Annotated in this window: 56 protein-coding genes and 1 pseudogene (2 of these 57 cut by a window edge); 35 read left to right on the top strand and 22 right to left on the bottom strand. The window is 65.4% G+C overall.

All coding sequences use genetic code 11. The annotated features are described in order from the left end of the window. The 7 genes and pseudogenes from MKAN_RS28380 to MKAN_RS28355 form a co-directional block, all read right to left on the bottom strand. Positions 1-843, bottom strand: partial view of a tyrosine-type recombinase/integrase gene (locus MKAN_RS28380; protein ID WP_162951659.1) — the 5' portion only. 1413 nt of this gene lie to the left of the window's left edge; 843 of the gene's 2256 nt are visible here — the first part of the coding sequence; it begins with the start codon at positions 841-843; its stop codon lies beyond the left edge, outside the window. A 239-nt stretch (positions 844-1082) separates the two neighbouring features. Continuing rightward, positions 1083-2207 (bottom strand): tyrosine-type recombinase/integrase, encoded by a 1125-nt coding sequence (locus MKAN_RS28375; protein WP_051404594.1) that lies wholly within the window; start codon positions 2205-2207, stop codon positions 1083-1085. A gap of 110 nt (positions 2208-2317) precedes the next feature. Then, positions 2318-2389: pseudogene (locus MKAN_RS30915) on the bottom strand (NrdH-redoxin); the annotation flags it as partial. Between the two features lie 763 nt (positions 2390-3152). After that, positions 3153-4799 carry a ParB/RepB/Spo0J family partition protein gene (locus MKAN_RS28370; RefSeq protein WP_007172412.1) on the bottom strand — a complete coding sequence of 549 codons (1647 nt, stop codon included), beginning with the start codon at positions 4797-4799 and terminating at the stop codon, positions 3153-3155. Positions 4800-5375: 576 nt separating this feature from the next. Beyond that, positions 5376-5588: a hypothetical protein gene (locus MKAN_RS28365; RefSeq protein WP_007172410.1), complete on the bottom strand. Its 213-nt coding sequence runs from the start codon at positions 5586-5588 to the stop codon at positions 5376-5378. 118 nt (positions 5589-5706) lie between these two features. Further along, the gene (locus MKAN_RS28360) at positions 5707-6807 is read right to left on the bottom strand and encodes a tyrosine-type recombinase/integrase (RefSeq protein WP_007172409.1); all 1101 of its coding nucleotides are present in this window, start codon (positions 6805-6807) and stop codon (positions 5707-5709) included. After that, on the bottom strand, positions 6797-7366 hold the full coding sequence (locus MKAN_RS28355) for a hypothetical protein (protein WP_007172408.1): 570 nt from the start codon (positions 7364-7366) through the stop codon (positions 6797-6799). The genes MKAN_RS28360 and MKAN_RS28355 overlap by 11 nt, the downstream gene beginning before the upstream one ends. A gap of 477 nt (positions 7367-7843) precedes the next feature. On the opposite strand from MKAN_RS28355, the gene MKAN_RS28350 reads away from it, so the two are divergent. Together MKAN_RS28350 and MKAN_RS28345 are read left to right on the top strand one after the other, a co-directional pair. Next, positions 7844-9076 carry a coiled-coil domain-containing protein gene (locus MKAN_RS28350; protein ID WP_023363525.1) on the top strand — a complete coding sequence of 411 codons (1233 nt, stop codon included), beginning with the start codon at positions 7844-7846 and terminating at the stop codon, positions 9074-9076. 16 nt (positions 9077-9092) lie between these two features. Further along, positions 9093-9386 carry a hypothetical protein gene (locus MKAN_RS28345; RefSeq protein ID WP_007172406.1) on the top strand — a complete coding sequence of 98 codons (294 nt, stop codon included), beginning with the start codon at positions 9093-9095 and terminating at the stop codon, positions 9384-9386. 214 nt (positions 9387-9600) lie between these two features. Here the strand turns inward: MKAN_RS28345 and MKAN_RS28340 are convergent, their stop codons facing one another. The 4 genes from MKAN_RS28340 to MKAN_RS28325 form a co-directional block, all read right to left on the bottom strand. Beyond that, positions 9601-9858, bottom strand: coding sequence for a Txe/YoeB family addiction module toxin (locus MKAN_RS28340; RefSeq protein ID WP_007172405.1), 258 nt, complete (start codon positions 9856-9858; stop codon positions 9601-9603). After that, a complete protein-coding gene (locus MKAN_RS28335) occupies positions 9855-10139 on the bottom strand; it encodes a type II toxin-antitoxin system Phd/YefM family antitoxin (protein ID WP_007172404.1) in 285 nt (94 codons plus the stop codon). The genes MKAN_RS28340 and MKAN_RS28335 overlap by 4 nt, the downstream gene beginning before the upstream one ends. 81 nt (positions 10140-10220) lie before the next feature. Then, on the bottom strand, positions 10221-10982 hold the full coding sequence (locus MKAN_RS29045) for a hypothetical protein (protein WP_023363524.1): 762 nt from the start codon (positions 10980-10982) through the stop codon (positions 10221-10223). A gap of 2 nt (positions 10983-10984) precedes the next feature. Beyond that, a complete protein-coding gene (locus MKAN_RS28325; protein WP_007172400.1) occupies positions 10985-11680 on the bottom strand; it encodes a ParA family protein in 696 nt (231 codons plus the stop codon). A gap of 828 nt (positions 11681-12508) precedes the next feature. On the opposite strand from MKAN_RS28325, the gene MKAN_RS29040 reads away from it, so the two are divergent. The 6 genes from MKAN_RS29040 to MKAN_RS28295 all read left to right on the top strand — a co-directional run bounded on the left by MKAN_RS29040 (position 12509) and on the right by MKAN_RS28295 (position 17790). Next, positions 12509-13264 carry a DUF2637 domain-containing protein gene (locus MKAN_RS29040; RefSeq protein WP_074021258.1) on the top strand — a complete coding sequence of 252 codons (756 nt, stop codon included), beginning with the start codon at positions 12509-12511 and terminating at the stop codon, positions 13262-13264. A 221-nt stretch (positions 13265-13485) separates the two neighbouring features. Continuing rightward, positions 13486-15006, top strand: coding sequence for a DUF4226 domain-containing protein (locus MKAN_RS32675; RefSeq protein ID WP_007172379.1), 1521 nt, complete (start codon positions 13486-13488; stop codon positions 15004-15006). Between the two features lie 27 nt (positions 15007-15033). After that, entirely contained in the window at positions 15034-15348 is a 315-nt protein-coding gene (locus MKAN_RS28310) for a hypothetical protein (RefSeq protein ID WP_041321561.1), read from the top strand. 75 nt (positions 15349-15423) lie between these two features. After that, positions 15424-15729 (top strand): type VII secretion target, encoded by a 306-nt coding sequence (locus MKAN_RS28305; RefSeq protein WP_007172377.1) that lies wholly within the window; start codon positions 15424-15426, stop codon positions 15727-15729. Positions 15730-15745: 16 nt separating this feature from the next. Then, complete coding sequence (locus MKAN_RS32670) at positions 15746-17452, top strand: PPE domain-containing protein (RefSeq protein ID WP_023363520.1); 1707 nt, start codon at positions 15746-15748, stop codon at positions 17450-17452. Next, positions 17449-17790, top strand: a complete 342-nt coding sequence (locus MKAN_RS28295) for a hypothetical protein (RefSeq protein ID WP_007172375.1) — start codon at positions 17449-17451, stop codon at positions 17788-17790. Before MKAN_RS32670 ends, MKAN_RS28295 begins: the two co-directional genes overlap by 4 nt. A gap of 112 nt (positions 17791-17902) precedes the next feature. Here MKAN_RS28295 and MKAN_RS28290 read toward each other — a convergent pair whose 3' ends face one another. The 5 genes from MKAN_RS28290 to MKAN_RS28265 form a co-directional block, all read right to left on the bottom strand. Beyond that, entirely contained in the window at positions 17903-19090 is a 1188-nt protein-coding gene (locus MKAN_RS28290) for a hypothetical protein (protein WP_007172374.1), read from the bottom strand. 385 nt (positions 19091-19475) lie between these two features. After that, positions 19476-19892 (bottom strand): hypothetical protein, encoded by a 417-nt coding sequence (locus MKAN_RS28285; RefSeq protein ID WP_007172373.1) that lies wholly within the window; start codon positions 19890-19892, stop codon positions 19476-19478. A 160-nt stretch (positions 19893-20052) separates the two neighbouring features. Next, entirely contained in the window at positions 20053-21915 is a 1863-nt protein-coding gene (locus tag MKAN_RS28280; RefSeq protein ID WP_023363516.1) for a helicase associated domain-containing protein, read from the bottom strand. Positions 21916-22291: 376 nt separating this feature from the next. Beyond that, the gene (locus MKAN_RS28275; RefSeq protein WP_007172369.1) at positions 22292-22576 is read right to left on the bottom strand and encodes a hypothetical protein; all 285 of its coding nucleotides are present in this window, start codon (positions 22574-22576) and stop codon (positions 22292-22294) included. 608 nt (positions 22577-23184) lie between these two features. After that, positions 23185-23622, bottom strand: coding sequence for a WhiB family transcriptional regulator (locus tag MKAN_RS28265; protein WP_007172368.1), 438 nt, complete (start codon positions 23620-23622; stop codon positions 23185-23187). 306 nt (positions 23623-23928) lie between these two features. Here MKAN_RS28265 and MKAN_RS29035 point away from each other — a divergent pair, with 306 nt between their 5' ends. The 9 genes from MKAN_RS29035 to MKAN_RS30910 all read left to right on the top strand — a co-directional run bounded on the left by MKAN_RS29035 (position 23929) and on the right by MKAN_RS30910 (position 29752). Further along, complete coding sequence (locus MKAN_RS29035) at positions 23929-24435, top strand: helix-turn-helix domain-containing protein (protein WP_007172367.1); 507 nt, start codon at positions 23929-23931, stop codon at positions 24433-24435. Between the two features lie 105 nt (positions 24436-24540). Continuing rightward, complete coding sequence (locus MKAN_RS28255) at positions 24541-24792, top strand: type II toxin-antitoxin system ParD family antitoxin (protein ID WP_040624378.1); 252 nt, start codon at positions 24541-24543, stop codon at positions 24790-24792. After that, positions 24789-25082 carry a type II toxin-antitoxin system RelE/ParE family toxin gene (locus MKAN_RS28250; RefSeq protein ID WP_007172365.1) on the top strand — a complete coding sequence of 98 codons (294 nt, stop codon included), beginning with the start codon at positions 24789-24791 and terminating at the stop codon, positions 25080-25082. The genes MKAN_RS28255 and MKAN_RS28250 overlap by 4 nt, the downstream gene beginning before the upstream one ends. Before the next feature lie 217 nt (positions 25083-25299). Continuing rightward, positions 25300-26007, top strand: coding sequence for a hypothetical protein (locus MKAN_RS28245; RefSeq protein ID WP_139315443.1), 708 nt, complete (start codon positions 25300-25302; stop codon positions 26005-26007). Between the two features lie 7 nt (positions 26008-26014). Next, positions 26015-26719 carry a hypothetical protein gene (locus MKAN_RS28240; protein ID WP_155254718.1) on the top strand — a complete coding sequence of 235 codons (705 nt, stop codon included), beginning with the start codon at positions 26015-26017 and terminating at the stop codon, positions 26717-26719. A gap of 114 nt (positions 26720-26833) precedes the next feature. Continuing rightward, positions 26834-27913 (top strand): DUF6036 family nucleotidyltransferase, encoded by a 1080-nt coding sequence (locus MKAN_RS28235; RefSeq protein WP_007172361.1) that lies wholly within the window; start codon positions 26834-26836, stop codon positions 27911-27913. Between the two features lie 109 nt (positions 27914-28022). Then, positions 28023-28694, top strand: coding sequence for a hypothetical protein (locus MKAN_RS28230; RefSeq protein ID WP_139315441.1), 672 nt, complete (start codon positions 28023-28025; stop codon positions 28692-28694). 123 nt (positions 28695-28817) lie between these two features. After that, positions 28818-29090, top strand: a complete 273-nt coding sequence (locus MKAN_RS28225) for a hypothetical protein (protein WP_139315440.1) — start codon at positions 28818-28820, stop codon at positions 29088-29090. Positions 29091-29320: 230 nt separating this feature from the next. After that, positions 29321-29752: a hypothetical protein gene (locus MKAN_RS30910; RefSeq protein ID WP_155254717.1), complete on the top strand. Its 432-nt coding sequence runs from the start codon at positions 29321-29323 to the stop codon at positions 29750-29752. 890 nt (positions 29753-30642) lie between these two features. Here MKAN_RS30910 and MKAN_RS30905 read toward each other — a convergent pair. Further along, a complete protein-coding gene (locus tag MKAN_RS30905) occupies positions 30643-31050 on the bottom strand; it encodes a hypothetical protein (RefSeq protein ID WP_141224646.1) in 408 nt (135 codons plus the stop codon). Between the two features lie 133 nt (positions 31051-31183). On the opposite strand from MKAN_RS30905, the gene MKAN_RS30145 reads away from it, so the two are divergent. Then, complete coding sequence (locus MKAN_RS30145) at positions 31184-32086, top strand: hypothetical protein (RefSeq protein WP_074021534.1); 903 nt, start codon at positions 31184-31186, stop codon at positions 32084-32086. Continuing rightward, positions 32083-32805 carry a hypothetical protein gene (locus MKAN_RS28215; RefSeq protein WP_023363510.1) on the top strand — a complete coding sequence of 241 codons (723 nt, stop codon included), beginning with the start codon at positions 32083-32085 and terminating at the stop codon, positions 32803-32805. Before MKAN_RS30145 ends, MKAN_RS28215 begins: the two co-directional genes overlap by 4 nt. A 119-nt stretch (positions 32806-32924) precedes the next feature. On the opposite strand, the gene MKAN_RS33165 is transcribed toward MKAN_RS28215, so the two are convergent. The 3 genes from MKAN_RS33165 to MKAN_RS28200 are packed head-to-tail and all read right to left on the bottom strand — an operon-like array spanning position 32925 to position 35359. Continuing rightward, a complete protein-coding gene (locus MKAN_RS33165) occupies positions 32925-33125 on the bottom strand; it encodes a type II toxin-antitoxin system VapC family toxin (RefSeq protein ID WP_023363509.1) in 201 nt (66 codons plus the stop codon). After that, the gene (gene tnpB / locus MKAN_RS28205; RefSeq protein ID WP_040624340.1) at positions 33126-34778 is read right to left on the bottom strand and encodes an IS607 family element RNA-guided endonuclease TnpB; all 1653 of its coding nucleotides are present in this window, start codon (positions 34776-34778) and stop codon (positions 33126-33128) included. Then, the gene (locus MKAN_RS28200; protein ID WP_007172352.1) at positions 34778-35359 is read right to left on the bottom strand and encodes an IS607 family transposase; all 582 of its coding nucleotides are present in this window, start codon (positions 35357-35359) and stop codon (positions 34778-34780) included. The genes tnpB and MKAN_RS28200 overlap by 1 nt, the downstream gene beginning before the upstream one ends. 142 nt (positions 35360-35501) lie before the next feature. Here MKAN_RS28200 and MKAN_RS28195 point away from each other — a divergent pair, with 142 nt between their 5' ends. Beyond that, positions 35502-36833, top strand: coding sequence for an IS256 family transposase (locus tag MKAN_RS28195; RefSeq protein WP_023363507.1), 1332 nt, complete (start codon positions 35502-35504; stop codon positions 36831-36833). A 281-nt stretch (positions 36834-37114) separates the two neighbouring features. Here MKAN_RS28195 and MKAN_RS28190 read toward each other — a convergent pair whose 3' ends face one another. Then, entirely contained in the window at positions 37115-37531 is a 417-nt protein-coding gene (locus MKAN_RS28190; protein ID WP_040624374.1) for a type II toxin-antitoxin system VapC family toxin, read from the bottom strand. Between the two features lie 2 nt (positions 37532-37533). Further along, positions 37534-37797 carry a type II toxin-antitoxin system VapB family antitoxin gene (locus MKAN_RS28185; RefSeq protein ID WP_007172349.1) on the bottom strand — a complete coding sequence of 88 codons (264 nt, stop codon included), beginning with the start codon at positions 37795-37797 and terminating at the stop codon, positions 37534-37536. Between the two features lie 101 nt (positions 37798-37898). On the opposite strand from MKAN_RS28185, the gene MKAN_RS28180 reads away from it, so the two are divergent. The 15 genes from MKAN_RS28180 to eccA form a co-directional block, all read left to right on the top strand. Continuing rightward, entirely contained in the window at positions 37899-38873 is a 975-nt protein-coding gene (locus MKAN_RS28180) for a hypothetical protein (RefSeq protein WP_023363505.1), read from the top strand. Positions 38874-38936: 63 nt separating this feature from the next. Further along, positions 38937-40040, top strand: coding sequence for a hypothetical protein (locus tag MKAN_RS29025; RefSeq protein ID WP_051404593.1), 1104 nt, complete (start codon positions 38937-38939; stop codon positions 40038-40040). Positions 40041-40125: 85 nt separating this feature from the next. After that, complete coding sequence (locus tag MKAN_RS28165) at positions 40126-41166, top strand: C40 family peptidase (protein ID WP_023363502.1); 1041 nt, start codon at positions 40126-40128, stop codon at positions 41164-41166. Between the two features lie 17 nt (positions 41167-41183). After that, the gene (gene eccB, locus MKAN_RS28160; protein ID WP_007172345.1) at positions 41184-42725 is read left to right on the top strand and encodes a type VII secretion protein EccB; all 1542 of its coding nucleotides are present in this window, start codon (positions 41184-41186) and stop codon (positions 42723-42725) included. After that, complete coding sequence (locus MKAN_RS28155; RefSeq protein WP_007172344.1) at positions 42722-46948, top strand: type VII secretion protein EccC; 4227 nt, start codon at positions 42722-42724, stop codon at positions 46946-46948. The genes eccB and MKAN_RS28155 overlap by 4 nt, the downstream gene beginning before the upstream one ends. A gap of 93 nt (positions 46949-47041) precedes the next feature. After that, a complete protein-coding gene (locus MKAN_RS28150) occupies positions 47042-47338 on the top strand; it encodes a PE family protein (protein ID WP_007172343.1) in 297 nt (98 codons plus the stop codon). Positions 47339-47367: 29 nt separating this feature from the next. Then, a complete protein-coding gene (locus MKAN_RS28145; protein ID WP_007172342.1) occupies positions 47368-48522 on the top strand; it encodes a PPE family protein in 1155 nt (384 codons plus the stop codon). A gap of 143 nt (positions 48523-48665) precedes the next feature. Next, positions 48666-48962 (top strand): WXG100 family type VII secretion target, encoded by a 297-nt coding sequence (locus MKAN_RS28140; protein ID WP_007172341.1) that lies wholly within the window; start codon positions 48666-48668, stop codon positions 48960-48962. A 44-nt stretch (positions 48963-49006) separates the two neighbouring features. After that, positions 49007-49291, top strand: a complete 285-nt coding sequence (locus MKAN_RS28135) for a WXG100 family type VII secretion target (protein ID WP_007172340.1) — start codon at positions 49007-49009, stop codon at positions 49289-49291. Between the two features lie 78 nt (positions 49292-49369). After that, a complete protein-coding gene (locus MKAN_RS28130) occupies positions 49370-50290 on the top strand; it encodes an ESX secretion-associated protein EspG (protein ID WP_007172339.1) in 921 nt (306 codons plus the stop codon). 120 nt (positions 50291-50410) lie between these two features. Beyond that, positions 50411-51883 carry a MinD/ParA family ATP-binding protein gene (locus MKAN_RS32395; RefSeq protein WP_023363500.1) on the top strand — a complete coding sequence of 491 codons (1473 nt, stop codon included), beginning with the start codon at positions 50411-50413 and terminating at the stop codon, positions 51881-51883. After that, entirely contained in the window at positions 51880-53394 is a 1515-nt protein-coding gene (eccD, locus tag MKAN_RS28120) for a type VII secretion integral membrane protein EccD (RefSeq protein WP_007172337.1), read from the top strand. The genes MKAN_RS32395 and eccD overlap by 4 nt, the downstream gene beginning before the upstream one ends. Before the next feature lie 16 nt (positions 53395-53410). After that, positions 53411-55111 (top strand): type VII secretion-associated serine protease mycosin, encoded by a 1701-nt coding sequence (mycP, locus tag MKAN_RS28115; RefSeq protein WP_040624331.1) that lies wholly within the window; start codon positions 53411-53413, stop codon positions 55109-55111. Then, positions 55111-56703 carry a type VII secretion protein EccE gene (eccE, locus tag MKAN_RS28110; protein ID WP_007172335.1) on the top strand — a complete coding sequence of 531 codons (1593 nt, stop codon included), beginning with the start codon at positions 55111-55113 and terminating at the stop codon, positions 56701-56703. Before mycP ends, eccE begins: the two co-directional genes overlap by 1 nt. A gap of 22 nt (positions 56704-56725) precedes the next feature. Beyond that, positions 56726-57671, top strand: the 5' portion of a protein-coding gene (gene eccA / locus MKAN_RS28105) for a type VII secretion AAA-ATPase EccA (RefSeq protein WP_007172334.1). Its footprint extends 887 nt past the window's final position; 946 of the gene's 1833 nt are visible here — the first part of the coding sequence; the start codon lies at positions 56726-56728; its stop codon lies off the right edge, out of view.

Below are 57671 nucleotides of genomic sequence, written 5' to 3'. Positions count from 1 at the left end.
GGTGGGGATGCGGCCGATCTCGGCTTGGGCCCATCGACGGGTCACGTCGTTGAGCCAGCTCACGGTGATTGGGGTGAAGTCCAGTGCGCCCTTGCGTCGGCGGCTGCCGCCATGCCTGGCGGGATCGTAGGTCAGGCCGAGGGTGACCAGATCCCAAACCTGCCGATCGGTGTGAGCTCGTCCGCTCACTTGCTCGTAGGCATCGTGCAAGGTGCGGCCGAACTCGAACAGGTGAGCACCGGCGTTGGCGTTTCGGACCTGCCGGGTCTGCAGCCGTTCAAACTTCGTGGTTCCGAATATCGTTGCCAGGCTTGGTGTCTGACCCAGCGTGACAACCACAGTGCGCATCGCGTTCGGGTCGATTCGTCCATTGCGAGCGTCGCGCTGCTGCAGGGCGTAGAGAAGTTCCCACCGCATCTGATCAGCAAGGGGGACGAGGGAGAACATGTTGGCGGCAAGATGTGGCGTTTGGGTGCTGGCCCACTGCTTGATGGAGGACCGGCTGCCGCTGCTTCGATACCGGTTACGGTGCAAGGTGCAAATCCCTGTAGTGCAGGACGATTCCAGCTCGCAGCCCACGACCAGACACTCCGGCAGCGCATCGTGGGGCATGGCGACCGTGGTGGCCCAGTGCCTGAGGCTGGGCGAGCGCCTGCTGCGTTTGTAGACGTGCCAGCGAACCTGGTGGTCTTCACAGAGCCCCTTGGCAAGCGGCATCCGTGCGCAGCGGACACCGTCGCGGCATACCAGGCACGTGCCGGGCCGGCGCTCACCGGGCCGGTGCTTGCGCGCCGGGGGCACGTAGGTGGCCGAAAAGGCTTCCAGCGGCAACCCTGACGCCATATGCGCCAGCCGGCACTGCCGGCACATACCCGAACTGCGAAGGGCGATCCCGCAAGCACTGCACGGCCTGGTAACGGTCTGCGGATGGCTCAGATCGCCGATGAACAACCACATCGAGTGATCCCACTCCCGGGGGCGCCACCTGACGTCAGTGTTACGGCGTAACCAGGTCATCCAGTCAACCGCGGGCGACGGCTGGTCAGGAGATTCGACGGAAACCTGCTGTGCTGTCGATGCGATCATCGGATCGCCCACTTCGCTGCAACCAGCTCGACCGCCCGCCGTTTGGTGGCGTCGGTTGGGTGCAGGTAGCGCTCCATCGACATCGCCGAGACGTGCCCCAGCAGGCGCTGCACGGTGTCTCGCGCTGCACCGTTTTGCATCCACTCCGTGGCGGCGGTGTGGCGCAGCATGTGCGGGTGCGCGGTGAATCCCACACGGCTTGAGAGCCGCCCGAACAGGGCGTAGGCGTTGCCGTAGCGCATCCCGGCACCTAGCGGCGGCCGGTAGATGTTGACAAACACCATGTCGGAATCCGCTGCAGCCGCGACGTCGTCGCGCTCATGCTGGTAGTCGGCATACAACCCGACCAGCTCGGCCGGTATCGGAATTGAGCGCGGACAACGCGCTTTGGCGATCGCACCGTTCTCATTCATCCGTCGCCGAACATGAACGTGCGGCCCGCCGATCGAACAGCCCAGACCCGTCGAGGACGTCAACAAGTGCAAGTCCTCGCGGCGCAGTCCCAACGCCTCACCGATGCGCATACCGCTCACCGCTAATAGCGCCACCAGCAATCGGTCACGTGCATTGGTCGTGGCCTCGATCAGCTGCTCGACCTGCTCGAGCATCAGGCTGCGGGTCTCTGGAAGCGTGGCCGGCAACCGCAATGTCTTGACCTGCACTACGGAAAACTGCGCGTTTTCGCCCTGGTCGTAGCCAGGCAAGTACCGGATATGCCGCGGCGTGGCCAGTCGTTCGACGAGTTCGACCGACACCCATCCCTGGGCTGCCCCGAACCGCAGGAACTCACACACCGTGGTCATGATGTGGTTGGCCGTATGCGCCGAGCGCAACCGTGCACTACCCCGAGGCGGTGTCGCGGCCAACCAATGCAGGAACTGCCCGAGTTCGATGAATTCGATTGCTCGCCAATCAATTCCGGTCGACGAGCAGTAGGAGAGAAACAACGCTACCCGGCCGGCATAGGTTCGCTCAGTGTTAGCGGAACGGCCCTGAGCTCGCAGCGATGCAAGATACGCCGACCCCTCACGGTGCAGCAAGTACGAATCTGAGGCAATCACATAGCGAGCCGCACCGCCGGCATCGGACACAGCCCGTTCAGCGATAAATGAAGTAGTCATGTGCCGAACGTAAATGCCGTCACCTACGACATAGCGGATAACACTGAGGCGTGTCATACCAGACTGCCAAGACCGAATGTGCCTCGATGAGCGCCTGGCAGGCAGATAATTTTATCCAGCGCCCGGAAAGTCGCGTTGCACTGCACGCAGGCAGGTTTTGTATAAACAGTGATCGGGGACATTACGAGCCTCCTTCGCAAATGGTTGGTGCTGCGATTGATAATTCAATATTACTGCCGTGATTGTCCTTATGCCATAGCCGGGAGAAAGAAATTCGACCACTTATCGACATTCTTTGGAGCTGCTTCCCGACACGTATGCGCCATTCTCTTGGGCGGTGAGCTCTGCTCAACATCGGTGAGGAGAAAGCGTGTACTACCAGCCTCGTTGAGGCGGCCAGCGCCGACTACGGCTCGCCTTTGAGCCAACCGGAACCCTACATACAGATTCAGGCTGATTCTCGCCCAGGACGATCTGGCGGTAACCGTAGCGCGACAACATACTCGCCAGTGATGCCTATCCACGTTCGCCTTTCATTCACCATGCGCCAACCACAGATGTGACTCATTACCGTATTCCTTCGATAGCGCTTCCTGTTATTTGATGCCATTCTTTTGCCCTTCTGGCATTGGGGATATAGACCGGCCCGCGGGTCGTGGAATGCAAGGCCCGGGCGCGAAGTTTTCCCAGTGAGCGCCAGCGAGCGGCTTGGGGAAAAGTTCGCGAGCCACCGGCCCGCAGCAGCGCGGAGGCCGGCGCCTTGCAAGTAGCGACCCGGCCGGTCAGAATCGAAAGCCCAGAAGGCAGAACGTGTTTAGCCGCCAACGGCGGGCATCGTGATGCTGCTGCCGCCGCAGCGAACACGCAGCAGGGCATGACGGGGGCGGATCGCCATCGCCCAAGGTGGGGCCAGAGCCGCAGCCCTGACCCCACCCGAGCGGCGCGCTACTCCTTTACCGCATCAGCCAAGTACTGCTCATACACCTCGTCGGTGCTTTTGGCCTTGGTCACGACTTCCTCGACGGGAGCCAGCGGATAGTCGTTGTCGGCGAGCCAGCGCAGGTACTCAGCGCCGCCGACGTGATGGCCCCACCAGCCGCTGTTGTTGCGCCAAGCATCCTTGGGGGTGCGCGATTCGAGCGCACCGAGAATCAGGCCCAGCGTGATCACCTGCGCGCGTGCGTCGCCGTTGGCGGGTAGCTCGGCCACGAGCTTGGCCACGGCCTGGCCGCTGTCGAGTCCGAGCAGTTCGGCGGTGGTGTCCAGCGCGTTGTTGTTCGTGAGCAACGCACTGTCACGGGCCAAGCAGTCCGCCACGAAGAGACCGGCGCCCTTGGGAGGTGTCTTTCGCGCCAACAGCTTCTTGACGAAATCACGCCGCACGCCAAGGGCCGCATCACCGAGCTTGTTGAGCGCCAACACTTTACGGCGCTCACGCTTTTCGGTCTCGGCCCGCTCGATCGCCGCCTGCTGGCGTGCGGCTTCGCGGGCCTCGTCGTCCAGGTCGACTGCTTCGCCGGTGTCGGTGTCCACCAGCCCGGCTTGCCGCGCGAACCAGCTCTGCGGCGTCAGACCGGCGGCGCGGTAGTCGAGGCAGTAGTAATCGGGAGTGAACACCTGCGCCTCGGTGACCGTGTTGGCGTGGCGCATCCCCTCTGCGGGTGTGGCGTCCGGCTGATCCTCGGTCTCCCAGTCCACGCTCTCTTCGTCAATCACTTCACCGGTTTCCACGTCGCACCATGCGGTGTCCTCAACGAGCAACACAGCCCAATGGGCGGGGTGCGTCACCGCGTCGTCGTCGGCTTCCTCCCCGTCAGCGGTCACCAGGTGATGCAGCGGGATGCAAGCCGGGTCCCACGAATCCGGGCGCTGCTCAAGGAGAGTGAACCCCTTGTCGGCGTAGGCCGGGGCCACTTGGGCGCGGGCCTCGTCAGTGGCACGTTGCTGGCGCAGTTGGGCGACCGTGTGCTCGAACCAGCCGCTGTCAGCCGCACTCATCAGCCGCTCAACGGCACCGGGCATGTCCTCAAACTCGGTGATCGCCGCCGCTTCGACCAGGCTCAGCTGGCCACTAGCCAGCGCATCCATGGCCGTCGCCGACCGCGAGGCCGTGTGGGCGGCCTTCACAGCGTCCTTGCCCACAGACAGCTTCTTGGCCACCTTGGTCACCGACATCCCCGCATCGATCATCTGCTGGATACCGCGCGCCCGTTGCGCGTCGGTGATGTCGAGCTTTTGATCGTTGGTGACGATCTGGTGCACGATGCGGTCGATGGTTTCCTGGGTGGCATCGGCAGCAGTGGACGGCAGCACATAGACGGGGACGCTGGATAATCCCGCTTCGCGGGCAGCAAGAGTGCGCCGCTGTCCGTTGCGGACACGGATGACCTCGGGCCGTTCCGCGTCGCGGACAGCCGTAATCGGCACCAGGACGCCATTTTCGGCGATGTTGGCGATGAACGCCTTGCTCAGCGCGGCATCGTCGCGAACATTGTCACCAATGTCGAGCAACGCCGGATCAAGGTGTTCCAAGGTGCCGATCGGCTGGTCAGTGGCATTGCCCGCAGTGTCGGTGCTGGTGATGTCGGTCATGGTTGAACCTTTCTGGGTGGGTCAGGCGTCCGCATGGCCGCCTGTTCTGTTTGCCTTCTGGCAATTGAGATTTGGGCCGGCATAGGGACGCGGAGTGCAAGGTCCGGGCGCACAGTTGGCCGCCGCGAGCGAAGCGAGCGTGCCGGGGAACTGTGCGAGCCTTGTGCCCGAAGCGAAGCGCAGGCCGTGGCCTTGACGCGAAGCGGACCGCCGGCATAATCGAAAGCCAGAAAGGCAAACAAACATGGGCTTGGGCAAGGCCCAAGCCATTCAGCAGCGCCGCAGGCGCTTCAACTTCAATTCCCCGCTACCATCGCAAAAATGCGGCTTGTGCAGACCCGGCGCGGGTGGGAAGAACACCGCCCGTCGCACTGTCCGGAATGCGGCGCGCAACTCGGAGCGCACCAGGTGCTCGTTGGCATAGCACACTGCCGTTGCGAACGACGAATGCACCGCTCACACCGTTGCCAGCACTGCCAGTACACGATTTACACGCCGTCCCTTGGTGATTCGTGCACGCTGCAAGCTCTTGATGGACGTTAAAGGCGGCGCCGGAATGTCTTAATTGCCCAACGCTTATGAATGGAGCTGGGATAACAGGGGCATGAGGTACTTGCCGACAGGGTCGAAGATGAACATGGCGGCCCAGACCATGGCGTCCATCACGGCGGTGGCGATGAGAGCCGAGACCGGCGCCCGCATGATGCGCAGGATCAGCAACGGCGCCATGATGCCGGTGACGTTTATCAGGATTAGTACCAGAATCTGCATTCGCTCGGCCTTCACCATTTCAGCGCTGATTGCGGGTTCGCCTTAGATTACCGACCGGGTCTGACACAAGCCGTCCTAGCCGCTGTTGGTCCAATTCTCCCAGCTGGCAGTGCGTTGTGCGATGGCCAGTGCGAGGTTATTGCGTCGAATCTGCGGGCGAGGCCGCTGGGCGATCGCCGTCGCCCTCGACTGTGGGAGCGAGTAGTTCATAGAGTGGGTTTTGCGCGGCGGCCGAGCGGGTTTCAGAGCCAGCGGCGGTGACGTAGCGTTGCGAGGTGGCCATGGATTCATGGCCTAGCAGCTTCATGAGGGTGTAGACGCTGATGTTGGCGCCGGCGAGCTCGGTGGCGTAGGTGTGCCGGAGCGCGTGAACCATCGCGCCGGGGGTGCGCTGGGCGTCGGGCCCGGCCAGGTTGAATGCGCGCAGCACACGGTATTGCAAAGCGCCGCGGGTGATTCGGGCGCCATCGCGGCCGACGAACAGAGCCGCGCTGGCTGGCCACTGTGGCCGCGGATTTTGGCCCGATCGCCCGCGGGTGGTGGCGGGGAAGCGGGCCGCCCGGGTGGTGAGGTAGCTGTTGAGGACGTCGACGAGGGCTTGTTCGATAGGAACTGAACGGTGCTTGCCGCCTTTTCCGCGTACCCGAAGGACCCCACCGCCGTCGCTGAGACGTAGGTCGCCGATGTTGGCGCCCCGGAGCTCGGCCGCGCGCAGCCCGGCCAGCAGGGCCGTCAAGATGATGGCGCGGTCGCGCTCGGGCCAGTCGGTCGCGCGTTTGTTGGCCGCCGGCGCCTCTATCGCGGTGATGAGTGCTTCAGCGGCCTCGGCGGGAAGTGATCGGGGAAGGGCCTTGGCCGGTTTGGGTTGGCCGATCACCTGCATAGGATTTCCGGGGAGCAGTTCGGTGGTGTAGAGGTAGGTGCACAAGGTGTTCCATGTCGACCAGCAGCGGCGGATCGAGGCTGCTTCGTGGGAGCCAGCGTAGGCCGCAAAGGCTTGGCGCAGCGCATCTTTGGTGAGGTCAAGCGGGTCGAGCCTTGACAGGTCTTGTCCTGGGTCGGCGCCGGTGATGGCGCTGGCGATCGCGTCGAAGTCTTGTCGGTAGGCCTGCAGGGTGTGCGGCGATGGCTTGCGGGTAGCGCGGTCGGTGAGGAATGCGCGGAACCAGCTAGGTCGTTGGGCATCAGTGCGTCCACGGCTCGGGCTCGGGGTCCGTGGACGTGTTTCACCCGCCACGGCGAGCCGGTCCGGGCATGCGCCACTTGATGAGGAATTCGGCCCACCCGTGGGTACGCCGCTGGGGCCGGCCGAGTGCTACCCAGTCGGCATGGGGTGCGTCGAAGGTCCAGCGGAATACGTCACGCCATCGCGCCGTGCGGGTGCGGGTTGGAGTCACGTAGCCAGAAAGATAGCTATGGCCCGCTGAGACAAGCACTTTGGTGAATGTGGACCACTCGCCGTCATCCTCCCACCACAGCGCGGGAAGACGACCGGTGTTTTGCAGGGCGGTCAACTGTTCGGCTTCGGTGTGGGTGTCGACCGCGTGGACGAAGCGCATCCACGTGGGATCGTCTCGGCGAGGCTTACCGAGCTTCTCCCACAACGCATGTGCATTGTCCCAATCCCAGGGCTTTTCCCAGAACGCCCACGAATCACCCGACCACGCGACAGCGTTCGTGTCGGAAAGCACCTGCGCGAACTCGAACACGGGTCGGCTGAAATCACTCCAGCTCCACCCGTCCCTGGGAAGATCGTCGATTGACGCTGGTGGCGGCCACGTGGCCTGGCTGGTCATGTCTCACATTCCTTGGTGCGCGGGTGGGCGAGTGCGGCTGGTCGCCGACATTGTTCATGCATAATAGCTGTTATGCATGAGAATGACGGCTGGTGTGGCAAATTTCGCGGTTTGGGTCGAGCCTGACCGCCGCCAGCGGGACTTGCCGTTTGCTATTTGAGGGTTGAGGCACGAGCGTGGCGATGAGTTGGTGTCTCTGCAGCGGCTGCTGACATCGCCGAGCCGGCCGGCATATGTTCCGGCGTTGCCAACTATTCACCCCGGGTGGCCGTAGGGGCCGTCGCCGCAGCTTTCGTCACAGTGACGGGGGGTTTGGGCCGCGTCATCGGCGCGCAGGCACCGCGCGCCGCAGCAATCTGACCATCGCTGCCCGGCACACGCGTGTCCGGCGCGATCCGTTTCGTAGTTTCGTTTCGTATTTTCGTTTCGTTTCGTTGCGTCATTGCTCTGTGGCGACGAAAGCGGTAAAATGACGGAATGAGCGAAACTGCCCCGACGGACGACTCCGCGCCGCGGGATCGCTGTAACTACCCCGGCTGCACACGCACTAGCCGGCCGGACCCAGCCACGGGCCGTCCGTCGCGATACTGCGAACAGCCCGACAGCTCCGGCGGGCCGGTGCATAACCGCGCCAACGCGTGGCGGGCCCGCCGCGCGCAGCGTGGTTCGGTCGCGACGCAGGAGGACGCTGGGCTGGCCTCCGGGGTGTCCCTGGCCCGGGCCACCTTGGAGCAGCGGTTGGACGAATTACCGGAGAAGGTGGCGGACCTGCGCGTGTACCTCGATGACTTGGTGGTCCAGCTGCGGGCGGCCGGCGACGTCGAGGCTGCGGGCGCCGAGGTTGAAGATGCGCACCGGGACGCGCTCGCGAAGGTGACTGAGGCCGAGCGACGCAGCGCGGCCGCTGAGCGCGCCGCCCGGCAGGCTAACGAGCGCGAACAGACCGCCGAGCGTGAACGCGAAGAAGCCGATGCGCTGGCCGAGGACGCGATCGCCGAAACGGCGCGTGTGCGCGAGGAGCTGCAAGCCGAGATAGCCCAGGTTCGCGCCGAGGCCCAGAGCGCGGTAGCAAGCGCGCAGGAGCAGTTGGCGGCAGCGCAGGCCGAACACCAAAACGAACTCGCGCACCGCAGCGCCGAACTTGACCAAGCGCGCCGCGACGCCAATGCCGCCCAACTTGAGGCCGCCTCGGCCCAGGCCGCCCAACAGGCCGCCGACGAGGCGGCCGAGCGTGAGCGCCACACCGCTGCCGCGGTGCGTCGTGAACTCGACCAAACTCGCCGCGCGGCCGAAGAAGAACGTCAACGCCTCCAGGCCCAGGTCGACTCCGCACGCGAGGCCACGCAGCAGACCGCAGCCGAGTTAGCCGGTCTGCGCGCCGATCTCGCCACTGCGCGTGCTGAGGCCACGGCCGCACAGCGAACGATAGAAGCCGAACGGGAAGCCTTGGCATCGCTCAACCAAGAGCTCGAGCGACTACGCGACGACGCACGGGCAGAACGAGAAAGGCTTCGTATCGACCACACCGAACAGCTCACCCAAATGCAACGTAGCGCCGACGAACGGGTGCACACCCTCACTGAGGCCTTGGCACTCGCCCGTGAAACCAGCGCCGCGTATCGCGCCCAACTCCCTCAAACAGCACCGCCGAGCAGCTCTCCCCGACCACCGTCGAAACGATCATCGCGTCCAGCCCCCGAGAAGAAATGATCCGAGGACCTCGACGATGGTCCACCGATTCGTGATCCGCCGTCTGGGCTCGTTGCCTTGGCCTTCGGGCCTGGGCAAGAACGCAGGCCCGAACCATCCGTACAAGCAGCTCGAGCGCCAGCTGCGTGCCTACCTCGGCGACGACCGCCATTTCAGCGCCGCGGCCCACAAACGCGCCTACCTGACCGACGATCCTGAGTATCGACGGATCGTCTTGTACGCGCTCACTCAGACGTCGTGGAGCTCAGGCCTGCTCGATGACGTGGAGGCCGCCACCGACCTGTCCCGATCAGCGCCCCTGCTTCAATGAGCCGCTGGCCTTCGATTCTGAGTGGGACGACTGGGCGCGGCCTCACTGCGGCGACGTCGGTCTCTCGCGTGCCTGGCTGGCAAGCCCGCTGCGCATCGCAGGCCAGGCGATCGTGGACGGCCGGCATCGCCTCACATACTTGCGATTTCACCGCCCGCCCGAGTACGAGATCTTGGTACGCGTGGACACCTAGACCAGTCGAGTTTCAAGCTGGTCAGTAGTGGTATCGGGCTTTGAGGATCTTGATTTCGTGATCATCTGCGCGGTAGACGATCCGGTGTTCGTCGTCGATGCGCCGCGACCAGTACCCGGATAGTTCACCCTTGAGCGGTTCTGGTTTTCCAATCCCAGCAAACGGGTTGCGCTGGATTTCTGCGATGAGTCTGGTGATGCGCCGTGCTGTTTTGCGGTCGGAAGCCAGCCAAAATAGAAAGTCCTCCCACGCGGCGGGATCGAAGTTGATGCTTCTCACTCCTGGCCGCCGGCCATCTCCTCGAGTTCGTCGATCGACTTGGTGTAGCTGCCGGGGGTGGGCCGGGTGGCGTTGTCTCGGGCGACGGCCTCCATGAGTCGGCGGGCATTCTCGGGGGAACGCAGGAGGTAGACCGTTTCTTGCCACGAATCGTAGTCAGCGGCCGACATGAGCACTGCATCTCCGGCCTTGGACGTAATTCGCACAGGCTCGTGGTCGGTGTTGACTTGTTCAAGCAGCGGAAAGAGGCGCTGCCGGGCCTCACTTGCACTGATAGCCATGACCTCGGCCCTTCCAACCGTACCAATACCCAGTACCGTTATTGTACGGCATTATCGTACGGCGTTTGGGGTTCGTGTGCCTCAGGGCGAGGTCTTCTTGAGAGGCGGAAGAAAGACGTCCAAGGCAGCAGCGACCATTTCAGACCTGTTGGTTTCGCGTGTTCCGGGGCGCTGTTTGGCGATGCGAGCGCTGGCCCAGTCGGTAAGGGTCTTCATGACTGCAAGTTCGCCTTTGGTCGGGCGGATGCGTACCGGGAGGGGTGTGTCCTGGGACGTGCGGCCCGGGGCTTCACGGAAGGGGAAGAGGTCGCCGGGTTTTGGGCCGGGTCGGCGGTTGAGGATGAGCGTTGGAAGTTCCTGGGCATGTGCGCGGAGCGCATCGAGCACGAGGGCTGTGTGACTGGGGGCGTGGGCGCGGGCGCGTTCGAACCGTTTGACGATCGAGGCCGGGATGCTCAGGACAGTCGGCGAAACGATGTGGGCGGTGGGGTCGTCAGGATCGATGTCCAGTGTTGGCATCGCGCCGGGGTCACTGTCAGCCTTGTCGTGCGAGACATCTTCGATGGCGTCGTTTTCTGCCGTGGCGCGGTCGTGTGATTCGGCCGCCGGCTGGGATTCTGCTGGCGCTGTGGCTTGCGGCTCGGCTGGGGGCGGTGAGGGCGTTGGTGCAGGCGGAGTCGCCGCCGTGGTGGTGGTGGTGTCGCTACGGCCGTCCTGGGCGGTGAGTGGTTGATCGAGCGCTTCGGCCGCCCCGAGCTTGGGGTGGCGCGGCTGGGGGGCTTGGCGGGTGCGGCGAGCGCGACGCTCGTGGAGTTGATGGATACCGCCGAGGTTGTCGCTCATGGTCAGCCTTGGGCTTTCTGGGTGTAGGTGATTACCGCCCGGGCGACGTCGGTGATCTCGTCGACGAATTGGCGGTTCTTGGCGGGCACGGGAGTGCGCGCTGCGACGGCCATACGTAGGGATCGGCGGCTGAGCCAGCCGTATTTGCCGATTGATGGGCCTACGGGGACGTTGTAGGTCTCGCTGATGCGTTGTAGCCAGTCGACCATCTTGCGCGGAGCTGCGTCGACCATGTTGGGGATGATGAGCAGCGGGAAGGCGCGAAGTTCGTCGGCCATGCCTTCGAGGGCTTCCAGAGGCCGGGTTTCCAGGACGATCGGTACAACGATGACGTTGGCGGCAGCGATGGCTCCGGAGGCGCTGGGGTTGGCGTCGTCTCCCCCACCAGGGTGGGTATCGATGACGAGGGGTCGGCGCCATTCGGCGGACCATTTCTCAAGCTGGGTCGTGACGTGGTCTTGCGGGGGCTGGTTATTGCCCCAGTCGGGGTGGGATGGGACCAGATCAGCGCGGAAAGGGCCTCCGGTGAGCGGGCGGGGTGTTCGGCTGTTTTCCATGGCATCAAGCAGCGGCGCATTGGTGCGGGTTTCGTAGCGGTATCCCCAAGCACGGGAGGCGCCGCCGCGGTCCCAGTCGAAGTCGATGAGGATGCCGGCGAGCAGCCAGGCCAGCTCTTTGGCGATTTCGGTTTTACCCACTCCCCCTTTGTGCGCTGCGACCGCCACTATGAGGTCTTGCAAGGTCGCGAGGAGTTGCGGGTCCGGGTCACTGACAGCGAGGCGCCGGGCTGCCTCAAGGGTTGATGGATTAGACAAGGGAAACCTTCTCTCCTTCACAGGGGGGCCCTACCTGGGGGGGTCGTGCCGAGAAGCGGGGCCCGAAAAGGGGCCCTCCGCCCGCTACGTCCAACTCCCCCGCGTGCAGCTACGCGAAGCATAGCGCGTAGCTGCACGCGCGCGCTACTGCACACGCTGCGGCGTGTCAGGATGCGTGAGGTAACGCGTGCGATGGGCCGCACCATCTGCCGTTGTCTATCCCGTGGCGCAATGCGTGTGCTGTTGTCTGCAATAAGTCACGCATGATCGCGTGCACTGATTCTCGCGTTATGTGCCATGATACCGCGCGCCCTGTCGTGCGCGACCCCTCTTGCGGTACCTCGTACGATAGTACGACCGCTATCTCACGCACTATCGCACGCGATATGTCAGCTGTGCTCGCACGGGATGTCTCGCGGATTGTCTTGCGCCACAGTTCGGGGTGCGCAGCGAAGGGCCCCAAATTGCATCGCCGCGAGCAGCGCGTAAGCGCTTTGGGGCCGGTAGGTTTCCCTGTGGAGCGTTTCTTGATCATTTACCAGCTTAACGGCGCGGAGGGGGGGATATACCGAGGTGACGACCGTTGAAGCCCGCCGCAATGGCGCAGTGATCCCGGGCGACCGTGACCTCGAGACGAGCACGGTCGGCAGTCCGATCGAACCGCGGCAACCAACCGGCAGTGGTGAGCTCCATACGGAATCGCGGTCGCCTATGCCTGCCTCCCGGAGGCGCGAAGAGGCGCACGACGACGCCGAGCGGACCTTGCGCCTCGTGATCCGAAGCCGCACCGCATCCGTGTGGCTCACGGTGTTTATCGCGACCATCAGCTTCGTCTTGTCGTTCAATTCGCTGCGAAGTCTTGCCGCGATGACGGCGTGGCCGGGCTGGCCGTCGTGGTTGTCGCCGCTGCTTGTTGACGGTGTGATCATTCTCGCGACCCTGGTAATCGTGTCGTTGGCGCCGTATCGCGCGCAGTTCTGGAACCGGGTTTTTCTGTGGACAGTGTTAGGTGTTGGGGCGTTGGTGAGTGTCGGCGGTAATGGCTTGCACGCGTGGCTATCTACCGGGCATCTGGTGTCGTGGATGCGGTGGGGGTCAGCAGGGTTGGCGTGCGTCCCGCCGGTGGCGCTATTGGCGACCACGCACATTCTGGGGATCTTGTGGCGGTTTGATCCGGTGCCACCGCCGGATGCGCGCTCGCAGGTGCGTGACCGGGCGCTGGAGCTGGCCGCGCAGCGAATGGACCGGTGGGAGGCAGCGGCGGCCAAGCTGCACGAAGAGGGGTACTGCCCGAGTGTGCCTACCGACAAGATGGTGCAGGTGCTGCGGTACTTGTATGAGTCTCGGCCAGCGCTCTCTCTGCGCGCGATCGGGGCGAAGCCGGAGGTCGGGCTGCACCACGACACGGTGGGAAAGATTCGCGACGCTGCCGGTGCGGCGCTGGGCATGGCGACCGGCGAGGTGTAAGTCCGCACCTCAAACAGGGAAATTCCACGTTCGCAAGCTGGATGCCGCTATGTCGTGCGCTATCTGCTGCGTTATCTCATGGAATATCTCACGCGCTTGCTGACCGGTCGGGGATGGGCGGCGAATCGATCCAAATCGGTGGGGCGCGACCGTCGCATAGTGCCGGCAGGCGGCGGTAGCGTTTTGCCCAACGACCTGCACTTAGAGGGGATTCGGCCGCGATGGGCTTATTTGACGTCTTCGATGACCTGTTGGATGACCTGACGGGCATATTCGACGGGGATGATGATGGCGGGGACGGCGGCGATGATGGGCCACCCGAGCAGTGGGGGCCGGGTCCGCTGCCCAACGCAGGCCCGCCGTGGGGGCCGGCGCCGCAAGTTCCCAACGGCCCCAGTGGTTTACAGCAGGGCGTCGATCAGGCCGGAACCACCTATCAGCAGGCGAGCGGGGCGGTGAATCAGACGGATGACAAGCTATCTGACCTGCTGAAACAGATCTTCGCCGCCAATGATGCGGCCCGGTCGAAAATTAGTGGGATCGTGGGCAACATTGAGACAGCGCGCCGCGCGCTGGCGGCGAACCCACAGATGGCCAATGATCCGCACGCGATGGCGTTGTTCAACCAATTCTTGGATGGTCAGCTGGCCGAGATTCAACAGGTTCTGGACAGCTCGAAGGTCGATAGCAAAAAACAGGCTGAGTTGCTGGCCGCCCTGGGTGATGAGTACCGCGGTACCGCGGGTGGGGATCATCCGAAGAAAAAGGGCGCAGGTGGGGCGAACGGCGGCGGCGGTGATGGCGGCAACGGTGACACGGGCGGTAACACCACTGACGGCGGCGGTGGCGGTGGTGATGGCGGCAGCGGTGGTGGTGATGGCGGGGGCGCCGGTGGGGGCGGAACCCCTACGGGCAGTGGGGGATTGACCGACCCGTTGGCGGGCTTGGGGGGAGCGGGCATGGGTGATCCGCTGTCGATGTTGGGTCCTGCGATGGCGGGTCTGGGTTCGATTCCGGGCGCCTTGGGTGGGGCGGCAGGCTCACTGCCGATGGACGCCCTGGGCGGCCTGGGCGGCCTGAGTGGGCTTGCCGGTCAGGGCGGTGGAGACGGGTTTAAAGACACCGGCGCTCACGATCACGGCAAGTCCGACGATTTCGAAGACGGCCCGCACGGCAAGGGTGACAGTGATGGCGGGAAAAACAATGACGGGGCGGCTGGTAAGGACGACACCGGCAGCAAGAACGGGCAGACTCAGCCCGCGGGGACGACGCAGCCTGCGCCGAGCACCCAGCCTGCCCCGCCGGCCGCGGTCCCGGCCAGTGCGGGTGGTGACCCAAGCCAGGTGGTGCAGATGCCGGACGGTTCTCCGGTGACGGCAACAACGGCCCAACACGCCGCGGCGGTGCGTGGGGTCCTCAACGGGCAGACCGTCACTGATGCCTGGAAGCAGGCTCATGTGGAGCTGCCGCCTCCAGGTACACCGGTGACCGCTCCGGCCGACCCGAGTCATTTGGTGCCCGGTGAAATCGCGCAATTTAAGAGTCGTGACCCGGTGATGTACATGGGTAATGGCAAAATCTGGCTGGATGGGCAGCTACAACCACAAAGTGCCCTGCCGACAGGTGATTTTTCGGGCTGGATCGACCCACCTGGGCTGGCGGGTACTCCCGCTGCGCCGCCTGCGCCGGGCAGCCCTGCTCCGGCGGGCCAGCCGACGACAACGAATACCAGCGGTACCTAAATGTGGGGCCTTGATGCGGGAGTCGCGGTGACCGACGAACAGCTGCCAGAGGAAGGTGCCATTCCCACTGTCGCGGAGTGGTCGGCCGACGGCGCCTTGATGGTCGCGGTCGACTGGCAAGGGGAGGGGCTGCAGGTCCAGCTCGAACCCGAGGTCACCCGGTCGTGGACCGCAGAGATACTGGCGGATCGGATTATGCGTCTGCACCGGTTGGCGTTGATGCGGGCCCGCGCCGAACAGCGCCAGCGTGTCATCGAGGAATACGGCACAGCGCTGCCGACGACCCCGGGGTGGCCCAGTTTGACCGACGTCGACGAATACCGGCACACGATCGATTTTTAGCCAGCGCCGACCGATGCGTAGCCCGCTAAGTCGTTGTTAGGCTTAGCAAACAGCCAGTTCAATGGGAGGTATGCGGTGGCCGGCAATAGTGCGACGCTGGATTTCGACGAGTGGCATCAGCACGCGCAATGGTGGGATCAAGAGGGTCCGCGGGTGCGTGAGCGCCTCAGCGTCGACCCTGGCACAGCGCAAAGCGTGGGACAACGCTTCGGCGACATCGGATGGGAAGTGCGTCAGGCGTTGAACGAGACGCTGCAGGCACGTGCTGAGGCCGGTCAGGCGCTGGGACAATACTGCGAGGGTGTGGCTGGCCATATTCGGTCCAGCCTGGCCTCCTACCAGCAGACCGAAGCCGACAACCAGCAAACCCTGCAAACCTAACCATAGGGCTTGCGCGGTGGCGGATTCAGTACGGGTTGACACCGACGTTGTCCGCTCGGCGGGCCGTCAGGCCGACGCGGCGGGCGGGACCGCAACGCCCGGTTCGGGTCAGGTGCAGCCAAGCGCCGCGGACATGGTGTCGGTGGGCGCGAGCACCCGTTTCACCGCACAGGTGAGCTTGGCTCGCAAATACACCACGATGGCCAACACGATGGCGCGCCAGTTCGGGGTGAAACTCGATGCCAGCGCCGGCGCTTACGACGAGCAGGAAGTGCAGTCCGCAGGGACGTTGGGCAGCGCGGGATCGGGTGGGGCTGTGCGGGCGGTGTCGGCTACGCGGTCCCTACCGGCCGCGCCTGTGGTGCCCGCGGATCTCGTGTCAGGCGGGGCAGGTGGCGGTCTGCCCGCCGGTGAAGTCCCCACCAGCCCGCGTGACATCGCCAGGTTGATTGAGACCGGCCGGGCCGGCACGGGCAAGCAGACCTGGCAGGCCATGGAAACCAGCCTGCGCGGCGAAGCCAAACAACTGCGTGAGGCTGCCGATCAACTGGGCACCGCGATCAGCACGGCCGGTGATGGATGGCAAGCAAAATCCGCCGATGCAGCCACGACCAAGATGCGGGCACTTCAGACCTGGTATGAAGGCCATGCCCACTATGTCGACGGCCTGGCTGAGCAGGCCAAAGCCCACATTCAGAACTTCTCCAAAGTCGTCACTGATGTCCCGCCGTATCGCCACGTGCTGGACGCCGAGCGGGAGCTCAAAGCCGCGTTGCAGTCCAATGCCCGCGCCGGCGGCGCCCACCGGGTGGCCGTGGTCAATGCGCAAGTGAAGGTCAGCAAGCTCTACTCGGCCTCGACGGCCGGGTTCACCACGTACACGTTCTCCGAAGCGGCGCCACGACAGCCCGACGTACCCAAGCCGCCGCCGGGCCCAAGCCCAGATGTTGCGCCGGTTACCCCGCCGACCGGAGCCGGTGACGGCCCGGTGGGACCACGACAACCACAGCATTCACCCAAGAGCGCACCGGTGGACCCGGTGCAGGGAGGTCCTGGTCTAGGAGAGAACCTGACACCGGGGCCGACATGGCCGCCCGGCGCCCCCGACCCGGCGGCCCCCGCGGACCCACTGACCGATGCCCTACCGGCGACGGCAAGCTCACTGCCTTCGGAAGTCATCCCGGGAATCATGGGCGGCGTCGTCGGCGGCCTAGGTGGGGTTCTGGGCGGCCTGACCGGCGCGGGCCAAAAGGCACTACAGGGCTTAGAACAGGCGGCCGGGCCGGCGATGAGCGGTTTGGGCCAGCATCCCGGCGGCGGTGAACCGCAGCACGGCGGCGACCAATCCCCCCAGTCACCGGAGCCTCCCTCGGCCGGCGATCTGTCACCACCCGATGATCTGGGCGCCGGCGGGGGTGGGGGTGACACCGAGCCCGCGGGCGGGGAGAGCCCTATGGCCGCACCCCCCGAAGTCGCTGCACCGGCGGCGGCCGCGCCGGCGTCGGCACCCTCGGCGCCGGCGGCAGCCGAAGCACCGGCCCCGGCGATGGGCGCCATGGGCCCGATGATGCCACCCATGCGCGGCGGCGGTGAGGGATCGGGCCCGGACAACAAGCAGCTCTACCAGGAGCGCAAGCTGAAAGTGGTGGCGCCGCCCAACAGCGAGCCGGTCAAAAACCGTCGAGAAGGCCGCGCCAGACCCGATGATCGGAAGAAGCAGTGAGCACCCCTCAGGAAAGAATCGCCGACGTCGACCAGGGGCTTCGCGTCACGCGAGCGTTGCTGGCCGAACTCAACGCTGCCGCCCACAACATGCGCGAACGCGACCCGATCAGCGACGTGGTGATAGCGTCCTTCGACTCCGACGGGTATCTGAGCGACCTTTTCATCAAACCGACCGCACTGGCCGATTACACCCACACCGGGCTGGAAGATCTGATCACCGACGTGCTACGCGAAAGCTTCGATCGTTTATTCGAGGCCAGTAATGCAATCATCGACCGGTACTGGGGCCCGGAATCATCCTGGCACGAGCTCAAGGCACTGCGCGACGACTGGTAGCCCACCACTCGGCGCGCTATCGCATCAAATATCTCGACGACTATCTCATCGCATGTCTTGCCGGTGTTCACCGCCGCGACGATGGGGAGGTACGGGCGCGCGTCACCGCAGGTTAGCGCCACAGGTCGTGTCGAGTCGCGTCCGGGGTGGGAGTGCCGGTGCGGCGGGCGCGGTCGATGAGCGCTTCGATGCGTGCCTGTTCGGCGGCAGCCTCAGCGGTTCGACGCTGCGCGGTGCGCTGTCGGGCGGCCGCCAGGGCGGCGAACACGTCAGCGTGGCCGGGACCAGACTGGGCGGCCTGGCCGGCGGCCCGGCCGGCCAGATGTGCGCGGTGCTCGGCCGCACTGTGGGCGCGGCGCCGTTCTTCGGCGGCGCGGGCTTGAGCTTCGCGGGCCTCGTCGAGAGCGGCCGGGCGTTCGGTCAGGTTGTCGGTGCCGTGCCAGGCCAGGATCGCCCCCAGCAGCCCTATCGGTCGTGTGGGGCTGTCGGGGATGCGCCGGCCGACGCCGAGCCAGTCGGTGATGAGCTGGTTGAGGTCACGTGGGGTCCAGCCGGCGGCCGCCGGCGCGGCGAGCATGGCCGCCCAGCTGGTCGGGGTGAAGCGGCGTGCCCACGGTGGGGCGTGCGAATCGGCTCGCCAGTCCGCCGCCAGCCGCCAGCCTGCCGCGTCTGGAGCTGGGCGGCGCGTAGCGACGCCGTGCCGGGCGCCCTTGTGGCGCCCGTGGGTAGTAACCAGTCGTTCTGAAGGTGAGGTGTGGGTGGTTACTGGGGACCGTTCCAGGTGGGGTGACACGGTGTGGATAACCCGGTTGACCTGGGCGTCGTCGTGCAGCGCCCACACCGAGGCCCAGCCGCGGTGGCGATCGCCCATCCGCCAGGACGCCATACGTTCGATGTAGGTGCGTTGGCGGCCGCGCAGGACCTCGGTGGCCACCCCAAGCAGGCGCAGGCATTCGCGGGCCCGCTGGACGGTGCGCTCGGTAAACCCGGTCGCGCGCTGCAACTGTTCGTTGGTCGGCCGGGCGTTGCGGCCGGTGTCGGCGTCGGCAGTGCGGGCGAAGGCGGCCGCGATCGCGACCAGGGTGCGTTTGGCGATGCCCCCTGAGGTCATCTGCGACCGGATCTCGGTGTAGCGCAGGTCGTAGGCCGCGGCCACGGTGACGTGCGCCCAGTAGGCGCCCCCACCGGACCAGCACGGCACGCCTGCGTAGGTGTCCTCGGCGAGCTCGAGGTTGACGAACACGCTCGCCGGCGGGGGATCGCCACCGTGCAGTCGGCGGCCGCGGCGGATCTGCAGCACCTCGGCTACCGGGGTTGTGCGCACGACACCGCGCCGCGGGCGAACAGCGCTACAACCGCGATACGTTCGGGGCCGCGTAGCAAACGGCCGACTAGGAGCTCGGCCGCGAGAAATGTCACGGTTTACACACCGTTCGCGCGGCGGATCTGGAACCGCGGCAAGGTATGCGCTACCGTGAGACGAGCTGTCCAAGCTACGTCCCTTTCAGGGGCAACGGGTGCGGACCCGGAACTGAGCTGCCAACTCGGTTTGAACCCTCTAGACAGAGGCCCCGTTAACGCGGGGCCTTCGTCATGTCAGCGGGTAGAGCCGCACCGCCTATTGAGATGTCATATCTGCCCGGCAAGAGTCAGCCAAGACGAAAGGGAGGCCGGGCTAGGGGGTTTCACATGGCCAGCGGCAAGCCCTCCTCAACGCAGGTGGGGGTTCGGGCATACTCGGGCAACCCGACGTGGACCGCGAGGACGTCCGCGATATAGGGGGCCACTTGGCCGCGGTGCGAACCCGACTGGGCCGCCTGTCGAGCAAGCCGTTCAGAAACCTCGCGATGCGGCCGCGTCATGATCCTGTTGTCCCGCGAGTCACCCCGCAGGCCGTCCAACTTCCGGGTCGCCGCGATCGGCAGCTGATTGAACTCGCGAACATGCTCAGGTAGGCCGACATAGAGAGCCAGAACGTCAGCGATGTACTGAGACATCGACGACGAACCCGCCTCTTCTGCCATGGCGATGAGACGTTGCGTAACGGCTGGATGGTTTTTCACCATGTGCGCGCCGCGATCACCTTTGCTTGGAGGAGCCATAGAAGTTCACCTTGCCAGGGGGTTCGGTTGCAGCAACCGTGACACGCCGAAGGATCGACGATTTGTCAATAAGGTCTGGAGCAGGGAGTATCGGGAATTCCCGATTAGCAATGAATCAGCGAGAATTCGGGTGCGGGGGTCCGCGCCGTCGAACGCACGCTCACGCCGCATTGACCTGTCGGCCGGGGGCGTCGCTGTTCCAGACCCAACCGGGCAGCGCTTGCAGGCGTGCGGTTCGGCGCGGGTCCAGCGCGCCTTGCCGGTAGGTGTAGCGCTGCGTGTTGACCCATTGACCCAGCCGGAACCTGTCGGCGCTGATGTGGCCGTGCGGGACACGGGCGTGGCCGTGCTCGTCGACGAACTGGGTCAAGGCGGTGAAGCCACGTTCCCAGCGCTGCTCGCCGCTGGCGCCCCATACCCAACCCGGCAAGGCTTCCAGCCGTGCCGCACGGTCGGCGTCCAGCGCGCCTTGCCGATGGGTGTGGCGCTGTGCGTTGACCCATTGGCCTAGGCGAATGCCGTCACCGGTGATGTGTGCTGACGGGACGCGAGCGTGGCCGTGCTCGTCGACGAACTGGGTCAATGCGCGGAACCTGCCGTCCCAGCCGCAGTAAACGCCTGGGGTGCGGTCGCGCCGGCGCCATACCCAGCCTGGTAAGGCTTCCAGTCGTGCGGCGCGGCCGTCGTCGAGCTCGCCGCGGTGGTGCTTGCGGCGTTGGGCGGACACCCAGTCACCGAGGTGGAAGCTGTCGCTGCAGGTATGCCGTGACTCAACGTTGGCGTGGCCGTGCTCGTCGACGAACTGGGTGAGGGCGGTGAAGCCGCGTTCCCACTGCTCGTCGAGCCTGTCGCTCCAGGTCCAGCCGGGCGTGGCTTCTAGCCGTGCGACACGCTCGGCATTGACGCGGCCTTGGCGGTACTTGCGGCGCTGGTCACGCGCCCACTGGCCAAGTTTGATCCCGTCGCTGGTGATGTAGTCGTTGGGGAAGCGGGCGTGACCGTGCTCGGCCACATACGCCCCTAACGTGGCGTAGAGCCGTTCCCACAGGTCCTCGCGGCTTTCTCGCCATACCCAGCCCGGCAATGCTGCTAGCCGCGCGGCGCGAGCGGGGTTGAGCCGGTTGTCCTGATGGGAAGCGCGTTGGTTATCCACCCAGTCGCCGAGGCGAAAGTTGTCGGTGGTGATGTGAAGTCGAGCCACGTTGGCGTGGCCGTGTTCGGCAACGTACTGGGTGAGCGCGGTGAAGCCGTGTTCCCAGCGCTGCTCGAGCCACTGCTCGTGGCCCGCGTTCCCGTTCCAGGCCCAGCCCGGCAACGTTTCTAGACGTGCCGCGCGTGCGGGGTCGAGGCGGTTTTTGCGCTGGTCTCGCCGCTGGTCTGTTACCCATGCGCCGAGGCGGTGACCGTCATCGGTGATGTGGGAGCCCGGGACGCGGGCGTGGCCATGTTGGGCGACGAACTGGGTCAGCGCGGCAAAGCCGCGTTCCCAGCGGTCTGCGCGGCTGTCGCGCCATACCCAGCCGGGCAACGTTTCTAGACGTGCCGCGCGTGCGGGGTCAAGGGTGTTTTGTTGGTGGCGGGAACGTTGGTTGCCCACCCATGTTCCGAGCGGGGTGCCGTCTCGAGAGACATGGTTTTGCGGGACGCGCGCATGCCCGTGCTGAGCGACGAACTGGGTCAGCGCGGCGAACATGGCATCCCAATAGGCCTGGTGGGGTGTAGCCCAGCGCGGGCCGAGCAACGCGGCAAGCTGCGCTGCCCGCTCATCATCAAGTAGGTTGGTGCGGTGGGCTTTTCGCTGCTCATTAAGCCAGCGGCCCGGGAAGCGACCGTTTTCAGTTCGGTAGTCCTCGGGTATGCGGGCGTGGCCATGCTCGGCGATGAACGCGGTCAGTTCGTCCAGCATGTCAGCCCAGCGAGTCGGTGTGCGATGCTGCGGCCCAGCGTGCTGCGGTTCGGGGTGATCGCCGGCGGCCGGCGATGCGGGAGTTTGTGGTACCAAATCCTGTGTGGCCGTGGTCATTTGGTGTCCTTTCTGCGTCGGGTGATCCGTGATGTTTGTGCACATGTGTGAATCACAGGCTGGGAGAATGGGAGTCGCCCCTATTTAGGTGCGGGACGGCCCTGGGTGGGTGAATGGTGTTCGCCAGCTTGGACTCGTGGTCGTAGACAGCTCGGAATCAGGCCGGTGAAAGCGCCAGTGCGCGCGCCGTGGCGGTGGTGCGTGACGTTGTTGGCGGCCGATGCTGGCACCGCAGGGCCGGCTGGCCGGCGCGGTTCGCGGCTGAGGTGGTCAAGCAGGCTCGCCTCGTCAATCGCCGAGGTGAACACTTCGTGGATGGTCATCATGAAAGTCCTTGTGTATGTTGGGGATAAGGGTCCGGTCACCGGCCTCGGGCTTAGCTGCCCACGGCCGCAGGATGCGTGTAGAGGTGGGCGATGAGTTCAACCCACCGACACGCGTCCTCGCGGCGCGCAGCCAGTACATGCGGGGGTGGGATCTGGGGGGCCGGACAGCCGGCGCTGGCGACCGTCGCGGCCAGATACAGCCGCCAGTAAAGGTGGCCGGCGGGCCGAAATGCCCCGCAGATCACCGACGTATCGTCATCGAAGACCGTGATGCGTTCCGTGCCGTTGTCGTCGACGCTAGCGATGACGGGATGCTCTGCAACCGCTGAGCTCATGGGAACCTCCGTGGTCTAGGAGTGCTGTGTCCACCAGATTGGCTGCGCAACGTTGACCCGAGCCGTGGTACCAACCGCCGATGTTGTCGTCGAAGTGTCTTGGGGTTCGCGCCCGGGCGATGTGATGAATCCCAAGGTGCACGTTCGCCGCACGTCCAAGGAACGCGGCCTTTTGGAGGACACTGTTCTGGATGTGGTCGCCGTCGCCGACCAGCACGAGCAGCGGTCGGAAATCAGAGCACGGCAGGCCGATACCGCGCTGCAGTCGTTGCTCCACGGTGGCGAGGACCGCGTGTATCGCACGCGAATCGCGTGGTCCAACAACAGCTGCCCCGAGGCCGAAGACCTTAGCGCGCGCGGTCTGCGTGATCGGACCGTTGGACGTGCTCTCGATCATGAGACAGTCCCACGCCTCACCGCGAACCTCGGCAACGATCGCCTCGACCCCGCCTGCGTACCACCCTTCTATCCATGTGTGCGTCAGGCCAGCCGCGTGGGCCGTATGCGGCTGCCAGTCACCGCCTTTGAATGCCTCAGTCAACATGCTTTCCACACCCCTCCTGATTCGTTCGACACCACGGCGCAACCGATTTCACGTGACGGCACATCTAGGCGGCGCCGACCTGAAAGACCAGGGGATCGTCGTCGGCGTCGGTTTCCTCGTCGTCAATGAGCTCTGGTAGCGGCGCGACTCGAATATCGCCGAGCTCGGTGCGCCGGCGCTGTTCAAACTGGGCGGCCAGCCGGGCGTAGACGGGTTTGAGGGCCTTGGGCTGGGCGCCGGGCAGGATCACTCCGCCCCAGATTCCATGGGTGGCGCCGGTGGCCACGGCGTTGTAGCCGCAGCGGCCCCGAAAAGGGCAGTCGTTGCACCGCTTGATGGCGCGGTGCTTGGTGCGGGGGTTGAAGAACAACTCGGGGTCTTCTTGGCAGGCCAAATGCTGGGTGGTCTGGAAGAGACGCACGTCGGCGCGCATCTGGAAGGACGCGAAGGGTCTGGCGCCAGCGGGGGGGTTATCGACCGAAGGGGTTAGGGCGGTGGTCATGGGAGGCGTCCTTTCTGTAGGTCGTCGGTTCTTCAGCGGCTCGATCGCCCGTGAATTACCCGTAATCTAACAGAATTTCTGACGCTTTTGACGGTTCTGACGGTTGTAACCGTCAGAACCGGGGGTGTCGGCGCATCGACGCAGAGATGGCAGGCGGACGCCGTGCGCACTGTTGCCGCATGTCATGCGCTGTTTCAGTGGTCGAGGTCCGCCCGGAAGGGCCCGTCAGATAATCAGCCACAAATTTGACGGTCTTGACGGCTAAGACAGGTGGATTTGACGGTTCGTCGGGCAAGATAGCGAGTTATGACCTCAGATCGGCTCGGCGTTGCGGTGCGGCTTCGCCGCAAGCAGCTGAAGCTGACCCAATCTGAGGTCGCCGAGCGGGGAGGGCTGTCGGAGTCAACCGTTCGCGGGGTGGAAAACAACCGGTTATCCCAACCACACGCCAGCACACAGCGTGCATTAGAGCGAGGCCTTGCGTGGCTGCCCGGCAGCGTCGAGGCAATCCTGAAAGGCGGCGCCCCTCGCATCCAGGAGACGGGCGCGCCGGCCGCCCCCGCGGACAGGGATACCGCTACGGCCGCCGGGGACCGCTTGGCCCTTGCTCAGCGCCTGATCAAGATGCGTCAGGCGTTCCTCGAGCACCGCGACACCATGCCCGAAGCCGCCCGCGCCCGGATGGACGAAGAGTTCAGCGCCGCGTCTCGTGAAACTGAAGAGGCGTTGATCTGGATGTTGGCATGGCTACGGGAGGATGAGCGCGACGAAGCGATCCGAATTTTGGCTCAGCTCCGAGAGTTCCGGCCGTAAGCCGCCGCCGCGCTGATCATCTGGGCGGCCACCAGCATGCCGGTCATCCGCGACTATCAGGCACAACCCGTCCAGTCGAATACCAATTATTGGTATGATCGGCGGGTGGGTAAAAACACGTCCTTCAGTCTCGATGAGCATTACAGCGCCTTCATTGAGGCTGAGGTGGCTGCGGGACGTTACCGGTCGGCCAGTGATGTCGTGCGCTCCGCGTTGCGGTTACTCGAGGACCGTGAAATTCAGCTTCGGGCACTGCGCGAGGCGCTAGTGGCCGGTGAGCGCAGCGGCACTTCAACACCGTTTGACTTCGACGCCTTCCTCGACGGCAAACGCGCCGAAAAGCCGCAAGGCCGGTGAGCGCATACGTCCTTTCACCCGCTGCGCAAGCAGATTTGGAACAGATCTGGGACTACACGCACGAGCACTGGGGCCTGGATCAGGCTGAGCAGTACCTGCGAGAACTTCAACGCGCTATCGAGCGCGCAGCGGCGAACCCCCGGATCGGGCGGGCCTGCGACGAGATCCGCCCGGGCTATCGCAAGCTGGCAGCCGGGTCGCACATGCTGTTTTATCGGGTGACAACCCAAGGCTTCCTCGATGTCGTGCGTGTCCTGCACCAACGCATGGACGTCGACCGCCACCTTTGACCTCAGAGAGCCCCGGTCTGATCTTTACGGGAGATGCGACCGGGGCCTCCGGGGGAGGCCCGCACAGACAGGCATCCGGCCTGTGTGTACGACCACCAACAAGGGTAGAACAGCCATCCTGGCGGCCGCGCCGCAGACACGGACACATTCGATTCGTGACAACCGGGGTGTCCGCTGATTCGGGGCCGGTGTCATATGCGAAAGCTATCCTGCGGCCATGTTCGATATCCCGATGCCAGGAATGCCGCCACCGCAGCGGCATAACCTTCCGGTGAGCCGGGCCACGTCGACGCCGGCGCGCGCCCACGACAGCCCTGCTGGCGGGTCCAACCATGCGCGCCAACCCCAGACGGCATGGCAGCCGCGCACCGCTGCCGAGCAGTGGTGGCACTACAGCCGCGGTTGCGCGGCAGCGCTGCGGGCCGGGCGCGCGCCAACTCCGGTCCAGGTGTACGGGCCGGTTCTGGAACCGGGAGAACAGGCGTTGCTGAGCGCCGAGATCGACTACAGCCGCTTTTGTGGCGGCGACGGCCGATACTCACCGCTGCCGCTGATGGTCGCGGGCCGCCCAGCGGTCATGTTCGGCGCGTTGGCTGTTCAAGGGGTGGTGAATCATCGGCGTAAGGTGGCCGCGGCCCAGCGCGCCGCGGCTCAGTGGCGGTTTCACCAAACCTGCCCGGTCATTGTGACGACCGACCGCCTGATCTGCACCACCGCGGCGCACGGCATGGTCAGTTTCTGGTTCGGAGCGTGCACGGAGTTCTACCCGGATTTGCAGCAGTGGACGTTGACGTTGGGCTTTGACTCGACTTACCCGGTGCGGTTCAGCGGCGCGGCGGCCCCGGCGCTGAGCCTGTGGAGCGCCTACGGCGTCTTGGGCGATGGCTGGGTCGGCGATCCGCGCTTGGCGCTTCTGGTCAGTTGATTAAGGGGTGGTGATGCCGAAATCTAAAGGGCGCAAAAAGAAGTCGTCGACTCGCCGACCAGTGAACGCTTTTGGCAGCACCTATTGGGACCGGCTGCTTACGAAATGGGCGCAGTCCCGCCTCGTCGGCACTGCTGAGGAAGTCGCCTTGGGCGGCGCGTTGGTGCTCTGGGCGGGCGGCGGTAACCCTGCTCGCTCGTGGGCCGGAATGCGGCAATGCTGGCCAGCCTGCTACTTCATCGGCGAGGCGTTATCGGCGCTGGGTGGCTTCAAGCCCGTCATCGTGCCCGTTTCAGTCGAAGTCAGGAAAAACGGCGCGGTCGTGGAAACAATCGGTTCACCCACACCAGAACACCGCGGACAGTACTGGACCGGTCATGTCGCACTTCACATTCCAGAAATGGCGGCTATTTTGGACCCGACAATCGGGCAAGGCAGATTCGCAACGTCGGACCACCTGCGGGTCCCGGTGCTCATCCAAGATCCGCAGTTAACGAATCAACTGCCGCCCTCGGCACAATTTCAGGTGAACCGGGACCCGCAAACAACGCTGATCTACACCACGACCGCCGGAGCAGGCGAGCCGTTCGAAACGCACCCGGCCTATCCCCAACAGCGTGCGTCCGTGGACGCAGCGGTCGCACGAGTACACGGGACGGTGGAAGCTGCGGTCGAGGAATGGCGAGCGATACAAGCCGGCGCCGGCCGATGAAGCTCATTGAAATACTGCGTCTTCAACCGCTGCTCCGTCGTCACTAACCCGGGGTAGATGCGCTCTACGCAGAACCTGGCTCACTTCCGTGCGTGATGCGCGTATGTTGGCGATATGGAGCTGTGGACCGTCGACCAAGCAGCGCGGCACTGGAGCGTGACCCCTGGGCGGGCGCGCAGCATCTTGTCCAACCGCGGCATCCACCGCATTACTGGATATCCCGCTGCAGATGTTCGCGCAGTGCGCCGCCGCCAGGGCGCGCGCACGGACCTGGCAGCACCTACCCAGGCTCTTACCCTGTCGGACGCTGCCCAGGGAATCCGGGACGTCGCGGACGACCGCACCCGGCTGCGGATCTTCTTCGAATTCACCCGCGGCGCCGACGAATCGGGGCCAGCCGCCCTGTCTTTGATCAACGACGACCCGCCTTTGACCGGCGACCCGCGCCATGACGCGTTACTGGCGGCGATCGCCGAACACCTCGCCGGCAGTTACGGGCTGCCGGGACCGCTGTGGAGCATCACAACTGAGCGCTTCCTGAACACCCCGTGGTGGATTTCCCCTCTGCCGTCTGCGCGCACCCGCGCGATGTTGTGGACCCCGGCCTCATTTCGTCGCCGCGGGATCTACCTGGACCGTTACGACCTCACCCACGATGGAGCGAGCAAAATGCCTGAGCCTCTATTCGATCAGACCGAGCTGCGGCGCGCCTTCATCTCCTTGGCGCAGAAGCTGGAACGTCGCCGTATTGTCGGGCATGTCCACGTGGTCGGCGGCGCCGCGATGATCTTGGCCTACGACGAAACCCGCACCGCAACACGCGATATCGACGCTCTGTTTTCTCCTGACGGACCCATGCTCGCTGCGATCCGCGAAGTCGCTGCCGAACAGCGATGGCCCTCTAGCTGGCTGAACAATCAGGCCGCAAGCTACGTCTCGCGAACTCCCGGGCAGGGGAGCGTCGTCTTCGACCATCCCTACCTGCAAGTCGCCGCGACACCACCGCAGCATCTGTTGGCGATGAAAGTCCTGGCCGCTCGGGCCGTCAGGGACGGCGATGACGTGCAATTCCTGCTCGGCCACCTCGATATCACGTCTCGCGCCGAGGTCTGGGCGATCGTCGAACGGTACTTCCCAAATACAGAGATACCAACGCGCTCAAAAGAACTCATCAACGATCTCCTCCAACATTGAACACTGGTGAGCAGCGATCCCACCACGTGTCACAACATGGCTCTAAGGTCTCTGGGATAGCGACCGTGCGGTCTCGCGGCAGGCGCGAGCGGAGAACGAGGTGCAGGCTGTGATTGAGCTTTCCGATCAGCAACTAGAAGTGTTTTTCCAAGGATGGACCATGCAATTCGCACTTGGGAGATGGTCAGGATCAGTGCACTTCAGCGAGCGAGAACGGGCTGTCATGGGTTTAGCTGCATGTTATTTCGCAGCCCGTTGTCCGCAGATTCGAATGCTGAACGCCGGGTTGTGCTTCGCGGCGTGCAAGGTTGTCCGGGTCATCGCGCGTGAAGAAGGAATACGGACCGAACCGCTGACGGTGACGGTGGAAGCCTCACACGAGGGCCACGAACTCTCGTTAGGGAGCCGACAGCCACGACTAAAGCGGCACGCATTGGCGCAGGGAACATTGCAGACGTGGTCGGGTCACGAAATCATTCACTTTCCCGATCACGGAGCCGTTTTCGACCCGACTATTACGCAACTATCGACATGGGAGGCCACGGTGCTACCCGCAGTAGCAAAAGCCCCGGCGATACTGCGGGAAGGCGACCGCATTCCGGCTGTGCTGGAACCTCTTTCGATCAACGCGACTTATACCGTTCAGCGGGCAAACTTCGACTACATGAGGATGTCTTCTTGGCCTGATATCGAGCAGATGGCCAACGATGGCGGCAAGATCGTGGGACCGGCAGCAGACCAGCTGGTGGCGACTATGCATAGCGGTTCATCGTCGTCATAGTTCGAGCTCACCCGTCCCTCAAGGCGTCCGCAAACCGCGCAAGCAGTCGTAGCATGCGGCGCTGGGCGAATCCGTGCTGGTTAGGCGATGTGTAGCCGCGACACCGGCGGTAAGATGCGGTTTATGTCAGCAGGCAAGTTCACGATGGATGTGGCGGAAACAGAGGCAGGCTTGTCTGCCGCGGACGCCGCTACCGCTCAGCAGCCCAGCGGCGACCTTCCAGGCCTGTGCGTCGGTGGCTACATGACGTCCTTGATCGGGGCGGCCATTGGGGGACGTGCGATAGGTGAAGCCCAAGCAGTCGGCCGTGCGGCGGCGAACACCGCAAGTCGAGAGTTCAGCATCGCGACAGTTCAAACCACTGAAGCGGGCAACTCAAGCATTCTCACGACGTAACGACAGGGGAGCGGCGCATGAGTTCATCACCTTGGTCGAGGACAGGGTCACCATCGGTGACGCTGCCGCCACCTCCAGCGCCTACACCTAGGCCTGGCGCGACCCCGCCGCCGACAGCAGTTCCGTTCCCAACAGGATTCCCGCAGAAGAGAACACGTCGTCGGGTTTGGCCCTGGGCCGCGCTCGGACTGCTATTCGCGATCGTGATCTCGGCTGCCACGGGATCGATAGTGACGCTCGCGGTAGCGCACAACGATGCCCGCTCCACCGACGGGCCGTCCGCTGCACCATCAGCATCAACGTCTGCGCCGCCCGCTCCGCAAGTCAGCGCGGCCGACGCGACGGCGATGAAAACTCATTTGTGTCAAGTTTTCGATACATCGGTTCAAGGTCAGCAAGGACAAGGCGGCCTCAGAGTAAATGGGACCGTCAATATCCCCGTCATGCTGCGCACAGTTAATAGTGCATTGGCGGTGCAAACAGCGCTCGTTCCGGCATTGCCTGCCGACGTCGCCTCAGCCGCACGGAACTACATTCAGACCACGCTCGAGGCCACGACGGCGGCGATGGGGAATACCCCAACTCCTGAAGTGAATCGCCTTAACGACATATCGAACGATGCGATCAATGCGCTTGTCGGTGTGTGCGGGCTGCCGAGGTAACCCGTTCGGATGGCGGAGTTAACAAGTACGGGCGGGGACGAGTTTCCCGCGTGGTGGTCAGAACGCAATAACAAGCAGGCGGCGCGCCTGCTCAAGGCGGTCAACCGGGGGCCAGTGGGTAAAATTCAGCCGCCGTCACTACCGCATGTCGGCAGTGATCATCCGCGGCCGCAGGGAGCCTTCGTCCGGTTTCTGTTCCAACCGTATGTGTGGCCGGAAGACTCTGAGACCGCCATGAACGCCGGCGCCGACAAGTTTGCTGATGACTTCAAACTGCACGATGACAGCGCGACGACAATCCGCCAGGCGGCGAACGGCGTCTTCGACGGCGGGTCATGGGTGGGCGAGAGCGCGGACGCTGCTCGCGCGGCCCACTTTGAAGCGGCGTCGATCAAGGATTTCCAGGCGGAGATCGCGCGCGTTGCCTCCGGTTTGATCAGGCGCGGCGCCGACGATGTGGCGAGCACCAAGAAGCACATGTTCGAGCAGAACACGCAGGCGCATCAAGAGGCCGAGGCCTTCCTAAAAAGCGGCTCGGGGCAGTCGCTGGCGCAGGTAGCGGTGATTCTCGGTGTGCACCGAACGACGATCCAGGCCTATTCGACTGAGTTGCAGGGCTACGCCACCCAATACACCGTTCAGTTCACCAACCACTTTAAAGAGGGCGGCCCCGGCGGCCCAAAATTCAAACAAGCTGGCAATGGTACAGACAATAAGGACCCGTCGACTGACGGTCCAGGGACGCCAGATCTGGGTCCCCCGAGACAGCCCGGGGGTGGGCGAGTTCATGCCTCATCAGACGGTCCCAACGACGGTGCAGCACCTCCTGCACCAGGCGGATCGGGACGCGTACACGCGCCCTCGTCGGATGCTCCGTTTGGATCACCGCGTCATAACCCGTTGACGTCGTTGATGGGTAGTGGGTTGCCGAGTTTGCCGAGTATGCCTGGCGGGGGATCGGGTGGTGGGCTTCCTATGGGCCCGTTGCAGGGGTTGATGGGTAGTTTTGGCGGTCTGCCGGGCGGTATGGCCCCGCCCACGGGGCTGGGTGCGCCTGGGCTGCAGGGCTCGCCGATGCCGTCCTTGGGGATGGACTTCGGGCGAGGTTTAGCGGCGGGCGCGGCGGCGGCAGGGGGTGTTCCGCCGGTGACGTCGGCGCCGATGACGTCGTTGGCGGCGCCGATCGAGTCGGCTCCGACGTCGGCTGCGCCAGCGGTGGCTCCTGTGTCTACTGCGCCGGCGGCGGCCGCTTCCGCCCCTGCACCGGCACCGGCGGCGGGTATGCCGGCAGGAGGCATGACTTCGTACGGTTCCGTTCTTCCTCCGCAGGGCCCGCCGCCGGCCGCTCCGTCGGCGGGCGGCTCGACGCCTGCCGCCCCATCAATACCGGCTGAGCCCGGAGGTGGGTCGCCCGGGCCTGGGACCGGGTTGATGCCGGTGGCGGGTCGGCGTGATGTGGTGACGGTGCGCAAGGATGACGCATATTCGGATTTGGAAACGGCCAAGGGCCTTGTCGCCGAACTCGCTGGGGCGGCGAAAGTAACTGATCCTGGATTGGATTGGGCTGTGGCCGTTGGCCGTAACGCCTCGGGCATGCCGACGTACTGGGTTGCCACGAACGACGGCGCGACCTACATCCCGCCAGTGGTGTTCCTGCGCAAGACGATGCCCATCGCCGGTGGCCACGATGCAGATTTTGACGCGCGCTGGTTCGGCTGGGTCAACCCGGCCGATAAAGCGGTGCGGGCGGCCCGGGAGTTCGGGGACACGGTGAGTGCGGTGGCCACGTCGTGGGCGCTGCCCTCTGAGTTTTTGAGGGAGCACCCGGCGCCGGAAGTGGCCACTGGCGTGAAACCCTCTGACGTGGCGGATAATGCGGCGGCGGAATTGTTGGCGTCGCGGGCCCATCGGCTGCAGACCGTGGACGCCGCCTTATATGCGGATCTGATGGGGGCCGATGAGTCGGTGGTGCGTGACTACTGCCGAGAGTTGATCCGCCAGTTGGCATTTGGTATTCCGGGTGAGGCGTTGTCGCCGGTTGCGCAGTCCGTGGCGCACTCACTCGTCGCTGAGCGCTGGCCCACAGTCCAGGAGTGGGCGCTGCTCGGCGAGGAACACGAAGACGCTTTGGTTCAGATGGCGTGCCAGCGACCGGGACTGGACGGAATAGAAAACCCTGACCAGACGGTCAGCTACACACGAGAATTCATCCGGTGCCGCCAGATAGAGGCTCTCTTGTGCTGGGACCGTTATGGGGGCGACCTACTCAACGTAGTGTATGCAGCATGGGTGGCCGGTATACGGGCGCCATTGAAGGAACCGGCACTGCGGTGAACGAAAGCTATTCCGCAGCAGCGGATTTAGCGGACACCATAACCATGTTGATGACGGAGCCGCGGCCTTTGCCGCGGCAGTTGAAGCGGCTAAAGAAACGCAGCGAGTGGCCGATCGATGAAGCGCTGCTAGTTTTCGAAGCGGCGGTGGAGTATGTCGCTATCCGCAATAACTATGACGCCGTGGCCGATTGGAAGAGGCGTCAGGCAAAGCTCAACGGTTGGTTAGGGGTTCTTCAACGTGAGCCGGCACCGATGTCCGATGAGCAATTTGCTGCCAGCATAGTCGCGTGCGGGAGAGTGGACCCGACCGAGCTGGAAGCAGTTCTGGTCGGTACTAGGCACACGGCGGCCTTGTTGGACGACATTGCCGAGGTGATAGCCGAGCACCAGCGCGAGCACGAAGAAACTGAGCGGATGAACCGGGCGGTGGCGCGTGGGCGCGAGCGGGTGAGGATGATCATGAAGCGGTGCGTGGAGCGTCGCGCAGAAATCAGCGCGGCTACAGAAGAACGCCTACAACAAATTTCGCCGGAAGATGCCGCCTCCCAGAAGTTAGCTATTGAGGCCGCTTATCCGGATCTGATCGTGCTGAGCGAGACAGCGTGTGAACAGATCAACGCGCAGACGCGCCGCGTGTTGGACGCGCATCGACGCACGGCAGCGATGCCGATTTGGCAGTTCTGGGAGATGGCCTACAAAGACCTAATCGAGGATTGAATACCGAGATCGTAGCCGTGATCGCCGCCTTTGGTGGACATCGTGGCCGTGGGGGCAGTGGTGCTAGGAGGGACCGTTAGGGCGTTGGCCAGTAGCCGACAACGCCGTTGAATTCGAGGTCAGTTTGGGTGAAGTCGTTGCCGAGTGGCGTAGGCCATGGTGTCGCCGTAGTTGACGGCTGCGGGGTGGCGTCCCTTCCCGTAGTGGAGGTAGGCGCTGTGGGCGTCGATCGCGTGTTCGAGGGTGAAGGGTTCGGGCGCGTGCGCGCGCGCGTCTTCCCGGCGGTATGACCGTTGCCGTTGAGTGTGTTTGAGTTGCACTCATGCGGCGTCCCCTTGCGGGGTTGGGGTTTTGGCCTCTCCGCGTCCGGCCCCGCGTGGGCGGGGTCTTACGGATGCTCCGCCGGCACCGGTTGATCCGGTGTCCGCGCCATGGCCTGTACCAACCGATTCGGTTGGCCCGGGTACCGATGGGGCCGTGGTCCCGACTGGACCACAACTGGCGTAATCCGGCCAGTCACGGAGATTCAAAGCAGCATTTCTATCGCGGTCGACCATTTCACCTGTCTGCGGGCAGATGAGGTGCTTGTCGATCCGGCCCTTACCGACCAGGCGGCATGGGGTGCCGTTGGGGTGGGTGCAGCGGTGGTGGAGCTGGCTTGATGGGAACCAGCGATCCGCCACGATCAGGGTGCTGCCGTGCCGAGTGGTCTTGTAGGCCAGCATCGGCGCGACCAATCCCATTGCGGCATCAGAAACAGACCGGCGAAACGCCCGCCGGCCCATACTGCGTTTCATCGCGGCCACATCGAGATCTTCGATCACGACCTGGCCGTAGGTGCCCGCCAACTGCGTGGTGAGTTGGTGGGCTGCTTCCCGCCGCAGATGCACGCACCGACGATCCAATCGGGTCAGCTTGGCTTTCGCTGCCCGATGACCGTGCGATCCGGGGATACGGCGGGAAAGTTCACGACCAGCCCTGCGGCGGGCGGCAAGTGTCGCCTTGAGCGGGGCCGGATTCTTATACTCGACAACGGTTTCGACGCCGGTGGCGGGGTCGATCGTGGCGACGGTGGCCAGCGTGCGCACCCCCAGATCCACCCCGGCGCGCACCGTGGGCTGAGTCGGCGTTCTTCCCGCGCTCGGGGTGCGCAGCGCATAGCCGACCGACACGAACAACCGGCCCCACCGCTGGGACAGGGTCATGTTCAGGATGCGGGCGCGCCCCGATGCGAGATGACGTTGCACGCGGCGGGTGTTCTCCTTGGACCGCAGCGCGCTGATGACCGGGACCGTGATGCTATGGCGGTCATCCTCTACCCGCATGGTGCCGGTGGTGAACCGGACCCGGCCGGGATCGCGTCGCGCCGTGGCGAACCGCGGGAAACCCACCCGCCGACCCTGGCGTCTCCCGTTCTTGCTGGCGCTCCAGTTGCTCAGTGCCTGGGCCAGATCGGCCAACCCTGCCGAGTAACACTCCTTGCTGTTAGTGGCCCACCACGGCGCCACCTCGTGCTTAGCGAGATTCCACGCTTTGCGTAGCGCGCCGAGGTCCCAGCCCAACGACTCATGTTCCGGATCAGCCGATTTCGCGTCGAGGTCGGCCTTCACCCGACCCAGACCCCAGTTGAACGCCTTGCGGCGAGCACCGAAATGCGACCGCACCAACGCCGCCCGCTCGGGCTCCGCTGGCCATTCCACCTCGAACTTCGCCGCGGTCACCAGCCAACCAGAGGCCACTTCCGCACCCAGCGAACCGTTGACCGCATAACCGGCGGCGTCCCCGTCGTAGAGCTTGAACAAGACAGACACCGATTCCACCACCGCACGGTGCGACTCGAAATCCGCGCCCACATCGACATAACGTGACAATGTTTGGCTGCCATCGGGTTTCGGTTTCCCCGGCAACTGCACACCACCGGTCAGCCCGGCCACCTTCGCCGCCTGACCACAGGTGCGCATCCCGACGATCATCACGCAGCCCCTGGCTCCCGCTTGGTGGCCGTCACCGCACGCATCGCCCGATTCCGCGCACCACGACGGCCGTAGAGCCGCGCACACATACTGGTCAGGACCTCGATCATGTCGCGCACCAGATCATCGGTGGTCTCACCCGGATCAGCGACCACGATCCGGCGGCCCTGCGCCGACAACGCCGCTTCCAGGTGTTCCACCCCGAAACGCGCCAGCCGATCCCGATGCTCCACAACGATCACCCTCGCATCGGGGTCCGACAAGATGCGGCGCAGCTTGGGCCGCTTCCCATTCAGCCCGGAACCGACCTCGCACACCACCTGGCCCACCTCAAGATCACGCTCCGTGGCCCACGCGGTCACCCGCGCCACCTGACGGTCCAGATCCGAGCGCTGATCATGGCTGGACACCCGCGCATACACCACCACCGTCGCCGCCGCACCCGATACCGAGGCTGCCGCCTTGACCAGAATCAGCCGCCCAACCCGCTCCGCGGGCACCGGCAACGTCCCCTCCCGAAACCACCGATAAGCGGTATGCCGGTTCACACCAACCGATTCCGCCCAATCCGCCAGATTCACAACACCAATTAGAAGACACTAACGCACACTTAAATGCACTCACTGCGCAACAGCTCGCAACCCCGCCCACGGGGCAGGGACTGTCGCAGTAAGGGTGTAAACGGCCTGATCGGCCCCGGTGTGTCGGGGCCGGAAAGGTCGCATGATGACCGAAACTGTCGTGGCTGTGGAGCCATCGCAGAATCTCGATGTTGAGGCCGCTGCGGCGGCCATTGAAGTCCCGGATAGCCGTGAGGTCGACGAGCTCGAGGTCGCCCGGGAGCTGGTACGCCAGGCCCGCGAGGCCGGCGTGGCGCTGACCGGCCCGGGCGGCCTGCTCAAGGCGATGACCAAGACGGTCATCGAGACCGCCCTGGACGAGGAATTATCCGAGCACCTGGGCTATGACCGCCACGATCCGGCCGGGTACGGCTCGGGCAACTCCCGCAACGGAACCAGGGCCAAGACCGTGCTCACCGATGCGTGCGGGCAGATCGAGATCGACGTCCCGCGCGACCGCGCCGGCAGCTTCGAACCCGAGATCGTCAAGAAGCGTCAACGCCGCTTGACCGATGTCGATGAGGTGGTGTTGTCGCTGTATGCCCGCGGGCTGACCACCGGTGAGATCAGCGCCCATTTCGCCCACATCTACGGCGCGGCAGTCTCCAAGGACACGATCAGTCGGATCACCGACCGCGTGGTCGAGGAGATGACCGCCTGGCACACCCGCCCGCTGGAACGCGTGTACGCCGCGGTGTTCATCGACGCCCTGCACGTCAAGATCCGCGACGGCCAGGTCGGCCCCAGGCCCATCTACGCCGCGATCGGGGTGGACCTGGCCGGGCATCGTGACGTGCTGGGCATGTGGGCCGGCGAGGGCGATGGCGAGTCGGCCAAATACTGGCTGGCGGTGCTCACCGAGCTGAAGAACCGCGGGGTGGCCGACATCTTCTTCCTGGTCTGCGATGGGCTCAAAGGCTTACCGCAATCGGTGGGCGCGGTGTTCCCCGACACTGTGGTCCAGACGTGTGTCATCCATTTGATCCGTGGGACGTTCCGCTATGCCGGGCGCCAGCACCGCGACGCCATTGCCAAGGCGTTGCGGCCGATCTATACCGCGGTCAACGCTGAGGCTGCAGCGGCAGCGCTGGACGCGTTCGAGGCCGAGTGGGGTAATCGCTATCCGGCAGCAATTCGATTGTGGCGCAACGCGTGGAGTGAGTTCATTCCGTTCCTGGACTACGACACTGAGATAAGGAAGGTGATCTGTTCGACCAATGCTATTGAATCGTTGAACGCCCGCTACCGCCGCGCCGTCCGGGCCCGCGGTCATTTTCCGACCGAGCAGGCAGCGCTGAAGTGCCTATACTTGGTCACCCGGTCGCTGGACCCGACCGGGACCGGACAGAAGCGATGGACCATGCGCTGGAAACCAGCCCTGAACGCCTTCGCGATCACCTTCGCCGACCGCATGCCCGGCAGCGAAACCACTTAACCGAAGATGCCGCTTACACCGTTAATCTGACGGACCCACGGGGCTGGGTGCGCCGGGTTGCAGGGCTCACCGATGCCATCGCTGGGGATGGACTTCGGGCGAGGTTTAGCGGCGGGTGCTGCGGCGGCAGCGGGTGTTCCGCCGGTGACATCGGCGCCGATGACGTCGTTGGCGAGATCCAAATAGAGACTCAACGAGTCTTGCTGTTACACAGGCGAACTGCCGAGGTTTCGACTCGCGAGCTGTACGAACACGCGGGGCAGATGAATTAGTTGGGACCGTTAGGGCGCTGGCCAGTAGCCGATGACGCCGTTGAATTCGAGGTCGGTTTGGGTGAAGTCGTTGCCGATGGCGATGAGGGGTTCGTGTGCGAGTTTGGCGGTGGCGTAGGCCATGGTGTCGCCGTAGTTGAGGGCGGCGGGGTGGCGGCCTTTTCCGTAGTGGAGGTAGGCGCGGTGGGCGGCGATCGCGTGTTCGAGGGTGAAGGGCTGGAAGCCGAGGTTGATTTCGGATCGTAGGCGGTCGAAGACGGTGCGCGCGGTCGCGCCGTGTCGGTTGGTGAGAACGATGAGGCATTCGGCTGCGTTGGCCGTGGACATGACGGGGCTGGGATCGGCGGCGATGGCGGCCGCGATCTGTTCGGTGTAGGGGTCCTCGCCCTGGATGAGGGCGACGATCGCGGAAGAGTCGATGATCAGGATCAAACTCCCGTTGCTGTGTCGTATCCGAGGGCTTGTTCGCGTTCGGTTTTGGTGATTGGGGATCGGTCGTCCAGTAGTGGCCAGATCTCGGTTTTGAGGACGTCGAGCAGTTCTGCGGAGCGGTTTGCGGTGCGGGATTGGGTGACTTCGATCTGGGCTCGCAGGGCGTAGCGGATGGCGTCGATGCGGCTGGGGAGGTGGAGGCGCGCGGCGAGCTCGTCTGCGAAGCGGATGACCTCTTCGTCTTTCACGTTGAAAGCCATGGGTACATGGTACCCCGTGGACGGTGTCCGGTACTTCGCGGGTGATCGCTTTGCCGGCGTGGGTGTGGCCCGGCTGGGTAGTGCCGGGTTAATTTTGTGGGGTGAGTGTTGCGGCGTTTGTGGCTGGGGTTGATCGGTTGCTGAGCCGTGCGCATGAGTTGTTTCCGGCCGGGGGTGCGGGCGGGGCACTGCCGAGCTCGGGTGATGTTGCGGTGCCGGGCTCTCCGGAGGGTGGCAGTGGTTTGCGGGCCGGGGTGGTACGCGCGGCCGGTTCTTATCAGCAGGCTCGCAGTGGGGCGGCGGGCCTGGATGGGGAGCTGGCGCAAAGCGCCGAGGAAGGCGCGCAGATCGGGGCCCAGGGCCGGGAGGCGTCGGGGTTGATTCGCGATCAGGCCCGTACCAGCGCGGCCGCGCTGTTGCCGATGGCTCGCACGCCAGCGGGTGCGCACCTGCTGATGGCGACGATGGATCAACATTTGGCGGCGATGCAGGACCAGCTGCAGACCACCAAAACCCAGTACCAGGCCATCTCGGCGGGATTGCGCCAAACCGCCGCCGGCTATCACACCTTGACTGACGGCGCGAAGGACTCACCGCCGGCGGCGCCGCTGGACTCATCGGATAAGTGGAAGCCAGGCGACAAGCATCATGAGCCTTACGGGGCTGGCGTGGGCGGGATGGGTCCGCCGAACTATCCCCATTCGCCGCCGTGGGTGGACATTTACGACAGGACGAAAGATCCGGATCAGGTTCCGCACTATTTCGTCAGATCTGACGAGATTCCCGGCTACCAGGTCCTTCCGCCGGGGCGCTATGGTCCCGCGACGGTTTACGACGAGCACGGCAACCCTGATCCTTATGTCCAGTTGGGCCCGAATTCTGGTGTGTGGGTGCCGCAGTCGGCTTTCCCGGGGGCGAAGGTCTATCCGCCGGGTGGGGGTGAGTTGCCGCCGTATGGGTGGAGTGAGTATGTGCCGGGCTCGGGGATTTTCTTGTGGCACGGGGATTTGATGCCGGAGCCGTATAAGCCGTATGGCCCGTCCGGGCCGCCGACGATTCCGCAGGGCGGCCGCTAAACCGGCCCGAACTGGCGGTGCGTGGCTGTGGCCGGGGGGATTTGCTCGGGTTAATTTTGGTGGGTGAGTGTTGCGGCGTTCGTGGCTGGGGTTGATCGGCTGCTGAGTCGCGGTCATGAGTTGTTCCCGGCCGGGGGGCCGGGTGGTGGGCAGGTGTTCGCCGCTGGGGGTCGGGTGCCGGTGCCGGAGGCCCCGGATGGCCACAGCGGTTTGACGGGTGGGGCTCGGGCCGCCGGTGGGGCGTATCAGCAGGCGCAGGCCGGTGCGGATGGTCTTGACGGGGACTCGGGGCAGGCGGTAGCCCAAGGTGGTGAGGTTGGTGCGCAGGGCCGCGCCGGGTCGGGGTTGATTCGGGATCAGGCCCGCGCGGTGGGTGCTGCGACCGCGGGGATGGGTCGTTCGCCGGCGGGCGCGAAGTTGATCATGGCGGCCATGGATGATCATTTGGCCGCGATGCAGCGTCAGTTGGATCAGACCACGGCCGAAAACCGGCTGTTGGCGATGCGGATGCGTCAGCTGGCGGCGGGCTATCGCGGTCTGGGTGCAGGTGGGATGGGCGGCGGTATGCCCCTGTCCGGGCTGGGCGGCTTGATGTCGGGCGGCGGCGGTGGCGGCGGCCTGAGCGGGTTAAGCGGCTTGGGGAGCGTGCCTGGAGGGTGGAGCCGTTTGGTGGGATCGGTCCGCGGGGGCCGGGGGCCGCGGAGCGAGGAAGCGGCGCCGCGCGGCGATGTGGGGACTGCGCTGGGCGGGTTGACGCAGGATTCGTCTCCGCGTGAAGTGGCTGCAGCGATCATCCATGAGGCTCGCCGGCGCGGCTACTCGCCGCACCAGACGATCGCGATCTTGTCTACGGCGATGCAAGAAAGCGGGTTGCGTCCTCGGGCTGTGAGTCCGAATGGGTTGTGGAGAAGCATTTTCCAGCAAGACTCGGGTTATCCGGGCCGCAATAATCCCAACACGGCGATTTCGGGATTTTTCGATCGGCTGGCCCACCATGGCGGTCCGTCGTCACCGGACATTTGGAAGTCGATCTTCTGGTTACAGCAGCGCCCGGGCGATTCGTCGGCTGAGGCGGCAGTGGCGCACGGACGTAGGGGCTATTTGAACGAGATCCAGAGTCAGTTGCCCAGGGCGACGGCGTTGTATCGCAGCATCGCCGGAGTTTGACCACCACCACCACAACGATGTACGAGGATGCTGCGAATTTTGCGTGGCTGTGGCCGGGGGGATTTGCTCGGGTTAATTTTGGTGGGTGAGTGTTGCGGCGTTCGTGGCTGGGGTTGATCGGCTGCTGAGTCGCGGTCATGAGTTGTTCCCGGCCGGGGGGCCGGGTGGTGGGCAGGTGTTCGCCGCTGGGGGTCGGGTGCCGGTGCCGGAGGCCCCGGATGGCGACAGCGGTTTGACGGGTGGGGCTCGGGCCGCCGGTGGGGCGTATCAGCAGGCGCAGGCCGGTGCGGATGGTCTTGACGGGGACTCGGGGCAGGCGGTGGCCCAAGGTGGTGAGGTTGGTGCGCAGGGCCGCGCCGGGTCGGGGTTGATTCGGGATCAGGCCCGCGCGGTGGGTGCTGCGACCGCGGGGATGGGTCGTTCGCCGGCGGGGGCGAAGTTGATTATGGCGGCCATGGATGATCATTTGGCCGCGATGCAGCGTCAGTTGGATCAGACCACGGCCGAAAACCGGCTGTTGGCGATGCGGATGCGTCAGCTGGCGGCGGGCTATCGCGGTCTGGGTGCAGGTGGGATGGGCGGCGGTATGCCCCTGTCCGGGCTGGGCGGCTTGATGTCGGGCGGCGGCGGTGGCGGCGGCCTGAGCGGGTTGAGCGGCTTGGCGTCGGGGATACCGGCGTCACTGATGGGCAGCCTGAGTCGCGGCGGCGGTGAGAACGGGGGGCCGGGTGAGCAGTCGGGCGCTTCGCTTCTGGGCGGCGGTGGCAGTGGGACGGCGCTGCGGGCGGTGCAGTTCGCCGAGACCAAGTTGGGTGATCCGTACGTGTGGGGCGCGACAGGGCCGCGCCAATACGACTGCTCCGGGTTGGTGATGGACGCCTACCGGCACGCGGGGGTTCAGTTGCCGCGCATGACCTACGACATGATTCACAAAGGTATGACGGTGGATCGCGCTGAGGTGCGGGCCGGTGATCTGGTGTTTTCCAATTTCTCGAGCAGAGGGCCGGAGCATGTGCAGATGGCGGTGTCCTCGACGAAGGTCATTGAGGCGCCCACCCCGGGGGGCCACGTCCAGTATTCGGGCTTCCCGCGTGGGCATGTTGTCGTGAAAAGAATTGTCGGATAACGATTTAACGGTGGGTATTGACGGTGGTTGAGCCGGGAGTGGATAAGGACGACGAGTCGCGCTGGCGCGGGCGCGGTCTGGGGCTTTCGACGCGGGTACAGGTGTCGGGGCACATGTTTTTCGCCCGTCGCGCGGTGGCGGCGATGACTCGGCGGCGGGTGCGGATGGAGGCCGAGCCGGGCCGGCGCCAGTCGATGGCGATGTTGGCGGGTGTGACGCTGACCGCTGTGCTGTGTCTGGGGGCGTTGTTCTGGTCGTTTGTGCGCCCGGCCGGTTCGGCGGGGCAGGCGCGGATTGTGGCCGATCAGGATTCGGGGGCGCTGTATGTGCGGGTGGGCGAGAAGCTGTATCCGGCGTTGAATTTGTCCTCGGCGCGGTTGATCGCCGGGGAGGCGGCCAGCCCGGTTCGGGTGCGCCGCAGCGAGATTGACGCAGCGCCGCGCGGGCCGCTGGTCGGTATTGCCGGCGCCCCGCAGGATATGGTGGCGACGTCGCCGGGTCGCTCGTCGTGGTTGGTGTGTGATGAGATCACCAAGGCGTTCGGGGCGGCTGCGCCTGAGCCGGTGACGGTGACCGTCATCGACGGCCAGCCCGAGCTGGGTCCACGCCGCCACGTGCTGGGCCCTGATGATGCGATGGTGCGCCGCTATGGGGATGCGGTGTGGTTGATCCGCGATGGGCGGCGCTCGTTGATCAATCAGGGTGCTCGGGCGGTGCTGTTGGCGTTGGGGCTGGGCGAGGATGCGGTGTTGGGGTCGCGCCCGATGAGCCGGGCCTTATTCGATGCGATCCCGGTGGGCCCGGAGTTGTCGGTGCCGGTGATCCCGAATGCGGGCTCGCCGGCACGGTTCGCGGGGGCGCCGGGCCCGGTGGGGACGGTGGTATCGACTCCGCAGGTGGGTGGGCAGACCGCGTATTCGGTGGTGCTCACCGATGGCGTGCAGCCGGTGTCGCCGGTGGTGGCTCAGGTGCTGCAAAATGCCGGGCCGGCCGGTGCGGTGATCCCGGTGGTGGCTGGCCCGGTGTTGGCGAAGTTGCCGGTGGTGCAAACCCTGGACTTGTCGGCGTTCCCGGCTACCCCGCCGCGGGTGATCGATAGCCAGGTCAACGCCGCGGCGTGCTGGCACTGGGAGAAGGTGAGCGGTGAGGCGCTGGCTAGCACGTCGGTCATCGCCGGCCCGAGCATCCCGGTGGCCGAGGGCCAAGTGGACAAAGTGGTGGACTTGGTGAAAGCCCCGGGGCCACAGATGCAGGCCGACCGCGTGTATCTGGGCCCTGAGTACGCCAATTACGTGGTGTCCACCGGTAATTCGCCGTCAGCGGCCACGGTGGAGTCGTTGTGGTGGATATCCGAATCAGGGGTGCGGTTCGGGGTGCCGCGCCAGGAGGACACGATGAACGCTTTGGGTTTGAAGAAGCATTCCCCGAGCCCGGCGCCGTGGCTGGCGCTGCGGCTGCTGGCCGCCGGGCCGGCGTTGTCGCGCTCTGATGCGCTGGTGCGTCACAACACGCTGCCTGTCGATGCCAACCCGGCCGAACTGGAGGTCCCGAAGTCATGAAGATTGGGTTCGCGCGCAAGCAAACTGCGCAGGCGCCGCCGTTTAAGCCTGAAACCCTTGACCTGCCGACTCCACTGAAAGTGCCGCCGCCACAAAGCAAACCGCTGTGGTCGGTGGCGTTGATCATCGGCCTGCTTGCGCTGTTCGGCGGAATGATGTGGATCAGCTTCGCCAGTGGTGCGCGCTCGTTTACCGGCGCGGGGTCATTTTTCCCGCTCCTGATGGTGGGCGGGCTGGTTGCGATGCTGTTCGGTGGCCGCGGCGGGTCGCAGGAGATGTCGCGCTCGAAGCTCGACGCGCTGCGGGCCCGGTTTTGCATGGTCATGGACGAGCTGCGAGGAACCACCTCAGAGTTGGCGGACCGGCTCGATCAGAATCACCGCTGGTATCACCCCGCACCGGGCACCCTGGAAGCGGCCGTGGGCAGTATGCGGATGTGGGAGCGCAAGCCCAACGGGTCTGATACATGGTTCGGGGTGGCCCGGGTCGGGGTGGGCATGACGGATCTGATGGAATCCAATGCCGCCGTGTTCAACGAGCCGCAGGACGCGCCGACCGATATCGAGCTCGAACCGGTGACCGGCAAGGTCCTCCAAGAGTTCATGCAATACCAGACGGTGGCCTACGGCACGCCGAAACTGGTGTCGCTGATGGTGGAGCCCGGCTATGAGCTACGCGGCCCGCGTGAGCGGGTGCTGGGCCTGATGCGCGCGATCCTGTGCGAATTGGTGTTTTTCCACGGCCCCGATCATCTGCGGCTGGTGGTGGTGACTTCTGATGCGGCCGAGTGGGATTGGGTGAAGTGGCTACCACACGCCGGTGATCCGAAGCTCATTGACGGTGCGGGCCCGGTGCGCATGGTCTATGGGTCGGTCGCTGAGTTCCTTGACGCGCAAACTGAGGCAATGTCGCTGTCCACCCGCGGGGACTTCCGCTCGCGCCTGGGCGCGTCGAAGGACCCTATTGAGCCGTTGCCGCACACGGTGGTCGTGTGCGACACCGAAGCGGGATGGGAGCGTCTCGGAAGCTCCGAAGGCGTCGCTGGGTTGACATTTTTCGACGTGCGCGGCCTAGGCCGCGTTCCGGCGTGCCGCGACGCGCGCCGGCGAGTGTTGTACATCGGTGAGAACGCTGTCATCTCGGCGGTGCCGCGCGACCCGATGACATGGGATCCGCAGGGGAACGATCCCCAGTTTTTCGCCTACGCCGATCAGATGAGCCGCGATGAGGCCGAGACGTTCGCCGAGCGCATGGCGCGCTTCCGGCTCGCCGAGGCCTATGAGGCGATCGAAGTTGATTCCGGCAAGCAGGTGATGGCCCGAGACATCCTGTCGTACTACGGGATTGAGGACGCCGCCAATATTGATTTCGACAAGTTGTGGGGCCCGCGTAGTGACATCAACTCCCTGCAGCGGTTGAAGGTGCCACTGGGTAACCGGATGGACAACAATGAGCTGTTTTTCGTCGACATCAAGGAGGACTCGGAAGGGGGCCAGGGCCCGCACGGGGTGATGGCCGGCACGACTGGCTCGGGCAAGACGACGATGCTGCGCGCCTTCATTGAGTCTCTGATGTTGGGGCACCCGCCGCAAAACCTGCAGTTCATGTTGGCCGACCTCAAGGGTGGCTCGGGTGTTCGGCCCTTTGCCGGGGTGCCTCACGTTTCGCAGATCATCACCGACCTCGAAGAGGACCAGGGTTTGATGACCCGTTTCATCGACGCGCTGGATGGCGAGATCGCGCGGCGCAAAGCCTTATGCGATGTGCCTGGCGCTGATGATGTGGGGGTATACAACAAGATCCGTGCCGATCAGCTCGCAGCGGGGGCTGCTGAGGTGTTGCCGCCGCTGCCGGTACTGGTGGTGGTCATTGACGAGTTCGCCGAACTGTTTAAGTTGATGGGTCAAGAGATTCAGGACTCGTTGTATCAGATCGCCCGCCAAGGCCGCGCGTATTGGATTCATCTGCTGATGGCCAGCCAGCAGATCGAAACTCGCGCTGAGAAGCTGCTAGAAAACGTGGGGTACCGGATGGCCCTGCAGACCAATACGACACAGTCAGCCACGGCGATCGGTGTGCCGAATGCGGTGAACCTCAAGGGTTCTGGGCAGTGCTATTTCTTGCAGGGCAGCCCCGCGAACGGCACGCTGACGAAATTTCAGGGCGAGTTCTTGTGGCGTGAGTACCGCAAGCCTGGCACGGAGGACCTCGACGACGCGCCGCAAGTGAGCGCGGCGTCAGTGAGTTATTTTGCGCCGCAACTGTTCTCCACGGACTTCACACCGTTGCCGCCGCCTGATGAGCTCGACGAGTCGCCAGCTGTGGATGGGGAAGTGGCTGATGTCGACGAGGTGACCGACGCGGGCGATAGCGAGGACGCCGAGGAGCGCAATGCGTTGATGCGCCCACAGGTGGGGCGCATCATCATCGACCAGCTGCGCCGGATTGACTTTGAGCCTTACCGGTTGTGGAAGCCGCCGCTGGATGCGCCGTGGAGCATCGAGAAACTGGTGAACACCTATCTGGGGCGGCCCTGGGACAGCGACTATGCGCGCACCCCGAACCTGGTGTTCCCTGTGGGGCTGGTGGACCGGCCATTCAAGCATGACCAGCATCCGCTGACCATTGACGTGTCGGGCCCGGGCGGCAATGTGGTGATCGTGGGTGCTCAGGGCTCGGGCAAAACGACTGCGCTGCAAGACCTGATCTGCGCGGCGGCCATGACGCACACCCCTGAGCAGGTGCAGTTTTACTGCCTGGCGTTTTCGTCGGCGGCCCTCAGTAGTGTGTCGGGGCTACCGCATGTGGGTGGTGTGTCGATGTCGCTTGATAGTGACGGTGTGCGCCGCACCGTGGCGGAGATCGCGGCGTTGCTCGCCTCGCGCAAGCGCAGCTTCGAGGCGACCGGCGTGATGTCGATGGAGGTGTTTCGCCGCCGCAAGGCTGGGCGTGAGCCCGGGGCTGTGCCTGAGGACGGTTACGGCGATGTGTTCTTGGTGATCGACAACTATGCGGCGATGGTTAGCGAATATGAGGCGCTCGTCGAAGACAAGGTGAACAGGATCATCAAAGAGGGGCCCACGTTCGGGATTCACGTGGTCGCCGCGGTGACCAAGAACACCGATCTGCAGGTGACGGTGCGGGGTAACTTCGGGTCTCGGGTGGAGCTTCGTCTGGCCGACTTCAACGAAGCGACGCTGGTGGCTAAGGCGAGACTGGCCACGGCTGTGCCGGCGCGGCCAGGGCGCGGCATGATTGGGCAAAATTACGAACGCACCGGCGTAGACCCCGTGGGGTTGCACACGTTGATGGCGCGCCCGGCGCTGGAGTCCACCGCCGCGGAGGTGTTCGATTCACGCAGTGTCGCCGAGGCTGTCAGCCGCCAGGCCGGTAGGTTCAATCCTGCACGTAAGGTGCGCAGGCTGCCAGGGCGGGTTTCGCCGGCCGAGCTGGCGGCGACAGCCGCCACCGATGATCGCACCCCCACGTCGATCGTGTGGGCGCTCGACGAGACCGAACGGCCGGTGTTTTTGGCCAGTCAGCATCTGATCATCGCCGGGCAACCCAAGTGTGGGCGCACGACGGCGTGTGCAACATTGATGCGCGAGATTCGCAGGGTTTACGCCCCGGGCGCTGACGGCGCTACGGGGCCGGGGCTGGAAGAAACGGCCGACCGCCCCGCGGCCCAGGTGTGGCTCATTGATCCGCGCCGCCAGCTACTCAACGTGCTGGATAAGTCCTACGTGCAGCGTTTCGCCTCGACGCCGGACTCGGTCAAAGCGCGCATGGGCGAGCTGGCCGCGGTCCTTGCGCCGCGGCTGCCCAGCGACGATTTATCGGTCGATGACATCGGCCGGCGCCACTGGCAGGGTCCGGAAATCTTTTTGATCATCGACGATTCTGAGCGGTTGCCGGTCGGCTTCGACTCACCTCTGGGGGTGATCGAACGGTTCGTGCAGGCCGGCGACGACGTCGGGTTGCACATCATCTACACCCGCCAGTTCGCGGCGTTCATGGCGGGCCTGGGGGCCGACCCCGTGTTCAGGATGCTCAAGCAGGCCAGGGAGCCGGAGCTGATCATGGATTCCGACCCCGATCAAGGATTCGTGAAGGGCAAATGGAAAGGCCATTGGATGCCCAAGGGCCGCGGATTCTTGCTGAATACCGCCGAATCGGGCGAATCGGGAATTTATGTCCAAGTCGCTGACGCCGGCCTCGGATAGATCTGCGATGGGCCGCGCGTAAGCCCGCGGGCGTCGATACACTTTTGTCATCAGACCGGTCAATGTCCGGTCGGCTCTTTACGGGAGGGTTCCATGTTTGTCGAGGCATTACCTGCGGGCATTGATGCATCCGCGTCCGGGTTGGCCGGGATCGGGGCGGCGGTAGCGGCGGGCAACGCCGCAGGAGCCGCACCCACACTGGGCGTGGTGCCGCCGGCGCCAGAGCCGGCGTCGGTTCTGTTGGCCGCGGCGTTCGGCACCCATGCCGGCGTGTATCAGGCCACCCAAGCCATCGGGGAGGTCGTCCACCAGATGTTCGTCTCGACCATGGGCATCAGCTCGGCCGACTACGCCGCCACCGAGGTCCTCAACACCGCTGCGATGGTCTAGGTCTAGCCCGCGGGTTAGCGCCCACAGCCATGGATTACGAGCTGCCACCTGAGATCAACTCGGGCCGCATGTATGCCGGCCTGGGTTCAGCGTCTCTGATGGAATCAGCCGCCGCATGGCAGGCACTGGCCGCGCAGCTCGGGTCCGCAGGAGCGGCGTTTGGGGCGGTGATCGAAGCGCTGACCAGCACGGCGTGGGCGGGGCCCTCGTCGATGTCGATGGCGCTGTCGGCAGCCCCGTACGTGGTGTGGATGATCGAGACGGCCGCGCAATGCCAGGAAGCCGCCGCGGCCGCGGCGGCGGCCGCGGCGGCGTTCGAGGCTGCCCGGGCCGGGGTGGTGCCCCCACCGGTGATCGCCGAGAACCGGGCGCAGCTGGCGGCCCTGGTGTCGACGAACTTCATGGGGTTCAACACTCCGGCGATCATGGCCAACGAGGCTCACTACGGTCAGATGTGGTCCCAAGACACCGCGACGATGTACGACTTCGCCGGGAATGCCTCGGGGATCACCGGCGCGCTGGTCCCGTTCGTGCCGCCAGCGCCCAACTCGGACCCGATCGGGTTGGCCGCGCAAGCGGCCGCGTTGGGCCAGTCGGGCGGCACCGCCGCCGGGCAGCAGCCGTTCAATTTCGCCAGCAGCGCGGGAAGCATGCCGGCGGGTTTGGACGGCGAATCCATGTTGTCGATGGGCCCGCAGCTGGTGAGCACGATTCCCCAAGCGCTGCAAGGGCTCTCGTCACCGCTGAGCCAGGGGTTGGGGGGCAGCGGTCTGGGCCAATTCAATTCGCTGCTGAGCCCGTTTATGAGTTTTATGAATCCGGGCATGTTCGGTGGGGGCACTGCGTCGACCTTGACCAGTGCGACCGGGCCCGGACTTGCGGGGATGGGCGGGGCAGCCTCGGAGGTGGAGGCCGTGGCGGGCCGCGCGGGATCGCTGGGCGGGTTGTCGGTGCCGGCAACCTGGACGGCCGGCGCCAGCGGGGAGTCGGCTAGTACGGCGCGGGCGGTCGCACCGGTGGCCGCCTCGGGCGGGGGCACGTCGATGGGGGCTGCACCGGCCACCACCGGGGGCTCCGGCATGTATGGGGGCACGCCGATGGCCGCGGGTATGCACGGGCGCGGCACGGACAGCGACGGCTCACCTCGCTATGGAAAACCCGTCAAAGTGCTACGCCGACGTTAGCGCCGAATTGGTGACATCATGTGCACGGAAAAATTCGTTCAAATAGCTTGCGCCGGCCGTTGCCCGGCGTTAGATCGGGCCAATAGACTGGCAACACAGCAACGCTGAAATAAAATCACTCGCGCTTTAAGGAGAACGTTATTATGGCCACCCGCTTTATGACCGACCCGCACGCGATGCGGGACATGGCCGGGCGTTTCGAGGTGCACGCCCAGACCGTTGAGGATGAGGCCCGCAAGATGTGGGCGTCTTCGCAGAACATCGCCGGCGGCGGCTGGAGTGGGCAAGCCCAGGCCACCTCCTACGACACTATGGGCCAGATGAATCAGGCGTTCCGCAACATCGTGAACATGCTGCACGGGGTGCGCGACGGCCTGATCCGTGACGCCAACAACTACGAGCAGCAAGAGCAGGCTTCTCAGCAGATCCTGAGCAGCTAACCGCCAGGTCCCTACCCACTTTTACGCCAAGGAGACGTACAACCATGTCGATCAACTATCAGTTCGGCGACGTCGACGCCCACGGCGCCCTGATCCGCGCCCAGGCCGCTTCCCTGGAAGCCGAGCACCAAGCGATCGTGCGCGATGTGCTCGCGGCCGGGGATTTTTGGGGTGGCGCCGGGTCGGTCGCCTGCCAGGAGTTCATCACCCAGTTGGGCCGCAACTTCCAGGTGATCTACGAGCAGGCCAACGCTCACGGACAGAAGGTGCAGACCGCCGGAAGCAACATGAACAGCACCGACAGCGCCGTCGGATCTTCGTGGGCCTAGCCCGCACTGTTCCAGCCAACGACGTGGCGGCACCGGATTCGGTGCCGCCACGTCAGCGTTTGAGCAAGGAAACCTGCTATGACGAGCGCCGAAATTCCGGCCACCCCGACTTCTGACATCACCGTCAACCTCGAGGGACTGTGGCTGCTGCAAGCCATGCTGGGCATTCCCCAGCTCGCCCCCGAACTGCGCGGACGCCCCTACGGACAACCACGAAACACCGACTGGCTCACCGCGCACCCGGGTTTGGCGGTGCTGGTCGACCAAGGCATCGCCGATGAGGATGCGATGGTGCGTGCTGATATCGCCGCGCGCATGAAGGTGCTGGCCGCGCCCGACGTTGAAGTCATCTTGCTGGTCTGCCGCGGGGCGATGAACGTGGTGACACCGGTGGTGATGGATGATCCCACTACCTGGCGCGCGATCCCCGATGAGCAGCTGCGCGTTGTGCTGGCCCGCCGCGACGGCCGGTGGGCCTCTGCGGTGCGCGCCGGGTCCTACGTCACCATTGACGACTGTCCGGGCACCGACCAGGAATGGGTGCAACGCCTAGTCTTTGAAGCTCTGGACTCGGTGCACTGGGTGGAGCCGGCGCGGATCAGCGCGGTCAACGTGCCGCTGGATGACATGCGTACCGCGATCACGTTGCACGCCAAGGCGGGCTCGGCAGCAGCGAAAATGGCTGCGCTGCGCGCACTGGGGCTGCGCGGGGGTGCGCTGGCTGAGCTGGGCGCGGCGTTAGAAGATCCCCAAGCTGAGGCGTTGGTTTATGCGCGCGCCCATGTGGATGCCGACACGGTGTGGAGCGAAACGGTGCTCAACCTGCGCGACACTGCCTCGGGGCGGGTGGCGCTGTACCGACTGAACCCGCCCGCGGGCAGCCAGCAGGAGTGGCTGGCCATCGCCCCGGCGGGTCCTGCCCAGCTGCATCACGCGCTGACGACGGTCTTCGACAGTGTCGGTGTGCGCGCCTGGGACAGTCATGAACGAATGGCCTGACAAAAAGCGGTACCGCCGTGCCAGCAAAGTGTTCTCGATGAATACCGAGCGGGCGTGGTATAGCGAGAATTCTGCCTTTAGGATCGGACATAGTAACCGCCAGCCATATGGGGACTAGGAATGACTGACAATTCGGACTTCATGTCGCGTTATCTGCCGCCGGAAAACAGCGAGCAACAGCGCGAGCATCCGGCGCCTGCCGAGGATGCCACCGAGGAGGTGTCGTTGGCTGATGTGCGGGTGCCCGAGCCGGGTGCGCCGCCGCCACCTCACATGCCGCCGGTGGGTGGCTACGAGTTCGGGCCACCGCCAGCCGAGGGGAACCGCCACGAGGCGTGGCCCGCGGCGCCGGGGGGCACTGAAGGTGCTCATGCTCAGGCCGAACCGGCACCACCGCCGCCGCCGGGTGCGGGGCCCTCGTTCGGGCCGCCGCCGCCGGGCGGGCATCCCCATGCTGTGCCGCGGCCCCCGGCGCCTCGGGCACCGGACGCGGAGCCGTCAGTTGGGCGCGGCCCGGGAGGGCAGGCGCCCGACCCGATCCCGCCGCGCCCGCAGTTCGATCAGCGCAACCCGCCGCCGCCGCCGCGGTGGTCACCCCCGCGTGTGGACCCTAAGCAACGGTGGGCGCCGCGGCCAGACCTTCGCACTCCCAGCTCGGCACCGACCCGGCATGTCCAGGTCGAGGAGGTCGTGAAACGGCGCCGCGAACCGGCGAAAATGGGGTGGCGCAAGGCGGTTCACGCCTGCACAGGTGGGCTGGTCAATCTGGGTGCGGGTGCTCATGAGCGTCAACTGATCGACTGGAAGTCTCGTGTGGCTTCCAACATTCCCGGCACGTATCAGATCGCGGCGATTTCGATCAAAGGCGGCGTCGGCAAGACGCGGGTGACTGCCGGTGTGGGCACCGTGTTCGCCTTTGAGCGTGGGCAGCCGGTCTTGGCGATCGACGCCGACACCACCTACGGGGGCCTGGGTCGCTTCGTTGATCGCGAGGCGCTGAACTCGATTGGCGATCTGCTTGCGGCCAAGGAGGTGGTTGTCGACTATCCCAAGGCTCGTCACTACACCGGGAAGAACCCCCAGGGCCTAGAAGTGTTGCCGGGCAACCAGAATGTGGCCAACCCGATGGACCTGGACAAGGACGTGTTCTACGACACCGCTGAGCTGACGCGGCGCTTTTACCAACTGACACTGGTGGATTGCGGCGCCGAAGTCGAGACCGAATTTTTCAAAACAGTGTTGTCGAACACCGACGCGTTGATGATCATCGGCAGCTGCAACGCCGAGGGCGGACTGGCGATCGAGACCACGGTGGAGTGGCTGGCCGCACGCAACGGTCACGAACTGCTCAAGCGCTCGGTGATTGTGCTCAACGACATCCATGACTGCGCGTCCAAGGCGTTTATCTCCCATATCACCGAGACGCTGGGGCCGCGGGTGCGTTCGGTGAAGACGATCCCATGGGATGCGCATTTGCGCGACGCGGATACGCTCGATTTTCCGGCCTTGCACAAGCGCACTCGGTTGGCGTTTTTGGAGCTGGCGGCCGAGCTGGCCGAAGGGTTCCCGACCGCGGGGGCGCTGAGCGCGTGACCCTCGAGCGGCAGCACGACAACCCTGTCACGGCGGCGGCTGCGCCGGCCCTGCCTGATCGGGTGTTGGTGGCGGTCATCGCGGGGGCCACCAAGATCGGGGTGGTGTTGGATGCCACCGCCTCAGTGTCAGTGCAGTTGGCGGCGCTGGTGGATCTGGTCAACACTCGACTCGGTGAACTGGGGGAGCCGGCGTTGACGGCAGGCCCGCGGGGCCGCTGGACACTGTGCTGGGTCGATGGCAGCCCCCTGAAGCCAGGCCTGTCTTTGGCCGCCCAAGGGGTCAGCGACGGCACCCGGTTGTGGCTGCGGTTCGCCGCCGACACCGAGGCCCGGATCAACGTCGTCGAACACGTCACCTCGGCGGTGGCCGCTGAGCTGAGCAGACGCTGGCCTGCTGTCACGCCGGTGTGGGCGGCGCGCGTCGGCGCGGGCATGGTGGTGGCCGGCGTGCTGGCCGCCACGGCCCTGCTGGGGCGTTGGCGTTACGGGCATCTGGGCTGGGCGCCGGCCATCTATTGTGGCGGGCTGGCGGCGCTGCTGCTGGCGGCGGCGGCGATCATCTTGGCGCGCCAAGCCAGTCGGCTGGCGCGCGGCGTCGGTGACACGCTGTTGTTGACCGGATGCCTCCCGTTGGCGGTGGGGGCTGCTGCTGCGGTACCGGGGCCGATGGGTGCCCCGCACGCCGCGTTGGGATTGGCGAGCGCGTTGGTCGCCGCGGTGCTGGTAGTGCGGTTCACCGGCCGCCATATCGCGTTGGGCACGACGGTGATCGTCACTGCGGCAGTCGGTGTTGTGGTGGGTTCGGTGCGTATGGTGCTGGTGACCTCGGCGCCGATCCTGTTGGCGGTCGTGCTGCTGGTGTCGCTGATCGGGATGCATGTGTCGCCCACCGTGGCGCGCTGGGTGGCCGGGATTCGGCTGCCGGTCTTCCCTTCAGCGTCGGGCCAGTGGATTTTTGAGGCGCGTCCGGATTTGCCGGCTGATCATGCGGTGGCCAGCGGTCAGGTGGCCACGTTCGCCGGGCCTGAGTCGGTGCGTGAGGTGACGGTGGCCACCGACCGGGCCCACTCCTATCTGACCGGGTTGCTGGTTGCGACAACAGGTTTGGTGGTGGTGTGCAGCGTCGGGTTGTGCGATCCGCATGCGCCGCGACGCTGGCTGCCGCTGGTGTTGGCGGGGCTGGTGGCGGTCGCGGTGCTGCTGCGCGGCCGTTCGTTCACCGATCGCTGGCAGGCGACGATCTTCGCGCTGGCCGCCGTGGCATTGGTGATCGGGGTGGCCGGGCGCTATGTGTTGGGGTTGTGGACGATGCCGGCATTGCTGGCGGGGGTATCGGCGATGGTGGCCGTCCCGGTGGCTGGCTTGGTGGCCGGTGTGGTGGTGCCCAACCGCTTCTACACTCCGACGTTCCGCAAGATCGTCGAGTGGGTCGAATATGTCTGCCTGACAGGCATTTTCCCGTTGGCGTTTTGGCTGATGGGTGTGCTGGCCGCGATCCGGTACCGATAGCGGGGGTGGTTGTTCGGTGAGTCGTGCACAAAAGGCCTGTGCGGCGGTATCGGCTGTCGCCGTGGTGGGGTTGACCGGGTTGTGGGGCGCCCCGGCTGCGGGGGCGGTGGAGCCCCCGCAGATTGATGTGGGCGCAACTCCGCCCGATGGGCCGCCGGGTCCGGATCAACCGATGCGCCAGGGCGCGTTTTGCCCGAAGGTGGGCACGCTGCCGGGTACGGACTATCGGGTGCAGCCGCATTACATGGACATGCTGGATTTGGCTGAGGCGTGGCGGTTTGGGCGCGGGGCGGGGCAGAAGGTGGCTGTGATCGACACCGGCGTCACCCCGCATCCGCGGCTGACCGACCTTGTCGGTGGCGGCGACTATGTGATGCCCGGCGATGGCTTGTCCGACTGTGATGCTCACGGGATGATCGTGGCCTCACTGATCGCGGCCCAGCCCGCCGATGGCAAGACGCCGCTGCCCCCGCCGCGCCAGGCCCGCCGTCCTGAGACAGTGCCCACCACCGAGGCGCCGCCGCCCCCGCCGCCACCGCAGACCGTGACGGTGCAGCTGCCGCCCCCGCCTCCGCCTCCACCCCCAGACGGGGCGAGCTGGCATCCTCGCGCGACTCCCACGGTGGTGGTGCCCGCCGGTCACCCGAAACTATCCCCGCAGAGTCCCGCGCCTGGTCCTGATGATCCGGTGCCACCCGCGCCGCCTGGCCCGCCGGAGCCCCCGCCGCCGCCGGCGCCGGCTGCGGACGGGTTTTCTGGTGTGGCCCCTGATGTGCAGGTCATCTCCATCCGGCAAAGCTCAAAAGCGTTCTCTCCCAAGGACGCTTTCGCAGGCAACCAAGACCCGGCGACCCGGCGCAAGGCGGGCGATATCCGCACGATGGCTCGTGCGATCGTGCATGCGGCCAACATGGGTGCCACGGTGATCAACATTTCGGAGGTGTCGTGTATGAGCGCGACCGACATGATTGATCAGCGCGACTTGGGCGCGGCGATTCACTACGCGGCCGTGGACCGCAACGCGGTGATCGTGGCCGCGGCCGGCAATGTCGGCAACGAAAGCGCTGCCATGGGCAACGACTGTAAACAGAATCCGATCTATAACCCGTTGAATCCCAACGATCCTCGCGATTGGGCGGGAGTGACCACGGTCGTTACTCCGGCGTGGTTTTCCGACTATGTGCTCACCGTCGGCGAGGTGGATGCCACCGGCGCTCCGCTGGACGGCAGCGTGGCCGGACCCTGGGTGTCGATCGCGGCGCCAGGCACTGACATCGAAAGCCTCTCACCGCGCGATGACGGGCTGATGAACGCGGTCGAGGGCAGCAAGAACACGCTGGTGCCGCAGTCGGGCACCTCGTTTTCGGCGGCGATCGTATCCGGCGTGGCCGCCCTGGTGCGCGCGAAGTATCCGCAGCTGACCGCCCATCAGGTGATCAACCGGCTGCTCTCAACCGCCCGGGCACCGGCGCGCGGGGTGGATAACCAGGTCGGGCACGGCATCGTCGACCCGGTAGCCGCCCTGACCTATGACCTGCCCCCCGGTGAACCTGTTGGGCCGCAACACCTGGCGGCACCCCTTGTGCTGGCCCCGCCCAAGGTGGGCCGCGACATGACCCCCGTGTGGGTAGCCGCCGCTGGTGTGGGCGGACTGGCGCTGGTGTGTTCGCTGGTGCTGGGCTCAGCAGCGCTGATGCGGCGACGAGGAGCGCGGTGATGAGGACGACCTTTCCGTTAAGCGTGGCGGCCGGCTGGCCGCGCCTGGTGGCGCTGTTCGTCGTCGACGTCGCATTAGTGGCCACCGGGGCGGCCGTGGCGGGCCGCCCGGGCTGGTGGGCCGGCGCCGCGCTCGCCCTTGTGGTGTCGCTGCTGGCGTTGCTGCGTTGGCGCGGTGCAGCACTGTTGACGCTGGCGTGGCGATCGGTGAGCAAACGGCACGTAGCTGATCTGCCGGGCGGTGAGCTGGCCGACTACGAGCGCCACTTCGGCTCAGGGCGGGTCGGAATCCGTGCTGTGGGGCCACATTTGGTAGCGGTGGTGGCCGTCGATGGGCCACCACACAGTCCCTCGGCGCTCGATTATTCCCGGGTCGAGTCGATGACGAAGCTGCCGCTTGAGGCGGTGGCCGCCGGGCTGGAGCAGTTCGATGTCACCTTAGAAGGCATCGACATCGTCAGCGCGGGGGTGCGCCGGGCATCCAAAAGCCACCACCCGTATGCCCCGGTGTATTCAGGGGCGGTGGGTGATCATCCCGCGGTCGGGCAGCGCCGCACCTGGCTGGTCGTGCGCCTGGACGCGCTGGCCAGTGCGCGGGCGATCGTGTGGCGCGAGTCGGTGGCGGCCACGATGAGCGCGGCCGCCGAATGGCTGGCCGCAGAACTGACCAGCCTGCGTATCCCGGCGCGGGTGTTGACCGCGGCCCAGATCCGCTCGGCCGATGAGGCGCTGCTGGCCGGGATCGACCCGAACGGATTGACGCCAGGGTGGAGCCGGCTGCGTCACGCCGGCGGTTACGTGCAGACCTATTGGATGTCGCCACGCGACATTTCGAGCACCACGATTGACCGGCTGTGGGCGCCGGAGACCGCTGCCACGGTGGTGTCGATCCAGGTGCGCCGCGCCGATACCGGCGCTACGGCCGTGGGGGTGATGGTGCGCTATCACAGCGGCGGGCCGCTGGCTGAGCCGCCGCTGACCGGGCTGAACCCGTTTGTGGGTCGTCATGACGCCGGGCTGCGGGCCGGGCTGTTGAGCGCGGGCAATGGCGGGCTGGCGGTGCCGGCGCGCGAACTGGCGGCCAACGAAAAGGTGGCGGTACCGATCGGCGCGACGGGCATCATCGTTGGCACGCTTCCCAGCGGTCACCCGCTGCTGGTCGACCTCAGTGATCCGACCGAGCTGGCCACCGTGACAATCTGCGGCGAGTTCGCCTTGCTGGTGCAGGTGTCGTTGCGTGCGGCCGCAACCGGGTACCAGGTGCTGGTCTGCACGCAGCGGCCCGGGCGGTGGCGCCAGGTCATTGCGGCCGGGTTGCAGGTGATCGACACCGCCGGGCTGGTCGAGCAGTTGCCGGCCTCGCAGTACCCGTATGTGATCGTCTACGACGAGGTGGCGGGCTCGGTGCCCGCGGGGGCGGCCGTCACGGTGCGCACCGTGGACAAACGGTCGGCCAGCGGCGCTGACATCCATATCGAACAGGAAGGCCCGGGTGCGGCGGTGATCCGCACGTGGGCGTTTCAGCATCGGCTCCGGATCAACCTCGATTATGAGCGCCGCTTGCTCGAGGGCGGCCCCCGGCGGGCCGCCTAACCGGTTAGATTCGTAGCTGATCATGACAGGTATTGAGGCAGAATCCCCGGCTCGCAGCGCCTTTCGCCGCGGCCTGTTGGCATCGGGCATCGGCGTGGACGGTCTGGTGCCCAGCCATAACCGGCAGGTGGCCGCCGACATGTTCCGCACGGTCACCCAGGCCGACCCGGGCGTATGTGACGGCTGGATGGGCCGGGTGCTCGCCGGTGAAGACAGCGTGGAAGTACTGGCCGGAGGCTGGGCAGCCGCAGAAACCTTCGGCCGGGAGATCCGCCGGCTAGGGGTGCTGGGCGCAGACTTTCGCCCGCTGGTGTTCGACGGCCTGTTTTTGCAGTTGCCGATCGGCTCAGTGGATGCCCTGCGTTGCGCATACGCGACCGTGTTGATCCGGGAAGCCAACTACAGCCAAGCCCACGAGCTGCTGAGCTCGGCGACCAAGCCGACCGATCCGTTTGACGCCGACATGCACACCTACGCCTGCGGGCTGTTGCATTTCCGCACCCAACGCTGGAGCGATGTGTTGGGCCTGTTCCCGATCGACAAACGTTGGTATCGGCCCGAATACGAATGCGCGGCCACCGCGATGGCCACCACAGCGCTAGCGTCGCTGGGGGTATTCGAGGATGCGTTTCGCCGCGGCGACAAAGCTGCCCGCGATGACCGCGTACCACCGGCGGCCACGGTGATCCTCTACACCCAAGCGATGTGTCTTCGTCACTTGGGCCGCGAGGACGAGGCCGCCCAACTGCTGCGCCGCGTCTATTCCCGCGACCCGAAATTCGCCCCCGCCCGTGAAGCGATGGACGACCCGAGCCGGCGCCTGGTGCTCACCGACCCAGAAACCATCGAGGCCCGCACCGACCCGTGGGACCCCGCGAGCGCCCCGAGCCGACTAGAGGCCGAAACGGCCCGCGACGCCGAAAAGGCCTCGCAGTATCTGGCCGAGGGGCAAGCCGAGCTGGACGCCA

It is taken from the genome of Mycobacterium kansasii ATCC 12478 (assembly GCF_000157895.3).
Lineage (GTDB): Bacteria > Actinomycetota > Actinomycetes > Mycobacteriales > Mycobacteriaceae > Mycobacterium > Mycobacterium kansasii.
The sequence above is the reverse complement of the archived record's forward strand: the minus strand, read 5'-3'. Positions and strand labels throughout refer to the sequence as shown.

Bases quoted from the DNA above. Each gene is read 5' to 3' on its own strand.
- MKAN_RS28375 (WP_051404594.1), bottom strand. From the start codon at position 2,207: ATGACTACTTCATTTATCGCTGAACGGGCTGTGTCCGATGCCGGCGGT.
- MKAN_RS28370 (WP_007172412.1), bottom strand. From the start codon at position 4,799: ATGACCGACATCACCAGCACCGACACTGCGGGCAATGCCACTGACCAG.
- MKAN_RS28365 (WP_007172410.1), bottom strand. From the start codon at position 5,588: ATGGTGAAGGCCGAGCGAATGCAGATTCTGGTACTAATCCTGATAAAC.
- MKAN_RS28355 (WP_007172408.1), bottom strand. From the start codon at position 7,366: ATGACCAGCCAGGCCACGTGGCCGCCACCAGCGTCAATCGACGATCTT.
- MKAN_RS28350 (WP_023363525.1), top strand. From the start codon at position 7,844: ATGAGCGAAACTGCCCCGACGGACGACTCCGCGCCGCGGGATCGCTGT.
- MKAN_RS28345 (WP_007172406.1), top strand. From the start codon at position 9,093: ATGGTCCACCGATTCGTGATCCGCCGTCTGGGCTCGTTGCCTTGGCCT.
- MKAN_RS28335 (WP_007172404.1), bottom strand. From the start codon at position 10,139: ATGGCTATCAGTGCAAGTGAGGCCCGGCAGCGCCTCTTTCCGCTGCTT.
- MKAN_RS29045 (WP_023363524.1), bottom strand. From the start codon at position 10,982: ATGAGCGACAACCTCGGCGGTATCCATCAACTCCACGAGCGTCGCGCT.
- MKAN_RS29040 (WP_074021258.1), top strand. From the start codon at position 12,509: ATGCCTGCCTCCCGGAGGCGCGAAGAGGCGCACGACGACGCCGAGCGG.
- MKAN_RS32675 (WP_007172379.1), top strand. From the start codon at position 13,486: ATGGGCTTATTTGACGTCTTCGATGACCTGTTGGATGACCTGACGGGC.
- MKAN_RS28285 (WP_007172373.1), bottom strand. From the start codon at position 19,892: ATGGCTCCTCCAAGCAAAGGTGATCGCGGCGCGCACATGGTGAAAAAC.
- MKAN_RS28280 (WP_023363516.1), bottom strand. From the start codon at position 21,915: ATGACCACGGCCACACAGGATTTGGTACCACAAACTCCCGCATCGCCG.
- MKAN_RS28275 (WP_007172369.1), bottom strand. From the start codon at position 22,576: ATGAGCTCAGCGGTTGCAGAGCATCCCGTCATCGCTAGCGTCGACGAC.
- MKAN_RS28265 (WP_007172368.1), bottom strand. From the start codon at position 23,622: ATGACCACCGCCCTAACCCCTTCGGTCGATAACCCCCCCGCTGGCGCC.
- MKAN_RS29035 (WP_007172367.1), top strand. From the start codon at position 23,929: ATGACCTCAGATCGGCTCGGCGTTGCGGTGCGGCTTCGCCGCAAGCAG.
- MKAN_RS28245 (WP_139315443.1), top strand. From the start codon at position 25,300: ATGTTCGATATCCCGATGCCAGGAATGCCGCCACCGCAGCGGCATAAC.
- MKAN_RS28235 (WP_007172361.1), top strand. From the start codon at position 26,834: ATGGAGCTGTGGACCGTCGACCAAGCAGCGCGGCACTGGAGCGTGACC.
- MKAN_RS28225 (WP_139315440.1), top strand. From the start codon at position 28,818: ATGTCAGCAGGCAAGTTCACGATGGATGTGGCGGAAACAGAGGCAGGC.
- MKAN_RS30905 (WP_141224646.1), bottom strand. From the start codon at position 31,050: ATGCCTCCTGCCGGCATACCCGCCGCCGGTGCCGGTGCAGGGGCGGAA.
- MKAN_RS30145 (WP_074021534.1), top strand. From the start codon at position 31,184: ATGCCGGTGGCGGGTCGGCGTGATGTGGTGACGGTGCGCAAGGATGAC.
- tnpB (WP_040624340.1), bottom strand. From the start codon at position 34,778: ATGATCGTCGGGATGCGCACCTGTGGTCAGGCGGCGAAGGTGGCCGGG.
- MKAN_RS28195 (WP_023363507.1), top strand. From the start codon at position 35,502: ATGATGACCGAAACTGTCGTGGCTGTGGAGCCATCGCAGAATCTCGAT.
- MKAN_RS28185 (WP_007172349.1), bottom strand. From the start codon at position 37,797: ATGGCTTTCAACGTGAAAGACGAAGAGGTCATCCGCTTCGCAGACGAG.
- MKAN_RS28155 (WP_007172344.1), top strand. From the start codon at position 42,722: ATGAAGATTGGGTTCGCGCGCAAGCAAACTGCGCAGGCGCCGCCGTTT.
- MKAN_RS28150 (WP_007172343.1), top strand. From the start codon at position 47,042: ATGTTTGTCGAGGCATTACCTGCGGGCATTGATGCATCCGCGTCCGGG.
- MKAN_RS28145 (WP_007172342.1), top strand. From the start codon at position 47,368: ATGGATTACGAGCTGCCACCTGAGATCAACTCGGGCCGCATGTATGCC.
- MKAN_RS28140 (WP_007172341.1), top strand. From the start codon at position 48,666: ATGGCCACCCGCTTTATGACCGACCCGCACGCGATGCGGGACATGGCC.
- MKAN_RS28135 (WP_007172340.1), top strand. From the start codon at position 49,007: ATGTCGATCAACTATCAGTTCGGCGACGTCGACGCCCACGGCGCCCTG.
- MKAN_RS28130 (WP_007172339.1), top strand. From the start codon at position 49,370: ATGACGAGCGCCGAAATTCCGGCCACCCCGACTTCTGACATCACCGTC.
- MKAN_RS32395 (WP_023363500.1), top strand. From the start codon at position 50,411: ATGACTGACAATTCGGACTTCATGTCGCGTTATCTGCCGCCGGAAAAC.
- eccE (WP_007172335.1), top strand. From the start codon at position 55,111: ATGAGGACGACCTTTCCGTTAAGCGTGGCGGCCGGCTGGCCGCGCCTG.